Below are 55,575 nucleotides of genomic sequence, written 5' to 3' on the forward strand. Positions count from 1 at the left end.
GGCGTTGATCGCGAAGACCTTGTCGTAGTCCTCCTCCGACACTTCGTGAATCAGGCCCGGACCGGCGATGCCGGCGTTGTTGACCAGGATGTCCACCCCGTCGGCGTGCTCGTCGAAGGCCTTCCACAGCGCGTCCGCGTCACCCGGCAGCCCGAGCTCGGCACGGATCGCGAAGGCCTTCCCGCCCGTCGCCTCGATCGTGTTCACCGTCGCCTTGGCCGCCGCCTCGTTCCCCGCGTAGTGCACGGCGACGCGGGCGCCCTCGGCGGCCAGCGCCAGTGCGATGCTCCGGCCGATACCGCGGCTCGAACCGGTCACCAGTGCCGTCTTGCCGTCAAGCTTTCCCATGGCGGGGCTCCCTCTTGCTCTCGTTCGCTACGTCGCTTCGTCCTCGCCGGTCGCCTCCCTTGTGGCCCCGACGTGATGTCAGAGTGCGGGCGGGCGCCTCGGATCCGGCTCGGGTTCTGTTACGGCCCTGTTCGGACCCCGGATACGGTGACCGCATGCGATTCGGGGTGCTGGGCCAGCTGGGCGTGTGGACGAGCGACGGAACACCCGTCAGGGTTCCCGAACTGAAGGTACGGATCCTGCTGGCCTCCCTCCTCGTCGAGCCCGGACGCCCGGTCGCCACCCACCGGCTGATCGACGACCTGTGGGGCGAGGAGCCCCCCGGCAACCCCACCCGCGCCCTCCAGGCGAAGGTCTCCCAGCTGCGCCGCGCCCTGGACGAGGCCGAGCCCGACGCCCGCGACCTGGTCGAGTCCGTGGCCCCCGGCTACGTCCTGCGCACTCCCGACGGCACCCTCGACAGCGCCGCCTTCGCCTCCCTGGCCGCCCGCGCCCGCGCCGCCACGCAGCCGCAGGTGCGCGCCGCCCTCTTCGCCGACGCCCTCGCCGTCTGGCGGGGCCCCGCCTTCGCCGGCTTCGAGCAGGAGCCCTTCGCCCGCGCCGCCGCCAACCGCCTGGAGGAGGAGCGGCTCGTCGTACGGGAGGAGCACGCCGAGGCCCGCCTGGAGTTGGGCGAGCACGCGCAGCTCGTCGGGGAACTCGCCGAGCTCGTCGAGCGGCACCCGCTGCGCGAGCGGCTGCGCGCCGCGCACCTGCGCGCCCTGTACCGCGCGGGCCGCCAGAGCGAGGCGCTCGCCGGGTACGAGGACCTGCGCGCCCGGCTCGCGGACGACCTCGGCCTCGACCCCAGCCCCGCCCTGGCCGCCCTGCAACGGGCCATCCTCACCCAGGACCCCGCCCTCTCGGCCCCCGCCGCTCCTGCGCCCGCGCCCGCCGGACCTGCCACCGAAGCCCCCGCCCCCCGTACCAATCTGCCCGTCGCCCTCTCCCCGCTGCTGGGCCGCGACCAGGAGGTGGCGGCGGTGCGTGAACTCGTCGCCACCCGCCGCCTGGTGACCCTCACCGGCCCCGGCGGCGTCGGCAAGACCCGCCTCGCCGTCGAGACCGCCACCGCCCTCGACCCGAATGCCTTCCGCGACGGCATCTGGCTGGTCGAACTCGCCGGCGTCGGCGCGTCCGGCGGCGCCGCCGGACGCCCGCCCCACACCCCCGGCGCCCGGTCCGCCGAGGTCGCCGAGGCCGTCGCCACCGCCCTCGGTATCCGCGACGACGCCGCCTGGGGCCTGGTGCCCGCCGAACGGCAGCGCCTCAGCCCCGGGCAGCGCCTGGCCGCGACCCTGCGCGACCGCGAGCTGCTCCTCGTACTCGACAACTGCGAGCACCTCGTGGACGAGGTCGCCGAACTGGCCGAGCTGCTCCTGCGCACCGCACCCTGCCTGCGCATCCTGACGACCAGCCAGGAGGCCCTGGCACTCGCGGGCGAGACCCTGTGGACCGTGCCCACCCTCGAACTCCAGGCGGCCGTCGAGCTGTTCACGGCCCGCGCCATCGCCACCGCCCCCGGCTTCGCGCTCCAGGCCGACAACCGCGAGACCGTCGAGGCGATCTGCGCCCGCCTCGACGGCATCCCCCTCGCCCTCGAACTCGCCGCGACCCGCGTCCGCGCCCTCGGTGTGCGCGGGGTCCTGGACCGCCTCGACGACCGGTTCCGCCTGCTGAGCTCCGGCCGGCGCGGCGCCCCCGCCCGCCAGCAGACACTGCGCGCCGTCATCGACTGGAGCTGGGAGCTGCTCGGCGCACCCGAACGGGCCGTGCTGCGCCGCCTCGCCGTCCACGCCGAGGGCTGCACGCTGGAGGCGGCCGAACAGGTCTGCGCGGGCGAGGACATCGACCCCGCCGAGGTGCTCGACCTGCTGGCCCGCCTCGTCGACCGCTCCCTGCTGGCCCTCACCCACACCCCGGCCGGTCCCCGCTACCGGCTGCTGGAGTCGGTGGCCGCGTACTGCGCCGAGCGCCTGGCGGAGGCCGGCGAGTCGCAGCCCGTCCGCGCCCGCCACCTCGCCCACCACCTGGCCCTCGCCGAGAGCGCCGCGCCCGGCCTGCTCGCCGCCGACCAGCAGGCCTGGCTGGAACGCCTCGACGCCGAGGCCGCCAACCTCCGCGCGGCCCTCGCCCACGCCCTCGCCGCCGCGACCACCCCCGAGACCGTTGACGGCATTGACGGTGCCTCCCCCGCCAACCCCGACCCCGACCCCGCCACCGCCACCGCCGCCCTGCGTCTGGTCTGCGCCCTGTCCTGGTACTGGGTGCTGCGCGGCCGCATCGGCGAGGGACGCCGCTCCCTGGAGGCGGCCCTCGCCGCCCCCGGCGGGGCCGCGCCCGCGCTGCGCGCCCGCGCCCTGGTCCTGCGTACCGGCTTCGCGATCATGGCGGGGGAGGGCTCCGACCGCGCCGCCCGCATCCGCGACTCCCTGCGTCCGTACGAGGACCAGGAGACCGGCACCGCCCACGACCTCGCCCGCGCCCGCTGGTTCCTGGCCCACGCCCTGTGCGGCACCGGCGACCTCACCACCGGCCGCGACCTCACCGAACAGGCCCTCAAGGGCTTCACGGCCGCCCGGGACGACTGGGGCACGGCCGCCGCCCTCGCCGACCGCTCCGCCCAGCTCCTCCTCAAGGGCGACCTCGCCGGAGCCGCCCGCGACGGCGACCGCAGCGCCGCCCTCTTCGCGGAACTGGGCGACGGAGCCGCCCGCCTCTGGTCGGTCTACCCCCTGGCCATGCTCGCCGAGATCCACGGCGACTACCCCGAGGCGACCCGGCTGCGCCGCGAGGCCCTGGACATCGCCGAGAGCCTGGGCCTGACCACCCAGGCCGCCGACCTGCTCTCGGGCCTGGGCCGTGGCGCCCTGCTCACCGGCGACCTCGACGCCGCCCGGGACCTGCACGAACGCTCCCGCAAGTTGGCCGCCGAACAGGGCTTCCAGGCCGGGGAGATCAACGCCGTGCTCGGCCTCGGCCTCGGCGCCCGCCGCTCCGGGGACCTGGACGCAGCCGAGGCCCACATGCGCCGGGTCCTGGACTGGCACCGCTCCGTCGGCCTCGACGGGGCCAACGCCCTGGTCCTGGCCGAGCTCGGCTACGCCGCCGAGCTGCGCGGCGATGCCGAAGCCGCCCTCGCGCTCCAGGAGGAGAGCCTCGCGATGGCCCGTACGACCGGCGACCCGCGCGCCCTGGCCCTGGCCCTCGAAGGGCTCTCCGGCGCCCACGCCCTGGCCGGCCGCCCCGCCACCACGGCCGCCCTCCTCGGCGCCGCCGACGCCGCCCGCCGTTCCGCCGGAGCCCCGCTGCCCCCGGCGGAACGCGCCGACGTCGACCGCATCACCGCCGCGGCCCGCGCCGCCCTGGGCCCCGAAGCCTTCACAACCTCCTTCGCCGAGGGCGCCACTCACACCCCCGCCACGGCATACGCCCTGATCACCGCCGGCTCAGGCGCTGCGGCAGCCCGGCCCGGGGCGGGGGGAGGGACCCCCTTGTGAAGGCGGCCCTCCGGCTTCGGAGCGGTGACCTCGACAGCCTCACGCGTCGAGGTGGATGGGACCGGCGGGCTCGGAGCGGAGGTGGTGGCGGAGGTGGGCGCGGAGGGTGGGGAGGGGGCTGGTGGCGCCGAGGCGGCGGAGGAAGTCGGCTGTGTCCCAGGTGATCAGGCCACCCTGGCGGGAGAGGTAGAGGCGCACCCGGTCGATGCCGAACTGGTTGTCGTAGTCCAGCAGGAGGTAGCCGGCGAGCTGGTAGATCTCCTCGCGACCCAGGCGGCGGGGGTCTTTGGTGGCTTTGCAGTCCAGCAGGCAGCCGCCCACGATGAAGTCGGCGTCGGCTCCGCCGAGGTCGGCGCTGCCGGTGAAGACCGGGCCGCAGATCCGGGAAGCCTGCGGCAGGGCGCGGAAGGGGGCGAAGGGGGCGTGCGCCAGCCGCATCTGCTGGCCGATGTCGTCCAGGACGTACGGGGGGACCGCCGCGGTGAGGTCGTCGAGGCAGGTGCCGGGTGTGGCCGCGCTGAGGAGGCTGAAGCGGCGGATCTCCCCGGTGCGGGCGATGTCCTCGAAGAAGCCGGCGACGAAGCAGAGCCGGGTGAGGGTCTCGTCGTCCAGGCCGCCGCAGGTGCCGATGGTGGCCAGGAGCTGTTCGCCCGCGCTGTGGAGGGCCTTGCGGGATTCGCCCTCCGGTGCTCCGCGCGGCGGCACGGCGGCGTCGAGGAGCATGACGCCCGCGTCGACGGCGGGTCCGAGGGCGGCCCAATGGGGATACCGCACGTCGATCGGCTGGACGGGGTGCGGAAGCCGTGCGACGTAGGCCTGGTAGTCGCCGACCAGGTTCTGGCTGTACGGGAGATGGGCGGCCATGAAACACGAGATCGGTGAGGAGTCGTACTTGAGCTGGCCGGACAGGCTCAGCTCGGCCGGCGGGCTGCCTGCGGCGGTGCCGTTTGGCCCGCTGTCGCCATGGTGGTTGCGTAGCCGTCGATCCAGGCGATGCCTTCGGTGTCGAGCAGGTGGCGGGCGCGGGTGACCGCGACGTAGATCAGACGGGCTTCGCCGGGGTTCAGCGGGCCCGGCCTTGTCCTGTTCGGCGTACTCCTGAACCTCGTCCCAGGAGGAGAACAGGAACAGTTCGGGGTGGCTGGTGCGACGGCCGGCCTTGAGCTCCAGGGCGGCCGTCGCGGTGCGCTGAAGGGCGCTGCCTCCGCCGGTGAGCGCGACCGGTATGCCGAGTTCGAGGTAGGACAGCACTTCGCTCATCGCGTCCGCGTTGCCCCGGCACAGCACTGCCCGCGGATGGGGCGCGTCCCCGACGCGGGAGTGGGAGCCGTGGCCGGTGAGCCGCATCTCCGATCCGGCGTGGGTGAGCCAGCGGTTGACCACACCGGCGATGGCGGGGCCGAATCGGAAGGACTTGGTCAGGCGCAGCTGCTCGGCCGGGAAGCCGGTCATCACATCGCGCGCGTTGCGCCAGCCGTAGATCTGCTGGGCCGGGTCCCCCACGCATACCCGCTGCGCCTCCTGGGCGAGGAAGACCTCCTCCAGAACCGGGTTGGTGTCCTGGGCCTCGTCCAGCCCGGGTCGTCCAGGCCGTTGATCGGCTCCATGTGGCGGGCCATGACCTGCCGGTCCGTGGTGTAGCAGAACGTGCGGACCATGCCCATCACCAGGCGCGCCTGCTGGGGGACTTTGATGTCGCGGGAGTTGACGGGGAGGTCGTGGGTGATGCCGAGGAGACGGGCGGTGTGCCGGGCCGACATCCGCGCGGAGGCGTTCAACCGTTCACGGTAGAGGTGGCCCACGGCCTTGAAGGCCAGGGAGTGGGCGGTGCGGCAATCCACGTTGCGGCCGAAGCGCTCCCAGGCGTCATCGGCGATCGCGCGATTGAACGCGATGTACAAGCCGCGTTTGCGGGTGGCCGCGCCCATGGGGATCAGGGTGGAGGTCTTGCCCGTCCCGGCACCCGCGACGAGTGCCAGGTCCCGGCCGACGGCGAACACCTCGCGGGCTGCCCACTGCTCCTGCGTCGGCTCCATGGCCATGGTTCCTCTCGGCAAGGGCGGCTCTCCATGTACCGCGATCCCGGCTGCTGCGAGGCAGAGGGCAGGTTGCCGCCTCGGGAGCTGTAGCAGCGACCGAGGACGCCTGGACACCCGGTCGAGGCCGAGTGCCGGGGCGGCTGCCCGGGCACTGCGAGGTCTCGGGTCCGCTCCGGCCTGCTGAGCCGGGTCGGTCCCTCCCTCGGTACCCCCTCCCCCGACAGGGGACTGAAGCGCCGTGGAAACGCTTCGGTCCCTGTCCCTTCAGTCACTGCGTAAACCTGCAGTTCAGGGGCCCGGGCCGCAGCTTCCAGGGACTGAAGGGACTGAAATCGCTAGTTATAAGCTAGATATGGATATGCAGTACTACTTACGCGGGCGCATACACACACGCATGTAAAGGCTGGAAACAGCGATTCTGAGTCCCTTCAGTCCCTGAGGCTGGACGGAGAGGGCTGTGACCTGCATGTTTGTCCAGGGACTGAATGAGGAGGGACTGAACGGGATCTGGCGGGTTCAGTACCTGTGGGCTCTTGGTCCGACTCAGGGGCCGGCCTCGAGGCGTTCGCGGGGTGCAGGGACCGAACGGACGCGGGGACGGTGGACAGCCGGGGCCTCCACCGGTCGGCAGAGTTCCTCGGGAGGAGGGGCAGGGCGTCCCGGAAGGAGGCTGAGGCGGTGTCTTCCGCGTACGGCACGCGGCCGAGACACGCCCGGGCGTTCACCCGCCGGGAAGGAGGAACCTTTCCGGATGAACCGGGTTAGAAGTTCAGGCGAGTGAGGGACTGAAGGGACTCAACTCTCGATACAGCGGTCATCCCATCCTGAGGCGCCGCAGTCTCTGGGGTAACCTCCGAGATAGTGAATCTTCAGTCCCTCTGGTCCCTGGGGCGTGGGGTGAAGGTGCACGTCAGAGAGCCGCCCCGGAGCCGGAGGTTCCGTTCCTCACGATGCGTCAAGGAAGAGCCAGTGCCCGTCTATTCCGAGAGCCCGCCACAAGCAGTGAGTGGCGGGACGGCACTGGACGTGGCGATCTGGATGGCCCTGCGCGGTTACCCGGTGCACCCCCTGGCGCCAGGGACCAAGACGCCGGCCCCGAACTGCCCCGACTGCCGGAGCGCTCAGCACTCTCCGCAGGAGTGCCCCTGTCACTCCCGAGGAGGCTGGTGCCACGGCTTCCACGCGGCCACCACGGAGCTCCGTACGGTGCGGCAGTGGTGGCAGGCGGAGCCCGACTTCGGCATCGGAGTCTCCTGCGGCCCTGCCGGGCTCGTGGTCGTCGACGTCGACACCCACGCCGCGTCCCTGCCCGACCGGCAGCGGCTGCTGCCGGGTATCCCCATCGACGAGCGTGTCGACCTGACCGGACTGCAGAGCGGATTCGACACCTTGGCGCTCCTGGCTGCGTACCGTTCCCGGCCCAACCCCTGCGAGGACACGTCGACGCTGCGCGTCCGTACGCCGTCCGGCGGGATGCACATCTGGTACAGGGCGCCCGAGGACGGTCCGGGCTTCCGGTGCTCCAGCGGTTCGAGCTCCAAAGCCGCGCTCGCCTGGCAGGTCGACGTACGTGCCGTCGGCGGCTACATCGTGGCGCCTACGACGCGCACCGCCACCGGCGTGTACGAAGCGCTGCCCGGAGCCCGGCTGCCCGCGGCGCTGCCGATGTGGCTGACCGCCGAGCTCGCCCGCACCGGGCACACCGTGGAGAGGGGCCCCAGGGCCCCTGAGACGCCCTCAGGCGGCCTTGTGGCGCGCCCGGACGCTCTGCGGCCCCGGGAGGCCGGACGGCGCGTCCTGGCCGCGCTCCTGGACGAGGTGCGCGCCTGCGGAGCCAGCCCTGCCGGAACGGCTTTCAGCGAGAAGCTCAACCGGGCGGCCTTCACCGCTGGAGGGCTGGCCGCCGCGGGCCACCTCACCGCCGGGGAGTGCCGCGGACTGCTGCTCGAAGCCGCGGACCAAGCCCGACCCCACCAGCCGCGCCGGAACGTCCTCATCGTCGAAGCAGGGCTGCGTGCCGGAAGCGACCGACCGATCCATCCCAAGGAACGCCCATGAGCAGCGCCGGAAGCACGGGGTTCAACGCCCAGGCAGCGGCGGAACAGCTCGCCGCGTTCACCACGGACACCACGCAGACCTCTGACACCGCCGCCAAGCCCGGCCGCCGCCTGCCCGCCCAGCAGAGCGGAAGTGCGGCGGCTGCCGCCCCCGCCAACGACTTCATCTCGGCCGGCCTGTTGCGCAACCTCACCGACCGCGGCAACGCCAAGCTGTTCGCCCACCTCCACCACGACCGTTTCCGGCACGTGGAGGGACTCGGCTGGTACGTCTGGGACGAGTACAGGTGGAAGCGCACCGGCGGGGAGAAGGCCGCGATCTGGGCCGCCGGCGACATGGCGGAGGAAATGCCCACCAACGACCCGCGCGGCGACTTCACCGACCGGGAACTGGCCCAGCACCGCAAGCGCGCCATGTCCACCTCAGGCGTCAAAGCCATGCTCACCCAGGCCAAGGCATCGCCCGAACTCGCCTTGGATCCGGACACCCTGGACGGCGACAAGTACGCGCTGTGCACCCCGGCCGGGGTCGTGGACCTGCGCACCGGCGATCTGCACAAGCCCGACCCCACCCGCGACCTGCACTCGCGCGCCACCCACCTGGCTCCCGAGGCCATGCCCACCCCCCGGTTCCACGGCTTTCTCCAGCAGACCTTCGGCGACGACGACAAGGGCAAGGAGATGATCAACTTTCTTCATCTCCTGCTCGGCTACTCCATCACCGGTGACGTCGGCGGCCAGGTCCTGCCCTTCCTCTACGGCGTCGGCGCCAACGGAAAATCGGCCCTCCTCGACGTCGTCATCAAGATCCTCGGCGACTATGCGGACGTGGCCCCGCCCGGCTTCCTCATGGAACGCGGGAAGTTCAACGAGCACTCCACCGAGCTGACGGAACTCCACGGGCGGCGCCTGTTCGTCTGCAGCGAGCTCAAGCCGCACGACAAATTCGACGAGGCCCGCGTCAAGCTCCTCACCGGCGGCGACCGCCTCAAGGCCCGCCGCATGCGGCAGGACTTCTTCAGCTTCGAACCGACCCACAAGCTGTGGCTGCTGGGCAACCACCGCCCGGAAGTCGGCACGGGCGGCCACGCCTTCTGGCGCCGGATCCGGCTGATCCCCTTCGAGAAGGTCGTCCCCGACCACCGCAAGATCGACAACCTGGCGGAGGCACTCGTACAGGAGGAGGGCCCGGGCATCCTGCACTGGATGATCCAGGGAGCCAAGGCCTATCTCGCGACCAAGCCGGCCCTGACCGGGCCCAGCGTCGTCCGTACGGCCACCCAGGCCTACGCCACCACCGAGGACCACATCGGGCGGTTTCTCGCCGAATGCTGCACCACCGGGATGGACCTGCCCGATCCCCGGGATCTCAAGGTGGAACAGGGAGCCCTCTACCGGGCTTACAGTGCGTGGTGTCTCGACGGCGAGGGCCTGCGCCCCGCCACCACTCGCGCGTTCGCCACACGTATCCGCGCCGAGGTCGGCGTTGCCTCACCCAGTGAGATGCTCCGTTCGAACGGGCAGAAGTTCTACCCCGGCCTGGCCCTCCTGGCCGACGAAGAGCAGACGCTGCGTGACGTGAACAGGGCCAGCGCGACGTGACTGGGCGACGTGTGCCCCCGCCCCGAGGTGGGCACGCCTACGATGGACAAGGACGATGAACAGACCCACCAGTCGGCGGTGGCCTGCAGGGCCCTGCCGTATACCGGTATCGGCGCCGCTCGCGGCGTGGAGGAACCAGGGGCCCGGAAGGGCCGACGTGAACGAGGAAGGACCCAGGCCATGAGCTCGCTACTGACAGCAAGCGATCTCACCCACGAGGACAAAGTGGTGTGGCTGGAGGACCCCGAAGGACTCGATTACGTGCGACAGGCCCTGGACAAGACGCCCCGCCGCCGGGGGAAGCCGCGCTACCACCGTGACGGGCGCATGATCGGCTTCACCGAGCTCGGTGACACCGCGGAAGCGGACCCCGACAGCGGCCTGCAGAAGCGGCGCGTCTTCTACCTGTTGCCGCACGACCGGGACGCCGAGCCTGGGGGCCTCTACCGGGAGGGCGCGCCGGGTGAGGCCGTGGACCCGCGCACGATCGGGCCCAGGCAGGTCGGCAGGAAGACCGAGCGCTCACAGCGAGGGCTGTCCACCACGCCCACAGTTGCCTGATTCGGTCACTTCAGTCCCTTTGGTCACTCCGGTCCCTGTGGTTGCGTTCAGGGGCCCCGCTGGCTTGCCCCGGCTGTCTCGTGGCTGGAAAGCGTCTGAAGGTGATGGCGGATTTCAGTCCCTTCAGTCCCTTCAGCCCCTGCGGTCCGGGGCGGAGGTCAGCTCGCGCCGGCGCGTGCCTAGAACGCGAAGTCGACGTAGTCGATGTCGGTGAACTCGACGAGGAGGGACGTGGCGCGGGCGCCGTTGTCCTTGAAGTAGATCTCCTGGAGCGCCTCGGCCGCGATGTGCCGGAGTTGGGCCTCGGTGGCGCCGGTGTCCTGGGCCGTGAAGAGACGGCTCGCGTAGAGCGGGGGCAGGTGCTGGGTGATGCGGCGCATGCGGCCGTCGTCGGTGGTGCCGGGGGCCGCGGTGAAGCCGAAGCGGGCGCGGGTCTCGATGACCAGGCCGGTGGTGGTCGCGGCCTGGTCCCGGGCACGCTTGCGGACCAGGGGTTGCCAGCGGCGGCGTACCTCGGTTTCGAGGCGGGCGGCGAGCTCGGGCTTGGGCTGCTTGATCTGGTTCTTGACGTAGCGCTCGACCGTGCGCTGGGAGATGCCGAGGGCTGCTGCTACCGCTCTGGTCGATTTGAGCTGCTTCACCAGGAAGCGCGTCTGGGCGCCCGCCGACTTGGGAATGGGGCGGGTGAAGTGCTGTTCGTCGGCCTTGGTCAGGCTGTCGGAGATGTCGGACATCGGGGATTACTCTCCGTCTGCTGCGGCGTCGTGGCCCTTGATGTGGCGGGCGGGGTTCAGGCGTTCGTCGAGCATCCGCACGGCCCAGAGGAGGGGTTGGGTGCCCTCGTGCTTGACCATGCCAGGGCTGACGCCGAGGCGGAAGCCGCCGGGGAGGGGCTTGCCGTCGGCGGTGCGGGGGAGGAAGTCGAGCGGGCTCGGGCCGTCTGAGAGGTAGACGGCGCAGTCGGAGAGGACGGCTACGGGGTGCAGGCCCGATGCCGTCGCGAGCTTCTGCATTTTGCGGTGCATGTTGACGCGGGCCGTGGAGATGACGGCGGCGCGGATGTCGGGGCGCCAGGTGGGGCGCTCCAGGGCGGGCCAGGCTTCGCCGGGGCGGTAGCCGGCGCCCTGGGGACGTTCGCGGAGCTTGCCGATGCCGCCCTTGACGGTCGACTTGATGGCGGAGAGGACCGCTGTCGCGGTGTCCTGCCGCTCGTGCTCCTTGTATGCCGCCATGGCCTGGAGGTACTCGCCTTCCGTGAGGGCCGGGGTGACGCCGAGGTCCGCCATCGTGGCCATGTAGGCGTCGCGGAGGCGGGTGTACCAGGCGTCGAGGTAGGAACCGTTGTCCGGGCGGATCCAGGCCTCGGTGGGGCGGACGTCGTGGCCGAGCTCCTGGGCGTAGGCCAGCGTCGGGGTCGCGTACCAGGCCGGTCCGGTGGGGGGCTTGCCGTGGGGGGTGAAGGGGCTGGGGAGGCGGGGGTCCAGCTCGATGGCGGAGAGGTCCGCCAGCCAGCAGCCGGGGAGCTTGGGGTCGAAGCGGGGAGCGGTGGTGTGGGTCGCGGGGCCCAGGCCGACGGTCAGACGGTTGGAGGCCGCGGCGAACGCCATGTTCACGTCGATGCCGACGGCGTGGGTACGGGTGCACTCGGCGTCGGTGAGGAGCTCGGGGTCGCGGATCCAGTCGTAGGCCTCTTCGTCGAGGACCTGGTCCGGGGTGCGCTGGTGGGAGCGGGGGTAGAGCGCGGCGACCACCGGGTGTTCGTCTGGGGCCTCCGGGGGGGCCGGATCGACGGGGCGGGTGAGGGAGCCGGCGACCGGGGCGGACTCCCAGGTGTTGGTTTCGGGGTTGCGGGCGGCGCGGGTGGGGGGGCGCAGGGCCGTCATCAGTTCCAGGCCCGTGACGGCGGTGGAGCCGCGGGGGGTCAGGACGCGGGCCGCGTAGGTGGTGAGCAGCTCGGCGAGTTCGGGGGCGGGGAGGTCGGCTGTCTCCTCGCCCCAGGCGCGGGGGTCGAGGGCGCCCCAGGGGAGGATCGCGAGCTGGACGCACTGCCGGCCGGTGGTGGGGGTGGCCGGGCGGTAGATGCGGGCCCAGGGGCCGAAGCCGCGGCGGGTGAGTTGCCACTTGGCGCGGGTGAGCTGCTTCACGGTGGGGTGGTTGTCCGGGAGGCGCAGGGCGCGGCGGTCTTCGAGGGTGAGGGGGAGACCGAGGGCCTGCGTGGCGGCAGGCGTGAGGACGAGGAGGGGGTCGCCGTCCTTGCCGTTGCGGTGGAGGCGGGGGGAGCGGAGGTCGGCGTCGGGGCCGAGGGCCCAGGTGACGAGGGAGGGGAGGTCGGCGGTGGGGTGGGTGAGGACGAGGCCGCCGGCGGCGTGGGCCTGGCCGGTGCCGTCGAGGACGGCGAGGGGGCCGTTGCCTTCCAGGGGAGTGGGCTTGCGGAGCGAGGTCCGCGGCCGGGCCGGGTGGTGGGGGAGCGGCGCGGGGGCGGAAACGGCGTTGAGGGGGGAGGGGGTGGGGGTGGGGGGCTGGGGCGCCGTCTCGGGTCCTGGGTGCGGTGAGGTCTCGGGCGCTGCTTCTTCGGAGGGGGTGGGGGAGGGAGCGTTGACGGGGTCAACGCCGTTGAGGGGGTGGAGGGAGGCGAGGCCTTCGAGGAGGCGGGCGTAGGCGGCGCGCTTCGGGGGGCGGGGGGCCGTGCGGCCCGTTTCCCAGGAGGTGACCGTTTCGCGGCGGACGGACAGGGCCTTGGCGACCTGGTCCTGGCTCAGGCCGGCGGCTTCGCGCAGGCGCTTGCGCTCGTCGGGGGTGGGGAGCCTGTCCTGCGCGGCTGTTTCCTCGAGCAGGGCGTCGACCGCTGCGAAGAGCGTGGTCTGTTCGTTCATCTCGTTCATGGGAGCCTCCTGGTGCAGCCTATGTGAAGCGCACTCTTGAACGCACATGAAACACACGTGGGGGCGTTAACGGCGTTAACGCTGTCAGCGCCCCCGGCGTGGGGGCAGCCTCAGATGCGGTTCATGAGGAGTTCCGTGACGGCCTTCAGGTCGTCCGGGGTGAGGTGGGCGGTGAGGGCGTCCGCGATGGTCTCCGGGGAGTGCGTGGAGATCGTGATGCGGGGTGCGGGGGAGGGAGCGTTAACGGCGTTAACGGCGTTAACGCTCTGGGTGGGCGGCGCGGCCGGGCGGGAGCGCTGGCGTGGGGGGTTGACCGTGTTGATCGTCTCGTCGGCGGCCGCGGCCTGGTCCTCCTGGGGGAGGCGGCCGATGCGGCGGGCGGGCTCGACCTTGAGCTCGCCCGTTTCGACCTTCTCCTGGAGGGTGGGCGTGAGGTTCAGCAGGGTCAGGCGCTGGGAGACCCAGGCCGCCGTCTTGCCGAGCCGCTTGGCTACCTGGGCCTGCGAGCCGTGGACGTCGACGAGTTGCTGGATGGCCCGTGCCTGGTCCATGGGGGCCACGTCGACCCGGTGGACGTTGGCGATCAGCGCCGATTCGAGGATGTCCGCCGCCGACGCGGAGAGGGTGTCGTTGACGTGGATGTGCAGGGTCTTCAGGCCGGCCAGCCGGGCGGCCGCGAGGCGGCGGTTGCCGTCGATGACCACGTACGGGGCGCGGCCCAGGCCGTCGGTCCGACCGGGGTGTGCCTCCATGAACGCCATGCGGGTGGCGACCGCCAGGGGCTGGAGCTGGCCTCGGACGGCGAGGGACTGGGCCAGCTCGTCGAGGTCCGTGAGGTCCTCGCGGAGGTTGAACGGGTTGTGGGCGAGGGCGTCGATGGGCACCTCGGACGGGGGGACCACCCCGGAGGTCGGGGCGCCGGTCGCTTCGGCGATGGCCGTGCGGCGGGAGCTGACGCCGACGGGCTGGGCCCGGGCGAAGGAAGCCGAGACTCCGAGTTTGTCGGCCTTGCTCATGAGATCTCCCTTGCGAGGGCGCGCAGGGCGACGGCCTGGTCGCCCTTGGGCGCGTAGACGAACAGCGGCTGCTTCACGCGGACGGCTTCGCGCTGTTCCTTGAGGTCGGGAACGATGGCCACGACGCGCGGATCCTTTATGTCCATCCAGGCTTGGAGGGAGGAGGTGGCGATGTAGCCGCGGCGGCCGTCGTAGAGGTTCACGACGAGGCCGAGGTAGTCGATGTCGAGGCTGAGGTCGTCGCGCAGATCGTTGATCTGGGACGTGAGCAGGTCGTAGGCGTCCGCGGAGGAGTCCTCGGCCTGTACGACGATCAGCGCGCCGGAGGCGCCGGGCTGTTCGGCGTCGCGGCGGCGGCCGTAGTAGATGGCCGCGTCCATGCTGAGGCCGAGGCTGGGCGGGCAGTCGACGAGGATGACGTCGTAGTCGGACTCGACGGGGGCGAGGGCGCGTTCGAGGGCGGCCTCGCGGGCGCGGACGGTGGAGAGGCGGACGTCGAGGAGGAAGGCGTCCGTGCAGGCGGGCAGGATGTGCAGCCGGTCGCCGAACCGCTCGTCCGGGATGGGCACGATGAGGTCGCTGAGCGGGCCCTTGGCCTCGCCGGCCATGTGGCAGGTGAGGCTGTCGCCGCCGATGGGGAGCGGCTGGCGGCCGAGCTGCTTGGTGAGATGGCCCTGCGGGTCGAAGTCGACGAGCAGGACGCGCATGCCGAGGCCCGGGAGGTCTTCGAGGTCGAGCGGTGTGGTGGCGAGCACCACTGCTGCCGCCCGGTCCGCCCGCTCCGCCCGCTCCCTCCGGTCCGGGTCGTCGGCTGCCGAGAGGCGGGCCAGCTGGCGGGCGATGCGGACCGGGTGGAGGGCCGAGGGGTCCTCGGCGAGGGCCTCGGCGGTGCCGGCGGTGATGGCGGTCTTGCCGACTCCGCCCTTCTGGTTGCACACGACGATGCGGCGTACGACCGCGGGCCGCTTGACGGTGGGCGCCGGGTTCATCTCCAGCCAGAGGCGCACCGCCTGGGCGAGACCCTGGGTGAGGGAGACGCCGCGGTCCTTGGAGGTGGCGCGGAAGGACTCCCACTGGCCGGCGGGCAGCCAGGTCGAGAACGATTCGGCGCCGGAGGTGTCGACGGGGGAGGGGGCGGAGGCGAGCGCGCTCCAGTGGGCGATGCCCTGGTGGACGGCGTCCTGGATGTCGGTCCGCAGCTGGGCGGTGCGGATCTTCAACTCCTGGCGGAGCCACGGGGGGAGCTTGGAGACGACCTTCTCTCGGTCGCTCTGGGACGAAGGTGTAGTCATGGGAGGGACTTTACTAACGTTCTGTGGTGCGTGTGGGCGCAACACCTCGGTTTTGCTAACGAAATGGCTGGATCGGGGGTCGGTGCGGCGCGGGACGGCGCGGAACGGCGCGGAACGCGGCAGGGCGGCCTCGCGCACGTCGTAGCGAGCATCCGCCGTGGTTCGCCACGGGGATGTGCGAGGCCGCCCTTGGATGCGGCGTCAGGCGGTCGTGGCCGCCCGGGGGCTGCGCGGGTGGGGCAGGCCGAGCTGGGTCCGGCACTCGGGCGAGCCCGCCGGATCGAAGCGCGGGATGCGCTCGGCGGGCACGATCCCCGGGAGGAGGTGCGTCCAGAGGTCGACGACCCGGGTGTGCAGGTCCTCGCGGCCGGTACGGACGTGCGAGGTGACCTGGATGCCGGTGAACGAGCCGACGACGAGCGTGGACAGGTCGTACACGTCGAGCGTCGCCATGACGTCCCCGCGTTCCTGGGCCGGCGTCAGGCAGCCGTGGCAGGTGTCGATCCAGGTGTTGTACGGGGACGGGTCCGGGTTCGTGAAGGAGCCGAACTCGATGACGAGGCGGACGGCGGCGCGGACGCGGACGTCGGTGCACAGCCCGAACGCCATCTGGTGGGTCAGGTCGATGACCGTCTGGAGGCCGGGCTCCTCGACGGCGGGGACGCCTGCGGAGACCTGGAACTGCTCGTCCATCAGGGCGCGGGCGAGGGCTTCCTTGGACGGGAAGTGGAAGTACAGGGCGCCCTTGGTGACTCCGGCGTGCCTGACCACGTCGCTGAGGCTGGTGCCGCCGAAGCCGGAACGGTCGAAGGCGACGGCCGCGCCGTCGAGGATCGCCTGTCGGGTGATCTCGGCCCGTTCCTGCCTGGCTCTGGCCACGTGGGTGTCTCCTGACGCCGGTTCCGTCCAGTAAATGCCGGGTCAATGTAGTGGGATGGAGTCAAAAAAAACCAGTCGACCAGTACTTTTTGAGGGGTTGGGCTGATCCGGCCGGAGGGCGCCGGGGCGGTCTTCCGGCGCGGATGGGGGCGAGGGTGTGCTCGCTGATGCCGGTGGCGATGACGGCCTTGCCGACTGCCGCGAGGGCCTTTCAGGCGTATTCCGGGAGGGCGAGGGACGTCGCCTTCTGTCCCTCCTTCAGCATCCAGGCCAGGCAGCGCGGGCGGCTCAGCAGCGTGTTGCGCAGCCACAGGCCGAGGGCGGTGGCGGGGGCCAGGAAGGGGCCGGTACGGTCACCGCCCTTCTGGCAGGCCTGCGCGTAGGGGCGTACGAGGGACTCGTAGCGGGTGAAGGCGGCCTGGGGGTTCTCGGGGGAACGGGCCAGTTCGCCGGCCAGGACGTACGCGGCCACGATGCCGGTACCGGTGCCCATGCCACCGATCGTCGCGCCGCAGGCGGCGTCGCCGACGAGGGCGATCCGGCCGGTGGACCAGGTGTCGACGTCGGCGCGGCTGATCGAGTCGAAGTAGAGGTCCTCGGCGGTGGCCAGGGACCCCAGGAGGTGGTCCACCTTCCACGGGAGACCGGCGAAGGCCTGGGAGACGAGCGCCTTCTGGGCGGCGGGGTCGTGGCGGTCGTAGGTGAGCTGCGGCGAGGCGAAGACGAAGAAGGCGCCCGCCCGGGTGGGGTCGGCGGGCGAGGGGCCGACGCCGGCGAGGCGGCCGAGGGAGTTGTGGCCGGTGGAGCCGGGGCGCAGGTCCATGTCGTTCGGCAGGCTCCAGCCGGCGGCGTAGTAGCCGAGGTGGGTGACGTAGCGCTCCTCCGGGCCGAAGGCGAGGCGGCGGACGTGGGAGTGGAGGCCGTCGGCGCCGATGACGATGTCGAAGGTGCGGAGAGGGGCGTGGCGGAAGGTGACGTCCACGCCGGTCCCGGTCTCGGTGAGGGAGGTGATCGAGTCCCCGAAGACGTACTCGGTGGGCAGGGAGGCGTCGTGGAGGACGCGGGAGAGGTCTCCGCGCAGGACCTCGATGTCGCCGCCCGCGAATTCGGCGGGGAGGTGGAGGAGCTCCTTCTCGTCGCTGTCGACGAACGTCATGGGGGTGCCGCCGGTCTGGATGCGGCGGAGTTCGTCGAGGATCCCCATGCGGTCGAGGACGCCCAGGTGGGTTTCGCCGCGGAAGTCGACGGCCTGGCCGCCCGTGCGCAGGGCGGGGGCGATCTCGACGACGGTGGGGCGGAAGCCGTGGCGGCCGAGCCAGTAGGCGAGGGCCGGGCCGGCGATGCTCGCGCCGGAGATGAGGACGGTGGTGGCGCGGCGGGTGGGCACGGTGGCCCTCCTTTAACTGTGTCCGGTGGATACGGATTCGATTTTGTGTACGGTAGACGCAGTTTTGATGCGAGCGCAAGGGGATCTGATGACGGATGAGCAGTGGGGCGCGGCGGTGCGGTTGCTGTGGGGTCCGCCGGCCACGCCCGCGCGGGGGCCCAAGCGCGGCCTGACGCTGCGGGGCATCGCGGCGGCGGGTGTAGGGATTGCCGACGCGGAGGGACTGGGCGGCGTCTCCATGCAGCGGGTGGCCGGGGAACTGGCGGTCACCAAGATGGCCCTCTACCGGTACGTCCCGGGAAAGGCGGAGCTGGTCGCGCTGATGGTGGAGGAGGCCATGCCCGATCCGGCGGCGGCGCTGGACTCCGCCCTGGCGGCGGCCGGTGGCGGCTGGCGGGAGCGGCTCGGGGCGTGGGCGCGGGAGTTGCTCGCCGGGTTCCGGGCGCATCCGTGGCTGCTGGAGGCGACGGTGGGGCCGCGGGCGGTGGGGCCGCGGGAGGTCGGGTGGCTGGAGCGGTCCCTCGCGGCGCTGGAGGGGTGTGCGCTGAGCGGCGCCGAGGCGATGGACGCGGTGGTGCTGGTGTCGGGGCACGTACGGGGGATCGCGGAGCAGGAGCGGGCGGCGGGTGCGGGCGGTGGCGGCGCCGACAGGGGCGGGCCGGACACGGAACTCGGGGCCGTGCTGGGCGAGGTGATGCGGATGCGTGGGGCGGACTACCCGGCGCTCGGGGCCGCGCTCGCCTCGGTCGCCGAGCACGGGGGGCAGGACCAGGCCCTGGAGTTCGGGCTGGAGCGGATCCTCGACGGGATCGGGCTGCTGGTGGAGCGGCGCGGGGCGGCGGGCGACCTTCTGAAGTAGGCGGCACCCTGTTCCGGGGCGGGGCCGGGGAAGCGTCCCGGGAAGTGCCAGCCGAGGAGCGCCGTCCGCCCGGGGGTGGGGCACCTGTCAGCGGTAGCTGGGGAGGGGACTGGACCTCGGGTTGCTGCGGGTGCGCGGGCGGGTCGTGGTCGTGGTGGGCCGCGGTGCGCGGTTGTTGGGGTTGTGGGTTGCCCGTCTGGTCCGGCGGGGCGTTAACGGCGTTAACGCCGTTAAGGGTCTTGGCTTCGCCGGGCGGTGCTCGGGAGCGAAGTGGGCAGCGTTAACGGCGTTAACGCCCGGCGCCCTGGAGTGGGCCCGAGGGGCGAACAACAGTCGGATTTTTCATCAGTAGTTGTCTGCCTTCATCAGTCTTTATCTTGATGGCGTGAAGCTTTCCGAGTGGGCGGTGCGCAACGGCGTGCACTACCAGACCGCGTGGGCCTGGGCGAAGGAGGGCCGTATGCCGGTCCCTGTCGTGCAGACGCCGTCCGGTATGTGGCTGGTCGAAGAGTCCACTCCCGAGATCGCTGGGCGGACGGTGGCGTACTGCCGTGTTTCGTCCGGCGACCAGAAGGCGGATCTTGACCGGCAGGTCTCCCGTGTCGTCCAGGGGGCCAACGGGCTGGGGCTCGCCGTTGCCGAGGTGGTGACCGAGGTCGGGTCGGCACTGAACGGGAAGCGGCGGAAGCTGCACCGTGTCCTGTCGGACCCGGCCGTTGCTGTCATCGTCGTGGAGCATCGCGACCGGCTGGCCCGTTTCGGTGTCGAGCATCTGGAATCGGCCTTGTCGGCTTCCGGCCGGCGCTTGGTGGTGCTCGATCCGCAGGAGACGACCAGCGACCTGGTCCGGGACATCACCGAAGTTCTCACCTCGATGTGTGCCCGACTGTATGGGCAGCGAGCGGCGAAGAACCGGGCCGCACGCGCTATCGCCGAGGCCACCGCTCCGGCGGCGGAGACGACCGGGTGAGCGGGACGGAGCCTGCCGGGAGCGGGAAGAAGAAGCGCCGGGGGTTCGAGGCACGGCCCGGCTTTCACGTCGTGGGCCACAGACTCGCCCTCGACCCGGGCGCGTCCGCCCTGCGGGCTCTGGCCTCGCATTGCGGGGCGGCGCGGGTCGCTTACAACTGGGCGGTGCGGCATGTGCTGGCGAGTTGGTCGCAGCGCGCAGCGGAGGAGACCTACGGCGTCCCCGAGGCAGAACGCGTTCCGTGGCGGTCGTGGTCGCTGCCGTCGTTGCGGAAGGCGTTCAACAAGGCCAAACACACCGACCCATTACTGCAGGAGTGGTGGGCGGAGAACTCGAAGGAGGCCTACAACACCGGCCTCGCGAACGCTGCCGCCGCGTTCGACAACTACGCCAAGTCCCGGCGCGGCGAGCGCAAGGGCGCCCGGATGGGCAGGCCCCGTTTCAAGTCGAAGCGGAAGGCTCGCCCGGCGTGCAAGTTCACCACCGGCACCATCCGCCTCGATGACCGGCGGCATATCGTCCTGCCCCGCCTCGGCCGGATCCGCCTCCACGAGGACGTCCAGCCCCTCGTGGACGCGATCGCCGAAGGCGAGACGCGGATTCTGTCGGTGACGGTGCGGCTCGAGCGGGGCCGCTGGTTCGCGGTCCTACAGACCGAGGAACGCCACACCATCGGCCCTGCCAACCGGCCTGGCACGGCGGTCGGGATCGACTTCGGCGTGAAGACTCTCCTCGTCATGGCGGACTCGGCCGGCGAGGTCCGCGAGGTCGCGAACCCCAAGCACTACGACCAGGCACTCACGCAGCTCCGGAACGCCTCCCGGACCGTCTCCCGCCGACGCGGCCCCAACCGGCGCACCGGACAAGCCCCGTCCCGTCGATGGGAGAAGGCCAACGCGGTCCGTAACCGGGTGCATCACAGGGTGGCGAACCTGCGGGAGAACCATCTCCACCAGGCCACCGCGCGCATCCCCGCCGAGTACGGCACCGTCGTGGTCGAGGACCTCAACGTGAAAGGCATGGTCCGCAACCGGCGTCTGTCCCGCCGTATCTCCGACGCGGCGTTCGGGGAACTGCGGCGCCAACTCACCTACAAGACCCAGCGCCACGGTGGACGTCTGATCGTCGCCGACCGCTGGATGCCCTCCTCGAAGACCTGCTCCCGCTGCGGTGTGGTGAAAGCCAAGCTGCCCCTCGGCGTGCGTGTCTTCGAGTGCGACGCTTGCGGACTCGTCCTGGACCGGGACGCGAACGCAGGCCACAACCTGGCCGCCCTCGCGGCGGCCAACCGTAAAACGGGTACCGGAGTGGCCGGAGACCCGGGCCCCGCCCTGACAGCGGTGCCGAAGCCTCGTGGAGCCAAGCAGAAGACCCGCACCGCCCGAACCCGCAAGGGGACGGGCACGCGGGCGGCTGGCGCAACACCCCACCAGGGGACGGAAGCGAGAGATCGTCGACAGGACACCAGGCGCGAGCAACTCGCGCTCTGGTGACCCGTCACGAACCTTCCGGGCGGAAACGCCCGGAATACTGAGAGCCGCTGAGACTCGAAGCAACGGTTAACGCCGTTAACGCCTGCGCCGGCCAACGGCCGTCAGCGGATGGTCCAGCCGCCCGTCGACCGAGAGGGCGGTGCCGACGACGAGGAGGCGCGGTCGCTGCACCGCCAGGCCGCGGCCGCGGCGATCTCCTCGGGGGCCGCGATACGGGGAAGGAGGGCGGAATCGAGGCGTCGTTCCGGGGGCGATGGCGATGGCGATGGCGTTGACGCGGATGCCCTGGGCCGCGTACTCGGAGGCGGCGGCCTTGGTCAGGCCCCGGACCGCGTGCTTCGAGGCGATGCAGGGGCTGTGGTGGCCACGGGGCCCGCGGTGCTGCTGTTGTTGACGATGGTGCCGCCGTGCGCGCGTTGTTGAAGGCGGAGTCCAGTCGGCCGAGGGTGGTGATGGCCGTCTCGACGGCAAGGGCCACGTCCGCGGCACGGCGACACGTCACCGACGACGTACTGGGCCTGGTGGCCGGCGGCGCGCAGCTCGTCGGTGATGACCGGCTGGGGGAGTGAGCTGGGCAGAGGGGGCTCCACGGTCTGGGACGCGCGGCTGCGCAAGCGGTGGTCGGGGCGCACGGTGCGGGGCCGGAAGCTCGGTATCCGGTCGGAGTCCGGCCCGGCTCCGCCGAGGTCGGGGACGGTGGCTGCCAGGATCTCGTAGCCCTGTTTCCAGGGAGCCGCACATGCGGCGAATGCGGTGTGTGGAGCCCCCCATGGCCAAGCAGGAACGTGCGGAACGTACACGGGAATCTCTGGTGCGATCGGCGGCGGAGGTGTTCGCCGAGGAGGGCTACGGCGCCGCGTCGGTCGCCGCGATCGCCGCGCGGTCCGCGGTGACCACCGGTGCGCTGCACTTCCACTTCGACGGCAAGAGCGCGCTCGCCCGGATCGTCGAGGACCGCGCGGCGGACGCGGTGCGGCGGATCATCCTCACGGCTGGGGAGAAGGGCGGCGGCCGGGCCGGGGATCCGTTGGGGGTACTGGCCGACTCGACGTACACGCTGTTGGCGCTGCTCGCCGAGGACGTCGTCGTGCGGGCCGGTTTCGCCCTGTCCGCGGACAGGGCCCGCGCGAGCGGGGTCGACTTGCGCGGGCAGTGGCAGCGGTGGATCGGCGAACTGATCGACGGCGCGCAGCGGGCGGGGCTACTCGCGGAGGGGGTGTCCTCGCAGGACGCGGCGCGGGCGGTGGTGGCCTCGACGGTCGGGCTGGAGGTGCTCGGCGCATCGGATCCCGACTGGGCCGCGGCGCATACGCCCAGCTGGATCGGATCGCTGATCCTGACGCGGATGGGGGCCAGCAAAACAGACTGAATGGTTTGGTAAATATAGGGATGACGACTCGCTTGATTGTTCCTTGGAGCGCGTTTCGTTGAGTGTGTGACGTGTCGAGCGAGTGTGATTTCGGTAAAAGCACAGGTCGCGTGGGTGGATGGTTCCCTTCGGGCCTGAAACAGCGTGAATGGTTTGGTATTGACAAACCGTCGGGCCTGTTTTTTACTGACCCTGCGACTCATCCAAGGACAGGGGAGTACTACGTGGACATCGATGTACTGGGCCCACTGACCGTGCGGGAGAACGGGATCTCCATCACGCCGACCGCCCCCAAGCCTCGGCAGGTCCTCGCCCTTCTGGCCCTCCATGCCGATCAGGTCGTGCCGGTGTCGGCCCTGATCGAGGAGCTGTGGGGCGCGCTGCCGCCGCGCAGCGCCCGTACGACGCTGCAGACGTACGTACTCCAGCTGCGCACGCTGATCGCGACCGCCCTGGAGGGCAGCGACGCCGAACGGACGGCGAAGGACGTACTCGTGACCCTGCCCGGCGGCTACCGGCTGAGCAGCGGCGGCGGGACCAGCGATGTGCGGGAGTTCGACCGCCTGTCCGGGATGGGCTACCGGGCGATGGACGCGGGCGACTACCCGGGCGCCGCCCGGCTGCTGCGCCAGGCGCTGGGGCTGTGGTCGGGGTCCGCCTTCGCCGATGTGCAGGGCGGCGTGCAACTGGACATGGAGATCCGGCGGCTGGAGGAGACCCGGCTGTGCGCCCTCGACCAGCGCATCGATGCCGACATGAAGCTGGGCCGGCACCGCGAGCTGCTGGCCGAGCTGACGGTGCTGGCGAGCCGGTACCCGACGCACGAGAACCTGCACGGCCAGTTCATGCTCGCCCTGCACCGGTCGGGGCGGCGCGGGGAGGCGTTGGCCGTGTTCCAGCGGCTGCGCGCCACGCTCGTACGCGACCTGGGGCTGGAGCCGTCGGGCGCGCTGCGCCGGTTGCAGCGGTCGATTCTGATGGCGGGTCCGGAGGGCGTGGGCAAGGCAGCGGCCGGGGCCGGCGTCGGCGCCGGGGTCGGCGCCGGGGCAGTGGGAACGGTTCCGGCCTCGGGAGTGAGGGTTGAGCGGCTCGTCAGGGCCTGAGCCCGCGCCGGTGCAGGGCCGGAGCTTGGACAGAGCGGGGGCGGAAGGAGACGGAGGGGTGCAGGAGAGGTCGGAGCGGACCCGTAGGCGATTGGTCTTCGCCGGGGCCGAGATGTTCCACCGCAACGGATACACCAACGCGACGCTCGGCCAGATCGCGGTTGCGGCCGGGGTCACGAAGGGGGCGCTGTACTTTCACTTCGCCTCGAAGGACGAACTCGCGCACGCCGTACAGCAGCGGGGATGCGGGATGTTGCACGAGGCGGTGCGCGGCCTGCGGGAGAGCGGGGCCTCGCCGTTGCAGGCCCTGATCGACACGACGCACTGGCTGGCGCGGACGCTGCACGAGGATCCGGCGGTCCCGGCGAGCTTCCGGATCACGAAGGAATGCGGGGGCCGGCAGCCGGCGGTCCGGGACTTTCACCAGACGTGGCTGGCGGCGGTGAGCGGGTTGCTGCGGATGGCACGGGATGTGGGTGAGCTGCCGGCGGGCAGTGGCTCCGGCGGTGACGACGGGGACGGGGACCGGGACCGGTGGGAGAGCGCCGAGGCGTTGGTGGCCGCGGCGGTCTGCGGGATCGAGGTGCTGTCCGGGACCGGGCTGTCGTACCCGGAGTTGCGGCGGAAGGTGGCCGCCTTGTGGGGGCTGCTGCTGCCGAGCCTGGTGGGCGAGGCGCGGGTGGCGGAGTACCGGACGGGAGCGGCTGACGTCCGGGGGCTGGACGGGGAGCGGTGTTACGAGTTCCTCGGGAGCGGAAGTGGAAGCGGAAGTGGGAGCGGGAGCGCGGTGTAGGCCGGACCGCGAAGAGGGCCTCTGAAGGGGCTCGACGATTCGGTGACATGGCCTGGGCCTGGGCCGTCGACAGCTGGAGGAGGGGTGACCGTGAAGATTCAGGTTCTGGGTCCGTTGAGTGCCGAGGTCAACGGAAACTCGATCGTGCCGACCGCGGGCAAGCCGCGTCAGATCCTGGCGCTGCTCGCGCTGCACCCGGGGCGGGTGATGCCGGTGCCCACCCTCATGGAGGAGATCTGGGGGTACGAGCTGCCGCAGAGCGCGATGACCACCTTGCAGACGTACATCCTCCAGCTGCGCCGCAGGCTGGGCACGGCGATGGGGCCGAACCGGCCCGGAGGTGCCAAGGAGGTCCTCACGACACGGCACGGCGGGTACCTGCTCCAGGTGCCGCCGGAGTGCATCGACGTCAATGAGTACGAGACGTTGGCCGCGCGGGGGCAGAGCGCCTTCGACGCCGGTGACGACGAGGGCTCGGCGGCGCTGCTGCGGGCGGCGCTCGCGCTGTGGCAGGGGCCCACTCTGGTCGACGTACGGGTGGGGCCGGTGCTCGGGATCGAGGTCATGAGACTGGAGGAGAGCCGGCTGGGCACCGTGGAGCGGCGGATCGACGTCGACCTGCGGCTGGGGCGGCACACGGAACTCCTCGCCGAGCTCACCGAGTTGACGGCGCGGCATCGGCAGCACGAGGGACTGCACTCCCAGATGATGGTGGCGCTGTACCGGTCGGGGCGGCAGGCGGCCGCGCTCGACGTGTACCGGCGGCTGCGCGGGCGGCTGGTCGAGGACCTCGGGGTCGAGCCGTCGCCGCCGTTGCAGCGGCTGCACCAGGCGATGCTGACGGTGGATCCGGCGCTGGATGTGGCGGCGGGGGGGAAGAGGGGGTCGACGTTCGACCTCTACGCCGCCTAGGCCTGCGGCGGTTGAGGGGGCGAGTCCTGCGGCGCCGTTGCGCTGGCGGTGCGGGGCTGCGGCCGGGTTTCTGGGGCTCGGCCCCGGGCCCTGCGCCTCAAACGCCGGCGGGGCTGGATCGGCCGGTGAGTGGGCTGGAATCGGCTCCGTCCCGGGCTCTGCGCCTCAAGCGTCAGCAGGGCTGGGTGGGGGGTGGCAGGGTGGGGGGATGGGTGAGCTGCGGGGGATGACGAGGTTTTGGCTCGATGTGGCGGACGGGGAGTTGGACGATCTACGGGAGCGGCTCGGGCGGGTGCGGTGGCCCGGGGAGTTGGACGGGGTCGGGTGGGACTACGGGATGCCACTCGGGGACATGCGTGAGCTCGTGCGGTACTGGCGCGAGGAGTACGACTGGCGCGCCGCCGAGGCGCGGCTGAATGCCTGGCTGCAGTACACCACCGTCATCGACGGTGCGCGCGTGCACTTCGCGCACATCCGCTCGCCGGAGCCGGATGCCACGCCGCTGCTGATGACCCATGGCTGGCCGGGGTCGTTCGTGGAGTTCCAGCGGGTCGCCGGCCCGCTGACGGATCCCCGGGCGCACGGTGCGGATCCCGCGGACGCCTTCCACCTCGTGCTGCCCAGCATCCCCGGCTTCGGGCTGTCCGGGCCGACGACGGAGCGGGGTTGGGAGTTCAAGCGGGTGGCGCGGGCCTTCGGGGCGCTGATGGAGCGGCTCGGGTACGAGACGTACGGGGTCCAGGGCGGCGACTGGGGGGCCGCCATATCGCGGGAGCTGGGGCGGATCAGGCCCGGCAACGTCGTCGGGGTGCATCTGAATCTGCTGCCCGGGGCGGGGGCCACCGCTGAGCCGGACGAGGCCGAGCTGGCTGGGCTGAGTCCCGCCGAGCGCGCGCGCACCCTCGCCTCCTGGGAGCGGTACCGCGTCTGGGCGCGCGAGCGGCAGGGCTACGCCGACATCCAGGCGACCCGGCCGCAGACCCTCGCCTACGGGCTGAACGATTCACCGGCCGGGCTGCTCGCCTGGATCGGGGAGAAGTTCGCCGAGTGGAGCGATCCCCGGTGCGCGGTCGACCGGGATCAGATGCTGACCAACGTGATGCTGTACTGGCTGACCGGGACCGCCGGCAGCGCCGCCCGGATCTACTACGAGCGGGCGCACGCCGACTACTACGGGGAGCCGCCCGAGGTGTCGGCCACGCCGACGGCCCTCGCCGACTTCCCCCGGGACAATTTCATACCGCTACGTCACATCGCCGCGCGCACCGACGCCGTCGTGCGCTGGACCTCGTACGACCGGGGCGGGCACTTCCCCGCCATGGAGGTGCCGGAGCTGCTGGTGGGGGACATCCGGGCCTTCTTCGGAGTGCTTCTGAGATCATCATCCGATGAATGACGAACCGCGGACCGCACCCGTCCTGGTCGGCGACGAACGCGAGACCCTCACGAGCGTCCTGCAGTGGCAGCGCGACACCCTGATGATGAAGTGCGCGGGCCTGAGCCCCGAACAGCTGCGGCGCAAGGCCGTCGCGCCGTCCGGGCTGACTCTGCTGGGGCTGGTCCGGCACCTGGCGGAGGTCGAGCGGGGCTGGTTCCGCAACGTCGTGGGCGGTGAGGACGTACGCGCCTACTTCCCGAAGAACGAGGCGGGCGAGTGGACCGAGTTCCACGTCGAGGACGCGGACCCGGCGGAGTCCTTCAGGATCTGGGAGGAGGCCTGCGCGCGCTCGCGCGCCGTCGTGGCGGCCGCCGAGTCCCTCGCCATACAAGGGCACTACGGCCAAGGGCACTACGGCGACCAGGGCTACTCGCTGCGCTACGTCCTGGCCCACATGATCGAGGAGTACGCCCGGCACAACGGGCACGCCGACCTGTTGCGCGAGGCGATCGACGGGACCACCGGGGAGTAGCCGGCCCCTGGTCAGGCCTGCGCCGTCCCGGCCCGGTCCACGGCGTCCAGCGCGACCTGCCACGGGAAGTGCGGCGGGTTGTCGGGGCCGGCCGGGCCGGGGACGAAGCCGCCCTCGCCGTGGAGCAGTTCGGCGCCCGCACCGCGCAGGACGGCGAGGGACTGCTCGAACTGGGGGTGCGCGGCGAGCGCGGCGTTCGTGCACGGCATGGCGACGACCGGGGTGCCCTTGCCGAGGGCCTCGGTGGCGACCCCGACGACGAACCGGTCGGTGAGGCCGAGGGCCCAGGCGTTGACCGAGTTGAAGGTGGCGGGGGCGAAGAGCACGGCGTCCGCGGGCGGCCATACGTCGGCCTCGCCGGGCATCTTGTACTGCCAGCGCACCGGGTTGCCGGTCAGGGCGGCGAGTCCGTCGAGGCTCCCGGACACCCACTGCGCCGCTGTCGGGGTCAGGCCCAGACAGACGTCCCAGCCGCGCGCCTGGGCGTCCTCGATCACGTGGGCCACTTCGAAGACGGGGGGAGCGGCGGAGCAGAACAGGTAGAGAGTTCTCGTCATATGACAATGTGATCATAAAATCTTGACCTCAAGTTTCCTTGAGGTGACAGGGTGATGGTCATGGACACCGAAAACAGCACAGGTCAGAGCGCGGACGTCAAGGCCATCGCGGAGGTCGTCGCCACCGTCGAGCGCACCCAGCGGGCCAAGGACGCCGAGGGGTTCCTCGCGCTCTTCCACCCGGACGCCCTCTGGACCACCGGCCACGGCAAGGTGCTCATCGGCTTCGACGCCATCGCCGAGTTCACCCGCGCGGTGCTGCCCGGCGCGAACTGGGACGGCGAGGTCACCTACGAGGTCACGCACACGCAGTTCCTGCGGCCCGACGTGGCGGCGGTCAAGGTGCGGCAGCTCTACCGCGCCGAGTCGGGGGACACCGAGGGTGTCCCGCTGTACGTGATGACCCGACAGGACGACGGGCGCTGGCTGCTGACCGCCTGCCAGAACACCCAGGTGTTCGCCGGTTAGGGCAGGTCGGCCTCGAAGGGTGACGGGCCAGGAGTCGAGCCGGCCGCCGATGAGTTTCGGCTGGGACGCACGGGAACATCATGCGCAAGGTCATCGCCTCCATCTTCATCTCGGTCGACGGCGTCTTCGAGGACCCGAGCTGGTCGATGCCCTTCTGGAACGACGAGGCGGCCACCTTCGCGGGCGAACAGCTCGCGGCCAGTGACGCGCTGCTGCTGGGCCGGGTCACCCACGAGGGCATGTCCGAAGCCTGGACCGCACGCGACGACTCCGACGACCCCGGCACCGACCGGATGAACTCCCTCCCCAAGTACGTCGCCACCAGCACGTTGGACACCCCCGTGTGGAACGCCAGCTTCCTGACCGGCGACCTCGCCGCCGAGGTCACGGCGCTCAAGCAGGAGGACGGCGGCGACCTGCTGATCTACCTCTGATCTAGCCCAGTGCTCCGCCCTTCAGGGCGGGGGTGAGGGCCATCCTTGGCCCGGAGGCGCGGAGCGCCGGATTGCTTTGCGCTTCTGGGGTGGCGGTCAGGCGGGACGCTGCCGGTTTTCGATGTACTGCTTGACGACGGTGGTTCCGCACGGTGATGTCCGTGGACATCCCGCAGGGCCGCGACCTGAACATCACCCGCGTGCACCGCTGCTGGGGCATGGCCAACATTCCCAAAGTGGGCCGGGTCGCTTCCGGTGGACCAAGGACCTGCCCGTGGGCAAGCATGCCAACGCGGAGAACCGGATCACAGGGGCGCGGCTGATCAAGGACCCGCTCGGCTGGCACATCGCCTTCCGCGTCCAGACCCTGGAGGTCAAGCCCGAGCCACACCAGGGGCCGGAGGTGGGCATCGACGTGGGCGTCACCGTGCCCATCGCCCTCTCCGACGGTGGGACGTACGAGCACGACGAGTGGCTGACGGAGAGGGAGCAGGCGAAGCTCCTGCACCTGGAGCGGCGCGCCGCACGGCGTAAGCGGCACCGCAAGCCCGGCGAGCGCACCAGCCGCTGACTGCACCACACCTACGACCAGATCTCAGGACTCCGCGGGAAAGCCAAGCGCAGAGCCCTGGACTGGCAACATCAGACGACCACCACCATCGCCCGCACATACGGCACCGTCGTGGTCGAAGCACTCACCATCAGGAACATGGTCAAGTCGGCCAGGGGAACCATCGAAGAGCCGGGAAGGAACGTCGCCCAGAAATCCGGGCTGAACCGCTCCATCAGCGGGGAGGCGTGGGGCCGGACAGTCACCATGCTGACGTACAAGACCGCCCAGTACGGCGGCACCCCGCACAAGGTCCCCGCCCCCAACACTTCCCGGCGATGCTCCGCGTGCGGCTTCATCACACCCGGAAGCAGGGAGTCCCAGGCTGTGTTCGTGTGCAAGAACCCGGACTGCGGCTGGTCAGGCAACGCCGACCACAACGCGGCCCGCAACGTCTTGCACCTGTACCGGATGGGCCTCGCGCTCATCCCGGCTGCCGGGAGGGCAGTCGTCAGGCGTGCCCAGCGCGTCAAAGCCCGCTGCCGCAAGGTAAGCAGGAATCTCCCGGCTTCAGCCGGGAGAGCACTTCAAGAGAGGTTCAGGACGCCGACCGGCTGGGTGCCGCTGACCTCGCCCGTGAGCTGGAAGCCCAGGCCCAGGTAGAAGGGCGCCGGGCTGTCCTCGCCGTCGTGCCAGGTGACGTACGCCTGGGACGCGCCGCGGCGGCGGATCTCCTCGGTGACGGCCTCCACGGCGAAGCGGCCGTAGCCCTTGCCCTGGTGGCCGGCCGCGATGTTCAGGCGCCAGATGCCGGAGCGCCGGTGCTCCGGGTCCTTTTCCGGGGCCCAGACGATGTCCATGAACGCCATGACGAAGCCCACCACCTCGTCGCCGTCGACCACGGCCCGGGGCCAGGCGGCCGGCCCGTGGACGTACGCCTCCGCCAGCGACTTCACGACGGGGGAGACGAGATGCTCCTGGTGGGGGTGGACCCGCACGGCGCACACCGCGTCGAAGTTCTCCGGGGTGACGGGTGCCAGGCGGGGCGTCGGGATGATCATGTCCGCAGTGTAGTCACCTTGAAAAGAACGGGCCAGCCGGTATATTTTTTGGGGAGACGACGGAAGGGGACATGGTGCGGGCACAGGTGGCAGTGGTCGGAGGCGGACCCGTCGGCATGCTGGTCGCGGCCGAGCTGGCCGGGTACGGGGTCGACACCCTGGTCCTGGAGACACGCACACGCGTCTCGGAGCGGCCCAAGGCCACCACCCTGCACGCCAGAGCGGTGCAGTGCCTGGCCAGGCGTGGTCACCTGCCGCCTCCCTCGGAGCGGCCGCCCCGGGGCGAGGCCTGCGGGGACTTCCACTTCGCAGGCATACCCGGGCTGGTCATCACCGCGCCCGAGACGGAGCCGGAGCCGATCCTCAAGTACCCCCAGGCGGAGCTGGAGAGGCTGTTCGAGGCGCGGGCCCGGGCGGCGGGCGCGCGGGTGCTGCGCGGGCACCGGGTGACCGGGATCGGCGAGGAGCGGGACGGGGTGCGGCTGCGGGTCGAGGGGCCGGACGGCCCGACGACCTACTTCGTGGAGTACGTCGTCGGTGCGGACGGGGCGCGCAGCACGGTGCGTGAACAGGTCGGCATCGGCTCCGACGTCGGCCAGGCCACGGTGTCCGCCCTGACGGGTCACGTCACGCTGGGGGACGCGGCGGCGTGGGAGCCGGGGTGGCGGCGCACGCCGCGCGGCTGGATCATCTCCAAGCACACGCCGGGCGGCGGCACACACATCCGGACGCTCAACTGCGCGAGCGCGCACGAGGACCGGCAGCGGACGCCGTCACTGGAGGAGTTCCGCCGGGAGGTGTCCCGAATCGCCGGACATGACGTCGCGATGGGAGAGCCGCGCTGGATCAGCCGGTTCAGCGACTTCACCCAGCTCGCCCGGACTTTCCGTACGGGGCGGACCTTCCTCGTGGGCGACGCGGCTCACGTGCACTTTCCGATAGGCGGCCAGGGGCTGAGTACCGGAGTGCTGGACGCCCTCAACCTGAGCTGGAAGTTGGCGCTCGCGGTGCGGGGCGAGGCGGGAGAGGGCTTGCTCGACACCTACGACCTGGAGCGCCGTCCGGCTGCCCAGCGGGTCGTCGACAACACACGGGCCCAGCTCGCCCTGATGCGGCCGGGCCGTGAAGTGGACGCGCTGCGTCGGGTCTTCGGCGGGCTGCTGGCCGCCGACCACCTCAAGGACGCGATCAGCGCCCAGGACACGCTGTACCCGACGTACACCAGTCGTCCTTCCCCGTGGGAAGGACGCTTCCTGTCGAACGCGCGGCTCACCACGCGCGACGGCGAGACCGACGTGATCCGGCTGTTGCGGGACGGCCGGCCGCTGTTGCTGCTCTTCGGTGAGAAGGCCGGCGGCTACCTGGAGGAAGCCCGGCCGTGGTCGGGGACCCTGAACGCGGCCCTGGCGACGCAGACGCCCGGCATGCCGTACGAGGCGCTTCTCGTGCGTCCCGACGGCTACATCGCCTGGGGGCCGGGAGGCGCCGGCCTGGCCGATGCCCTGGCGGTGTACTTCGCCGACAGGGATCGGGCAGCCTACTTGACCGCGTCCACGGTCTCCCTCTCCTGCGACGCCTCCACGGCCTCGGCGTAGACGTCGGCGCCCCGCCTCTCGCCGATGTCGAGAGAGGCGAGGACCGAGGACTGCACGATGCTGGGCAGCAGGTGACGCAGCAGTGCGGTCACCCTGATCACGAGGTCCTGGTAATCGGTGAGCGCCTGGGACATGGACTGGATGCCGGAGTAGGAGCCCACGATGACGTCGGCGGTCTCGGCCGGTACGACGTGGGGCAGCAGCTCGCCCTGGGCCCGGGCCTTCTCCAGCCGGTCCCGGACGACAACGGCCCAGTCCCGGAACGGTCCGCTGCGGTCGAGGCCCTGCGCCAGCTGGTCCATGGTCAGCCGTACTCCCGCCCGGACCATGGGGTCGGTCTGCAAGCGGTGGGTGTGCAGCATGACGATGTCCGCGATCTCCTGGACCTTGGACGCACGGTCGGGGGTGACGAGCTTCTGGTTCTGTGCGTTCAGAACCCCGAAGGCCAGGTCTTCCTTGGACTGGAAGTGGAAGTACAAGGCTCCCTTGGTCACCCCGGCCGTGGCGAGGATCTGGGAGATGGTGGCCGCTTGGTAGCCGTGCTCCTCGAAGACCTTGGCTGCCGCGAACAGGATGGTCTGGCGCGTGCGGATGGCTCGTTCCTGCTCGGCCATGGTGGTTCCTTCCCTGGAAGCTCGGACCCCGGAAGGTTCGTACAAAACCGTCCGTCCAGTACGTATCTTACAGCGGGTAATGCCGACGCCAAGCATGGCGCCGGGACGGTGCGAAGCAGAGGGCAGAGGGAAGTCTGTGATTCTTGTGACGGGTGCCACCGGGACGGTCGGGCGTGAAGTGGTGCGCCGGCTTCCCCCGGATCTGGCGGTCCGGGTCATGGCCAGGGACCCGGCACGGGTGACCGGTATGTCCGCCGCGGCCGAAATCGTCCAGGGGGATTACGGCGACCAACAGGCGCTGGCCCGGGTCCTGCGGGGCGTGCACAGCGCGTTTCTGGTGACCACCCGCGTGGGCGGGGGCGACGACGAGCGCTTCGTCCGAGCGGCGCGGTCGGCGGGCGTGCGGCACGTGGTGAAGCTCTCCGCGGCCGCCGTCGAGGACGGCGGGGCCGACGATCTGATCACCCGTTGGCAACGGGAGAACGAAGACCTGCTGCGCGGCTCCGGGATGCACTGGACCCTGCTGCGTCCGCGCTCCTTCATGTCCAACACGCTGTCCTGGGCACCCGCGGTGCGCTCGGACCACGTCGTGCGCGCTCTGTACGGAGCGTCGGCGAACGCCTGCGTCGATCCGCGTGACGTCGCCGAGGTGGCCGTGCGCGCACTCACCGAAGGCGGGCACGCCGGCAGGGCCCACACGTTGACCGGGCCGGAGGCGATCACTGCCGTCGAGCAGACGGCCCAGCTCTCCGAGCTGCTGGGCCGTCCGCTGTGTTTCGAGGAACTGACGTCGGGCCAGGCCCGTGTCCTGTTGAGCGCGCGCCACCCGGCGGCCGTGGTGGAGGCGCTGCTGCACAGCGCGGAGCGGCAGCGCGACGGCGCCAAGGCCCGGGTGGAGAACACGGTCCGGGAGGTGGCCGGCAGGGCGGCGAGGCCGTTCCGGGCGTGGGCCCGGGACCACGTCGCGGCCTTCGGGCCGCTCTGACGCCCCGGCACGGTCAGCCGGTCTGCGGGGCCGCGGTCAAGGTGGTGCTGAAGACCGGCTCGCCGTTCTGGTGGCCGGTCACGTACACGGCTTCCTCCCCTCCGGGTGCGGTCCGGGGCAGGCGGTGGGCCTCGACGACGCAGGGTATGTCCAGCTCGGCGTACCGCTTGAACTCACTGGCGACGCTCACCGGCAGGAAGGAGGAGTGCCCCAGGGCGGCGGCGGCGCCCTGGCGCGCGGCCTCGATGAGCATCATGCCCGGCACGTGGTCGACCGGGTGGTCGAAGAGGATGGGGTGGTTGGTGTCCACCCTCAGCTGCCAGCGGTTGGGCCCGGCAAGGGGGGAGAGGACGACGTCGGTCGGGGACAGCCGGCCCACGCTCTGCGGTGCGGCGGGAGCCGTCAGCGGCAGAGGGCGGTGGCCGGGCTCCAGCACGCGCGCGGGACGCACCCGCCGGTACACGGCCGGGCTGACGCAGGTGTAGGCGAACTCCCCCGTCGCGACCAGCTCCCCGTCCCGTCGGACGACCGCCTCGTAGCGGAGCGCGGCCAGCACGTCACCTCTTCGCCTGATGTCCGTGCACGTGACCTCGATGTCGAGCGAGGCCGGCGTCTGGCGGGTTCTGATGTGCTCGGGGTGGACGGTGAGGTTGAATTCCTGGAACAGGAAGTGATAGCCGAAGGGGACGTCGAACTCCGCGTGTGCCAGGAGACTGCCGATCTGGCGGATCGTTTCGACGCAGACCATCGGATCGTGGAAACCGCCCGCGATCGGGGTGAAGAAGCTGTGGCTGCGCGGCCATTGGGCGGTCAGGGCGAAGCGGGTGTCGTCCACGCGCTGCCAGTCGGTGAGGAGCACTTCGGCGACGGACGCACGATGCACTAATTCCTTCGGGACCGTGGAGGTCAGCGTCGCGTAGCGGTACCCACGAGGCCTCGGTATCGCCCCGGTTGCACCCCAGGCCAGATCCTCGTCGATCGCTGGGCGTTTGACGTGGAATGTGCTCGCACTCATCGTTCCCCCTGGACAGTGGTGGCGAGTTTTGGTGTGGCTGCTGAGAGAAAAATATATACCAACCGGTTTTTTATCCAGTGGAAGTCCAAGGCTCGAAACAGCGAGATCTGGACGGCTCGGTTCCGCTCCAGCTCCGCCCATGCGGATCCTCGCAGGTCTTCGCCGGTCCCGTCCGCCTCAGGAGTTGCGCGCCCACCCCGGGCCTCTCGAGCGCGTCAGGAGTGGCCCTTTAGCTGGCTCCGAGGCGGCGGATCAAGGGTTCACGCACGGAAGGAGCGCGAACAGGACACCCCGGCGTCCGGGCTCGGCGGGCAGCGGCCCGCCGCCGAGGCGAGAACCTGGCCACGGCGGTCGCGTCGCCGAGGTCCGGTCGGTCGATCGTCGAGGTCCCTGGCTTGATTACGGTGTGACGCCGTCATTGAGAGCTTTAGAACCGCATGACCGGTTTGTTGACGGCGAGTCACCGGCCTGTCGTTCTCCAGTGGCACTCCAGCGGTGCTCCGCTCTGCCTCCACCCATCGTCGGCGCCGACCACGAGCTGATCGGTTGTCACCACCCGGGCAACCCGTCAAGTCGGTGTGCGGAGTCGCATGGTCAAGCAGGAGCCCACGACCCCGTCGTCGGCGCGGGCTTCGTCCTGAGCCCCGGGGCGGGCTTCCGCGCCGCTCGCGGCGGTGTGCCCGGCCATGATCTGCGCGAGCAGTGGCAGTGCTGGGTCGAGGGGGCGTTCAGCGTCGCCCGCCAGGAGGGCCGGCTCTCCGAGGTCGGTACTGGGCGCTGATGCCGCCCGGCTCTGCGTGCAACCGAGAAGACCGGTCGGTCTGTTCCCTTGTATCCAAGGCCCCTTGGAAAGTTCCGAGAGGCATTTTCCTTGGCTTTTTCGGCCCCGGAAGCCTGCCTTCCGGGGTCTTCTGCCCGAGAAACATGCAGGCGGGGGACAGTTTGGGTCGGTGGGCGCAGTCGGCTCCCCGAGAAACGGCGCAGCCGGTTTGGTATTGACAAACCGGCTCGACTGTTTTTTCCTCGTTCCAGCGAAAGTCGAGGGCTCATCCATGGACGAAGCAGGGGAGTACGGCGTGGACATCGATGTACTGGGCGCACTGGCCGTGCGGGAGAACGGGATCTCCATCACGCCGACCGCCTCCAAGCCCCGTCAGGTGCTGGCGCTGCTCGCGCTCCACGCGGACCAGGTGGTCCCCGTGGCCGCGCTCATCGAGGAACTGTGGGGCGAACAGCCGCCGCGCAGCGCCCGTACCACGCTCCAGACGTACGTACTCCAGCTGCGCGCGCTCATCGCCACCGCGCTGGAGGGCACCGACGGGACGCGCAGCCCCAAGGACGTCCTCCAGACGCTGCCCGGCGGGTACATGCTGAACATCGCCGACGGGACCAGTGACGTCCGCGAGTTCGACCGGCTGGCCGCGATGGGCTACCGGGCGATGGACGCGGGCGACTACCCGAACGCCGCCCGGCTCCTGCGCGAGGCGCTCGGCCTGTGGTCGGGACCCGCCTTCGCCGACGTCGAGGGCGGTGTCCAGCTGGACATGGAGATCCGGCGGCTGGAGGAGACCCGGCTGTGCGCCCTCGACCAGCGCATCGAGGCCGACCTCAAGCTCGGCCGGCACCGCGAGCTGCTCGCGGAACTGACCGTGCTGGCAAGCCGCTACCGCACCCACGAGAACCTGCACGGCCAGTTCATGCTCGCCCTGCACCGCTCCGGCCGCCGCGGCGAGGCCCTCAGCGTCTACCAGCGGCTGCGCGCCACCCTCGTGCGCGAGCTCGGCATCGAGCCGTCGGCCGCGCTGCGCGCCCTGCAGCGGTCGATCCTGATGACCGGCCCCGAAAACCCGGTGGAAACCCCCGGCACGGCCCGCAAGAGGCTCGCCCGGGTCGGCTGATCCTGCCGAGCCGGCCGATTCGGTGACGGACACCGCGACCATGACGGAGGGGAGACGCGAGAGCGTGGAGATTCAGGTTCTGGGTCCGTTGGGTGCCGAGGTCAACGGGACGTCGATCGTGCCCACCGCGGGCAAGCCGCGTCAGATCCTGGCGCTTCTCGCGCTCTGCCCGGGACGGGTGATGCCCGTGCCCACCCTCATGGAGGAGATCTGGGGGACCGAGCTGCCGGACAGCGCGCAGACCACGCTGCAGTCGTACATCCTCCAGTTGCGCCGCAGGCTGGGGACGGCGATGGGACCGGGCGCCCCGGGCACGGCCAAGGACGTGCTCGCCACCCGGCACGGCGGATACCTCCTCCAGATCCCGCCGCGGTCCGTGGACGTCCACACGTACGAGACCCTCGTGGCCGGCGGCCAGAGCGCCTTCGACGGCGGTGACGACGAGCGCGCGGCCGACCTGCTGCGCCAGGCGCTCGACCTGTGGCAGGGCCCGGCCCTGGTGGACGTCCGCGTCGGGCCGATCCTGGAGATCGAGGTGCTGCGGCTGGCGGAGAGCCGGCTGGTGACCACCGAGCGCCGTATCGACGTGGACCTGAGACTGGGCCGTCACACCGAACTCCTCGCGGAGCTCACCGAGTTGGCGGCCAGGAACCCGCAACACGAAGGGCTGCACTCGCAGGCGATGGTCGCCCTGTACCGCTCGGGCCGCCAGGCGGCCGCGCTGGACGTCTACCGCCGGCTCAGGGCCCGGCTGATCGGTGAACTGGGCGTGGAACCCACGCAGCGGCTCCAGCGCCTGCACCAGGCGATGCTGAGGGCGGACCCGGCGCTGGACGTGGCGGCCGGTCCGCGCCGCGGCTCGACCTTCGACCTCTACGCGGCGTAGGCCCTCCCGGATGCGACGCACGCCGCGGGCTCGACCGGGGCTGCGCGCCGGTTCCACCGTCTCTCCAGTACGGGCGGCCAGGCTGGTGCGGACCCGGTGCGCGTCCCCGCGCCCGTGGCGCGCGAGCGGCGGGGGCCGGTCGCGGACGAGCAGAGAGGCAAGCCATGGACCGGCTGGAGCTCACCGGCCTGACCCGCATCCTGCGGGCCCGGGGCGGCGAGGAGGAGGGCGTCGAGCTGGACGGGGAAGTCCAGGACCTGTACTGGGTGGAGCTCGGCTACGACTGTCTCTCCGTCCTGCTGGCCGCCGGCTCCATCGAGCGCCGGTTCGACATCTTCCTCGACGGGGAACTGCTCGAACGGGCCGACACCCCGCGGCGCTTCCTGGCGCTGGTCAACAGCGTGCTGGGCGCGCGGGCGCCGGCGGTCTGAGCCCCAGCGGCGGTCGAGTCCCGGATACGGGGCGGTTCCGGCCGATTCCGACAGACTCCGCATCAAGCGCTGAGAGAGGTGTCTGATGTCCGTCGAGCGAGTACACCGGATGTCCCACGCGGTCGACGCGGCCGCACCGGCCGGCGTCCTGTACGCGGTGGTGGCCGACACCACCCGATGGCCGCTGTTCCTGCCGGACAGCGTCCACGTGGAGCGGCTGGACTTCGACGGCGTCACGGACCGGTACTCCCAGTGGGCCGCCGTGGACGGCGCTTTGCTGCCGTCGCTGTGGCGGCGGACCCTGGACGCGGCGCGGCGGCGCGTCGACTTCCGCGCGGAGCGTGCCACGGGCCCCGTCACCACGACGGGCGGCAGCTGGAGCGTCGAGGAACTCGCCCCGGGCTGGTCGCGGCTGACGCTGGAGCAGGACCTCACCGCCGCCGGGAGCCGGAGCGCGGACGTGGAGCGCGCCCTCGCGTCCGCGAAGGCCCGCGCCCGGGCGGAGCTCGGCCGCTTCCGCGCGGCCGCGGAGGCCTGGCGGCGGCTCGACGCCCTCCAGCTGACCTTCGTGGAGTCCGTCCGGATCCACGGACCGGCCGAGCCCGTCTACGAGTTCCTGTACCGCGTGGGCTCGTGGCCGGGCAGGGTCGCCCACGTCGTGCGCGCCGATGTCACCGAGGACCGGCCCGGCGTGCAGCGCACCAGCCTGGTAAGCCTGAGCGGCGACGGCTCCGCCTACTCCACGGAGGCGCTGCGGGTGTCCTTCCCGGCGGCGGGGCGCATCGTCTTCAAGCGGTCGCGGCCGCACCCGCTGCTGGCCGCGCACACCGGCGAGTGGTCGGTGGAGCCGGACGCGGCGGGCGTCACCGTGGTCGCGCGGCACGACGTACTGCTGGACGAGAGCGCGGTGGAGCGCGTCCTGGGACCCGGCGCCGACCTCGCGCGGGCGCGCCGGTACGTCCGCGAGCTGCTCGGCCGCGAGAGCGCGGCCACGCTGGAGCCGGCGCGGCAGTACGCGCGGGACTCGGTCGGGAGCCTGCGGGCGGTGTGAGGGGGCGCCGCCCGTGACACGGCGGGCGGCGGCGTACCCGCGCCCCTCAGTTGATCCCGTGCAGGGCGGCGGGGGCGGCCAGACAGGGCAGGACCACCCGCCAGAAGCCGGCCAGGGTGCGGGGCGAGAGCCACTGCGGGTCCTCGCGCCCGAGTACCTCGAAGCCGAGGGTGGCCGCCACCACCGACGCCGCGACGGTGTGGCGGCACAGGCCGGGCAGCAGGGCGCCCTCCTGCCTGGCCTCCGTGACCAGCCGGTGCACGTACGCGTGCCACTCCGCGACCAGGGAGTGTTGCGAGGGGTAGGCAGGTTCCATGCCGAGCTGGAAGCCGGTCCGCGACACCACGTCGTGCACGAGTTCCCGCGCCAGGGCCTGCGAGCTGTCGGCCAGCGCCTGCAGGGGCGACGTCCGCTGCGTGTACACCCTGCGGACGGCCGCGCGCAAGGACCGCGCCGCGGCGGCCTCGACGGCCGCGGCGAGCGCCGCCTTGTTCTCGAAGTGGAAGTGCAGTGCGCCCGCGCTCACTCCGGCTCCGACGCTGATCATGCTCAGCGTCGCCTCCGCGTACCCGCGCCGTCCGAACACCGTGGCCGCTGACTCGATCAGCGCCTGACGGGTACGGACAGCGCGTTCTTGTTTTGTCACGCATAGCTCCTGTATGAGATCTCTCGCCTATTAAACCGCGCGACCCGTTGGTAATAACTATCGGAAAATAGCCGTCTGCGGCTTGAACGGCGGGGTTCGCTGGCCTCTTGTGGCCCGAATCAGCGGTTTTGTCGCGCCGCTTACCTGAATTTGAAGGGGTTTGACAAACCGGCGGAGCGGTTTGTATCGTCCTGGTGACTCAACCGAGCTTGAGGGAGGGGGGCAGATGAACCAGCGTTCCTACGCTGTGCTGGAACCTCACACAGCCGCTACGGGAGTGAACGGGGCGTTCGCGCTGTCGGAAGGCCTGCGAGCGCCGCAGAACGGTCCGGCCCAGTCGGCTCTGTGGCGGATTCTCATAGTGGAGAGCAATGCCAACGAGGCCGAGACCCTGGCACGCGGTCTGCGCCGCCACGGCCACGAGGTCGACATCGTCGCCACCGGGAGCGAGGCACTGCGCAGTTACGCCGACGCCGACCTGGTGCTTCTGGACCTCGAACTTCCCGATTTGGACGGGCTGGAGGTCTGCCGGGGCATCCGCGCGGCGCACGAGATCCCCGTGATCGCCGTCACCTCGCGGGGCAGTGAGCTGGACCGCGTCCTGGGCCTCCAGGCCGGCGCGGACGACTACCTCGCCAAGCCCTACGGGTTCCGCGAGCTGATGGCGCGGATGGAAGCGGTCATGCGCCGGGCCCGGCCGACCCGGCCGAGCGCCGCCAGCATCACCTGCGGTCCGCTGCGGATCGACGCGGGAACGCGGCAGGTGAGCCTCAACGAGGAGTCCGTCGAGACCACCCGCAAGGAGTTCGACATGCTCTACCTCCTCGCGTCCCATCCCGACACCGTCATCCCCCGCAAGACGCTGATGAAGCAGGTCTGGGGCGACTCCTGGTCCAGCCGGACCGTCGACACGCACGTGAGCACGCTGCGCAACAAGATCGGCGCAGGCTGGATCATCACCATCCGCGGAGTCGGCTTCCGTTTCGGCAAGGGCTGAACGCGCACCCGCACCGCTGACGCAGGGCCACGGGCCGAGAGGGAACGACATGACAGTGACGGCGCTGTGCCACGGGGAGGGCTGCCGCGACGGGCACGCCCACGGACGGGCCCGGCGGCGTACGGCCGAGGGCAGCCGGCTGTGCAGCGCGTGCCGTGAACACCTCGCCGCGAGCCTGGCGCAGCTGGCGCACCTCTACGAGGAGTGCGGGCGGATGCTCGGCGGCTCGGCTCCCGGAAGCCTGCGCGAGCGCAGAAGCGGCAGTGAACTCCCCGGCCTTCCCTTCAACGGGGCCGCGGCGGACGTCCGGGCGCGCATCGTCTCCGTCCTGGGGTCCTGGAGCGGTCTGGTGGCCCAGCAGCGCGGCCTCGTCTCGCCGCCGCGCACCGCCGCCGCCCTCACCTCCTTCCTGCTGCGCAACGCGGACTGGCTCGCGGCCCACTCGGCGGCCTCCGAGGCCAGCGAGGAGATCGCCCGGCTGGTCCGCGCCGGGCGCCGCGCGGCCTTCCCCGACGCCGCCCGCACCGTCCGGATCGGCGTCTGCCCGGAGGCGGGCTGCGCCGGTACGCTCGCCGTCGCCGTCGCCTCCGCGGCGCGGGCCGCCGACCAGGCGATCGTCTGCGACGCCGACCCGGGCCACCACTGGACCAGCGACCGGTGGAGCGAGCTGAGCGAGCGCATGCGGTCCGCCGACTTCGCCGACTCCGCGGGGTCGCCCGGCGCGGGCGCCCGGGTCGCCGCCACCGAACGCTGGCTGTCCGCGGCCGACATCGCCCGGCTGTGGCACGCCCCGGTGGGCACCGTGTACCGGCTGGCGAGCGAGGAGCGGTGGCGCAGGCGCAACCGGGCGGGCCGTACGTACTACAACGAGACCGACGTCCGTTCCTGCTTCAGCCGACGCGCGGCGCGGGCCGCTTCCGCCCGTCCGCCGCACGACCGCGAGCGGGGATCCGCACAGGATCCGGTGGGGCCCGGATCGAGCCGTCTGACCCGCCCTTGACATTCGCCTGTCCACCTCACGACCCAGCGGATCGGCCCTTGTGGAAACTGACCGAGTCCTGAACCCGGCGCCCTTGAATGCCCCTTCGCGTCCGAAGAACCTTGTAGTCAAGATCCGGTGCACTGCCCCCGGAGACGACTTCAGGGGTACTGCCTGTTCCCGAGCGGCTGTGAGGTCCGGCCGCTGTGTGACGCGGGGGGCGGACACCCGCTGCCCGGCCGGCGGTCGGACGAGCACGTCACAAGGAGGAACCACGCATGGCAACGCCGCAGACGACGATCGGGCGTGCCCCGTCCGGACCGGCCGGGGAACGCCGCGACATCGCCCGCGCCGCCCGTACGGTGCTGGCCCGCGAAGGCTGGACGCGCTGCACCGCCGAGGCGACGGCGCAGGAGGCGGGAGTGTCCACCGACACCGTGGAACGGCACTTCCCGGACCAGCAAGAGCTCCTGATGAGTGTGCTGCTGGACAGCTCCGCCTCGGTCACCGCCGCTCTCGCGGCCGTCGCCGAGAGCCATCTGGCGGAGATCACCGACCTGGAGCAGGACCTCATCGCACTCGGCCGGGCCTGGCTCGCGCCGCTGGAGGCCTTCCGCGAGCACTTCGCCATCGTCCGGCACCTCAGCGCGGAAATGACCCGGCTGCCGGTCGAGGCCGTGGAGAAGTGGCAGGCCGCCGGTCCCCGCCAGGCCCGCCGAGAGCTGGCCCGCCGGCTCCGGAGCGTCGCGGCCCGCGGCCTGCTCGACATCGCCGACGCGGACCAGGCGGCGGAACGTTTCATCCTGCTCGTCCCCTCCGGCGTCGTGCAGCGTTCCTTCCTCGGCGCACTGCCGATGGGCGAGACCGAGGCCGACGCGCTCATCGCCGACGGCGTGGCGGACTTCATCCGCCTCTACCACCCCTGAACCACGCGCCCACTCACGGAAGAGACACGACGGATGCAGCACAGCAGGCTGAACGTGGCCCGGATGGACAGCATGTCGAGCGACCAGGTCACCAGGATCTTCACGGAGTTCGACCAGAGCGACATGCCGGCGCGGATGGGGACCCTGCGCCGGCAGCTGTTCATGTACAAGGGCCTCTACCTCCACCTCCAGGATCTGGCCGAGGACGACGGCGGCCCGCGCATGCGGGAGTCGCGCACGGACCCGCGGTTCCTGAGGATCAGCCACGACCTGCTGCCGTTCATCCAGCCGTACGACCCGGTCACCTGGCGCACGCCCGCCGACGCCGTGGCCACCCGGTTCTACGACTGGACGGCGTCCAAGTGACGTACCGCCGGGCCGACACGAGGGGAGGGCCGGACCGGTGGCTCGCCGGGTAGTGGTCACAGGGCTCGGTGTGCTGGCGCCAGGAGGCATCGGAGCCGGGAACCTGTGGGACCTGCTGAGTTCAGGACGGACGGCGACACGGAGGATCACCCTCTTCGACCCTTCCCCGTTCCGCTCGAGGGTGGCCGCCGAGGCCGACTTCGATCCCCGACAGCACGGGCTGAGCGCGCACGAGACCCGCCGCATGGGCCGGGCCGCCCAGTTCGCCGTGGTGTCGGCGCGCGAGGCGGTCGCCGACAGCGGCCTCGACCTCGCCGGATGCGACCCGTACCGCACCGGGGTCAGCATCGGCACCGCCGTGGGCGCCGTCGGCAGCCTCGACAGCGCGTACCGCCTGGCCAGTGACGACGGCCGCCTCACGCTGGTCGACCACCGGCAGGCGCCGCCCCATCTGTACGAGCACTTCGTGCCCAGCTCCTTCGCGGCCGAAGTGGCCTGGGCCATCGGCGCCCAGGGCCCGGCGACGGTGGTCTCCACCGGCTGTACGGCGGGGGTCGACTCGGTCGCGCACGCCGTCGACCTGATCCGCGAGGGCGCCGCCGACGTCATGATCACCGGCGCCACGGACGCCCCGATCACGCCGCTCACCATGGCGTGCTTCGACGCCATCAAGGCGACGACCCTGCTCAACGACGAGCCGCGGACGGCCTCACGGCCCTTCGACGCCTCCCGCAAGGGCTTCGTCCTCGGCGAGGGGGCGGCCGTGTTCGTCCTGGAGGAACTGGACAGCGCCCGCCGCCGCGGCGCGCACGTCTACGCGGAGATCGCCGGCCACGCCGCCCGCTCCAGCGCCTTCCACATGACGGGGCTGCGCCCCGACGGCCGCGAGATGGCCGAGGCCATCACCGTGGCCCTGGACGAGGCGCGGCTGAACCCCGGCGACATCGACTACGTCAGCGCGCACGGCTCGGGCACCAAGCAGAACGACCGCCACGAAACGGCCGCGTACAAGCTGGCCCTCGGCCGGCACGCCTACGAGACGCCCGTGAGCTCCGTCAAATCGATGATCGGGCACTCGCTCGGCTCCATCGGCTCGATGGAGATCGCCGCCTCCCTCCTCGCGATGGAGCACCACGTGGTGCCGCCCACCGCGAACCTGCACACGCCCGACCCGGAATGCGACCTCGACTACGTCCCGCTCGTCGCGCGCGAGCACCGCACCGACGCCGTCCTGACGGTCAGCAGCGGATTCGGCGGCTTCCAGAGCGCGATGGTGCTGGCCCGCCCCGACAGGAAGAACAGGAAAGCAGCATGAACACACTTCACATGTCCCAGACCTACGAGACGGACACCGGCCTGGTCCACATGACCTGCCCCGACACGTCCGTGCTGGCCACGGCCGGACTGCCGCAGCGCACCCGGATGGTGGAGCAGTACGTGCGCCAGGAGCTCGGCCGGATCCTCGGTATCGAACCGCACCTCGTCGACACCACGGGCCGACCCATGGGCTGCCTCGGCATCGGCTCGATCTCCGGAATGGAACTCCAGTACCGGATGGAGTCGACGCTCGGCATCGAGGTGGACCTCCAGCGGCTGCTGCTGGCCAACAGCGCGCAGGAGCTCATCGACTGCCTCGCCCGGCAGCTCGGTCCCGAAGCCCACCTGCACGGGGCACCGGTGCCGGCATGACGACGACGGCCCTGCTGCCGGCCGCGCGCCCGGTGGTGAACCACCAGGACCTCGCGCGCCCCGACTTCACCCTGTCCGCCGACCGGGTCGACCTGTGGCTCATACGCCGCCCCACCGGCGCGGACGCCGACGCCCTGGCGGTCGGCGAACTCGACGAGGAGGAGCGGACGCGCGCCGCCGCCTTCATCCGCCAGTCCGACGGGCTGCTCTACGCGGCCGCGCACGTGGCGGTGCGCCGACTGCTCGGACGGTACACGGACATGCTCCCCCAGGACGTGCGCTTCATGCGCGAGCCCTGCCCGGGCTGCGGTGAGCCGCACGGCCGTCCCGCCCTGGCGCCCCCGCCGCCGCCGCTGCACTACTCCCTCTCGCACAGCGGGGGACTCGCCATGGTGGGCGTGGGCACCGTGCCCCTCGGCGTCGACGTGGAGAAACTCCCCGGCGCGGAGACCGTGGACATCTGCTCGCGGGCGCTGCACCCGCAGGAGCAGCTGGAGATCGCCGAGGCCCCGGCCGGCGAGGAGCGCCGAGCGCTCTTCGGGCAGATCTGGACGCGCAAGGAAGCGTTTCTCAAGGGGCTCGGTACAGGGTTGAGCCGCTCACCCGCCAAGGACTACCTCGGCACCGACCACGACCGTCATCCGGACGGCTGGACCATGGTCGGCGTCCCCGCCGACTCCGGCCACGCCGCGGCCGTCGCGGTGGCCGGCAAGGCCCCCACGACGGTCGACGTCAGGTGGGTGCCCGAGACCTGGCTGGCCGCCGGGGACACCGTCAGCGGCGCCGCGGCCCCCGGGCACCGCACGGTTCTCGCCAGTTGACCGCAGAGAGGGACGTGACCGGATGATCCGCACCGCCTTCGTCTTTCCGGGACAGGGCTCCGAATGCGCCGCCCTGGGCAGGGAACTGCTCGCCCTGCGGCCCGACCTCGCCGAGACCTACTACCGCACCGCCGACGACCTCCTCGGGATCCCGCTCGCCCGGCTCTGCCGGGACGGGTCCCCCCGGGACCTGGAGGACCCCGCGGTGGCGCAGCCGGCCGTCTTCCTGACGAGCATGGCCGTACTGGAGGTGCTGCGCGGCGAAGGCCTGGTGCCGGACGCGGTGGCCGGGCACAGCCTGGGCGAGTACGCGGCGCTGGCGGCCGCGGGCGTCCTGGAGTGGACCGAGGCGCTGTGGCTGGTCCGGCTGCGCAGTGAACTCGTCGCCACGGTCGGGGACCGGATCGGCAGCGCCACGGCCGCGGTGATCGGCCCGCGCCGCGCGGACCTGGCGCGGATGTGCGCCGAGGTGCGGGCCGCCACCGGCCAGGTCGTCGAGGTGGCCGGGGACAACGAGCCCCGCCAGACTGTGGTGTCCGGGCAGGCCGAGGCGGTGGCCCGGGTCGCCGAGGCGGCCGGTGCGGCCGGGGCGCGGGTGACCTGGCTGCGTACCGGTGGCCCGTTCCACTCCAGCCTGCTGGCCGAGGCCGAGGCGGAGTTCACCGAGACGCTGATCGCCACGCAGTTCCGCGACCCGGTCGTCCCCCTCGTCTCCGGCGTCACCGGTGGGCGGCTGACGACCGCCGCCGAGGCCGTCGTGGCGCTGCGCGGCCAGCTCACCAGCCCGGTGCGGTGGACCGAGGCCGTCGGGACGCTCGCCGCCTCGGGTGCGGACCTGTTCGTGGAGGTGGGCCCCGGCCGGGTGCTGGGCGGCCTGGTGCGGCGCATCCTGCCCGGCGCCCGGGTCCACTCGACGCACACCGCGGACCGCCTCGCCCGGGCCGTGGGCGCCCTCACCGCCGGCGCGGCCTGACCATCCCCCTCCGCCCGGTCCCCGAGCTGGAGGCCCGGGAGACGCCGCGGTGGCCGGAGATGTACCCCGCCGTCGCGGCCGGGGTGCGGGTTCCGGTCCGTTTCGCCTTCGCCGAACAGGAGCTCCGGTGGAGACACGACACAGAGGAGCTGGAGGAACCACTGGCTCCGCCGACCGTGTCCGCGGAGTTCGTCCGGCAGCGCGACGCCGGCCACGACATCAGCCTCGGCTGGGCCGCCCGCACCTACCACCTGCGCGTTCTGTCATTCCTGGAGGAGTGTCCGCTCATTCGCGACGCGGGGGCCGGCCGGATTGCGAGGGGGCTGGACAGAGACCGGAAGAAGGTTGACGCGGATCTGACATAGAGCCCGTTGACCACTGGATCGGCACCCACGAGGCTCTTCGTGAGCATCCCATGGCCTGATTTCATCCGAAAAGGAACACACATGACTGACGTGAAGGACCTGGTGCAGGTCGCCGGAATCATCGACGCCGAAGAGGCCGCGCTGCTGGCCGAGGAGGGCGTCGACTGGTTCGGCTTCCCGCTCCGCCTCCCGTCGGGCAAGGACGACATATCCGAGGCGGCGGCCATCGAGATCATCGGCAGCCTGACCATGCCTCAGGAGGGCGTCCTCATCAGCTACCTGACGGACGCCGACGAGATCAGCGCCTTCACCACCCAGCTCGGTGTCAAGGCCGTCCAGCTCCACGGCGACGTGGAGCCGGAGCAGCTGCGCAAGCTCAAGGCCAACCGCCCCGACCTGTACGTGCTCAAGAGCCTGGTCGTGAAGGAGGACAACGCCGAGGAACTGCTCCAGCTCGTCGACGATGTCGCGGACGCGGTGGACATGTTCATCACCGACACCTTCAACCCGGCCACCGGCGCCAAGGGCGCCACCGGCCTCACCCACGACTGGGCCGTCAGCGCGGAGCTCGTGCGCCGTTCGCCCAAGCCCCTGATGATGGCCGGCGGCCTGAACGCGGAGAACGTCGCCGAGGCGATCCGCGTCGTCAAGCCCGCCGCCGTCGACGCCCACACGGGCCTCGAGGGCCCCGACGGCCGCAAGGACCGCGCCAAAGTCGCGAAGTTCGTGGCCGAGTCCCGCCGCGCCTTCGCCGAGATCGCCTGACCCCGCGGCTCCGACCGACCCCGCGGTTGCACGTCTCCACCGACCGACGAGAAGCAGGTTCTCATGGCGACCGGCCACCACAACGTCCACCCGCTGCCGCAGACCGACCAGCTGCGGGCCATGCACACGATCATCCGGGACCGCGGAGCGTCGCGGGCCGACTTCGTGTTCTACTCCCGGCGGATCATCCGCCTCCTCCTCGAATCGGCGCTCGACCAGCTGCCGTTCGACAAGCATGAGGTCGTGACGCCGGTCGGCGAGACCTACGACGGACTGAAGTTCGCGTCGAAGCTGTGCGCCGTGCCCGTGATCCGGGCCGGGGACTCGATGGTGGACGAGCTGCGCGCCGTCGTACCGGCCATCCCCGTGGGCAAGGTCCTCATCCAGCGGGACAACACCACCAAGCTCCCGCACCTCCTCTACCAGAACCTGCCGGACGACATCGCCGACCGGCACGTCCTGCTCCTGGAGCCGATGCTCGCCACCGGCGGGAGCGCCAACGCCGCGATCGGCGTGCTGCGGGGCGCCGGCGTGCGCGAGGAGAACATCGTCTTCGTCAACTTCCTCGCCGCGCCCGAGGGCATCGCCGCGGTCCACGCCAAGCACCCGGCGGTCAAGATCGTCACCTCGTCGGTCGAGGAGCGCCTCAACGAGAACGCGTTCATGATCCCCGGCATCGGCGACTTCGGGGACCGCTTCTTCGGCACGACCGACTGTGCCGTGGTCCGATGAGGAGCAGCCGCGCGCTGACGGACTCCGCGCTCACGGCGCTCGCACCGGCGGTCTGGGGTTCGACCTACCTCGTCACCACCGAGTTCCTGCCGGAGGACCGGCCGTTGCTGGCCGCCATGCTGCGGGCCCTGCCCGCCGGCCTGGTGCTCCTGCTCATCGGCCGAACGCTGCCGCGCGGCATCTGGTGGGGCCGCGCGCTGGTGCTCGGCGTGCTGAACATCGGCGCCTTCTTCTACCTGCTCTTCGTGGCGGCGTACCACCTCCCGGGCGGTGTCGCCGCGCTGGTGATGTCCATCCAGCCGATGCTGGTGCTGCTGCTGTCGTCCCTGCTACTGAAGGACAAGATCAAGCAGATCCACGTGGTCGCCTGTGTGCTCGGCGCCGCCGGTGTGGCCCTGCTGGTCCTCCAGCCGACCGCCGCTCTGAACACGACCGGTGTCGTGGCCGGCCTGCTGGGCGCGGTCAGCATGGCCTCCGGCATCGTGCTGACCAAGCGCTGGGGGCGTCCCGAGGGCGTGGGCCTGCTGACCTTCACGGGCTGGCAGCTCACCGTCGGCGGCCTGGTCCTGCTCCCGGTCGTGCTGATCGGCGAAGGCCTGCCCAGCGAGCTCACCGGCGAGAACCTCTGGGGCTTCGCCTATCTCGGCGTCATCGGGGCCCTGTTCGCCTACATGATCTGGTTCCGCGGCGTGGAGCGGCTGCCCGCCCTGGCCGTCTCCTTCCTGAGCTTCGCCTCGCCGCTGGCGGCCACCCTGCTCGGCTACTTCGTCCTGGACCAGGCGCTCTCGCCGCTCCAGATCCTCGGCGCCCTGACCGTCGTCGCGGCGGTGGTCCTGGCCCAGCCCCGGCCCGGCCGACGCAAGCGCGAGCCGGCCGCCGCGAACCCCCGGGAACCCGCCGAGGTCTGACGGACTCCCGCCCCAAGACTCCCCGCCCGGCCCCCCGTCCCCCCGGGCGAGGGCGGGGAGCGGTGGTGGCACACCGCGGCCTCCCCCGTCCGCGGTGTGCCACCCACCCACCCCCCCCACAGACACGACGCGACGACGACCGTGAGAGGACCGAGTCCGTGCCCCACATCCACGTCAGGCACTACCCGAGGAACTTCACGGCGGAGCAGCTCAAGGCGATCGACGAGGCGGTCACCGCCGCCGTGACGAAGACCTTCGCGACCGGCGAGGACACCGTCTCGATCTCCCTGGAGCCCGTCACATCGCAGGACTGGGACATCCAGGTCCTCGCCGAGATTGCGGCCCGCCGGGATCTGCTGCTGAAGCCGCCCGGCTATTGGAACGAGAGTTGAGAGAGCCCCGATGAGCGCAAGCAGCGGCATCCCCGTCGTCTACACCGAGGAGGTCCGCGAGGCCCTCCACGACGGCGCGGCCGTCGTCGCCCTCGAGAGCAACGTCATCACCCACGGACTGCCGTACCCGGACAACGCGGCCACCGCCCGCAAGGTGGAGGACGCCGTACGGGCCGGCGGCGCGGTGCCCGCGACGATCTGCATCGAGGCCGGAGAGATCCGCGTCGGCATGTCGGACGCCGACATCGAGCGGTTCGCCTCCCTGCCGGACATCCCCAAGGTGTCCAGCCGGGACATGCCCGTCGTCCTGGCCCGGGGCGGCCTCGGCGCCACCACCGTGGCGTCCTCCGTCGTCGCGGCCGAGCTCGCGGGGATCGCGTTCTTCTCGTCCGCCGGTATCGGCGGCGTGCACCGGGGCGCCCAGGACACCTGGGACGTGTCCTCGGACCTGATCCAGTTCACCCGCTCCAAGGTCGCCGTCGTCTGCGCGGGCGCGAAAATGATCCTCGACCTCGGTCTGACGCTGGAGTACCTGGAGACCCAGTGCGTCCCCGTCGTCGCCTACCGCTCGGACGACTTCCCCGCCTTCTACTGCCGTACGAGCGGCCACCGGGCGCCCCACCGCCTGGACGACGAGCAGGTCATCGCCCGCGCGATCGAGGCCCACTGGGCGCTGGGCAACAACAGCTCCTTCCTGATCACCACCCCGGTCCGGGAGGAGGACGCCATCGACTCCGCCGAGGTCGACACGGCCATCCGGGCCGCCGTCGCCGAGGCCACCCGTGACGGGGTCTCCGGCCAGGGCATCACGAAGTACCTGATGCGGGCCGTCGACGCGGCCACCGACGGCCGCTCCGCGCGGGCCAACATGGCCGTCCTCGCCTCCTGCGCCGAGGCGGCCGGCCGTCTGGCCGTCGCGCACGCGAGCCACCTCGCCGAGCGCGCGGGCCGCTGACCCCCGCGCCCGCGCGGCGCGCGTTCCCGTCCACGTTCGCACCACGCATTGACCCCGTCTGGAGAAAACGCATGTCCGAGAAGCTGTTCGAGCCGCTCACCATGGGGAAGCTGGCCCTGAGCAACCGCCTGGTCATGGCCCCGATGTCCCGCAACCGCGCCACCACCGACGGCCTGGCCACCGACCTGATGGCCACCTACTACGGCCAGCGGGCGGGCGCCGGCCTCATCATCACCGAGGGCGTCCAGCCCAACGTGGTGGGCCAGGGCTTCATGAACAGCCCCGGTCTGCACACGCCGGAGCAGGTCGAGTCGTGGAAGCCGGTCACCGACGCCGTGCACCGCGCCGGCGGCACGATCGTGGCCCAGCTCATGCACACCGGACGCATCGGCCACCCCTCGCTGTACCCGAGCGGTCACCGGTCCGTCGCGCCGTCCCCCGTCACCGCGGGCGGCCAGTGCTTCGGCCCCGAGGGCCCGATGGCCTACCCGGAGCCGCACGAGCTGACGGTCGAAGAGATCGCGCAGACCGTCAAGGACTTCGCCGACGCCGCGCAGAACGCGATCGAGGCCGGCTTCGACGGCGTCGAGGTCCACGCGGGCAACGGCTTCCTGCTCCACCAGTTCATGGCGGACAACACCAACCGCCGCACCGACGGCTACGGCGGCTCCCTCGCCGGCCGCATCCGGTTCGCGGTCGAGGTGATCGAGGCGGTGTCCGAGCGCGTCGGCGCCGACCGCGTCGGCGTGCGCATCTCGCCCGCCAACCCGTACAACGACATCGTCGAGGGCGACACCGCCGCGCTCTACGAGGCGCTCGTCGCGGCCCTTCCGCCAGTGGCGTTCCTGCACATCCTGGAGGGCGGCAACCGCGACCGGACGGCGGCCCTGCGCGCCCAGTGGACCGGCAAGATCATCCTGTGCCCGCACCCGAACGGCATGGTCCCGGTCACCGCCGAGGTCGCCACCGAGGCACTGGAGACGGGCGTCGCCTGCGCGGTCGCCTTCGGCGCGGCGTTCCTCGCGAACCCGGACCTGCCCGAGCGCGTGCGCACCGGCGGCCCGTTCAACACCCTCGACGAGACCACCCTGTACGGCGGCGACCACCGCGGCTACACCGACTACCCGACGCTGGCCGAGGTCACAGCCGGTGCCGGGGCCGTGGCCGGCGCCGCGTGAGCGACTCGGGGAAGATGCTGCTCTTCTCGGGGCGCGCGCACCCCGAGCTGGCCGAGGCCGTCGCGGCCGAACTGGGCACGACGCTGGTCCCGACGAAGGCGATCGACTTCGCCAACGGCGAGATCTACATCCGCTACCACGCCTCCGTGCGCGGCGCGGACTGCTTCGTCATGCAGAGCCACACCGCGCCGATCAACAAGTCGATCATGGAACAGCTGATCATGATCGACGCGCTGAAGCGGGCCTCGGCCCGCAGCATCACGGTCATCCTGCCGTTCTACGGATACGCCCGCCAGGACCGCAAGCACAGTGGCCGCGAACCCATCTCGGCCCGGCTGGTGGCGGATCTCCTCAAGACCGCCGGCGCGGACCGGATCCTGACGGTCGACCTGCACGCCGACCAGATCCAGGGCTTCTTCGACGGCCCGGTGGACCACCTGTTCGCGATGCCGGTCCTCGCGGACCACATCGGCTCCAAGGCGGACCGCGCGCACATCACGGTCGTCTCGCCCGACGCCGGCCGCGTACGGGTGGCGGACGGCTGGTGCGACCGGCTGGGCGCGCCGCTCGCCATCGTCCACAAGCGGCGCGACAAGGACGTGGCCCACCAGGTCACCGCCCACGAGGTGGTCGGCGAGGTCAGGGACCGGGTCTGCGTCCTGGTCGACGACATGATCGACACCGGCGGCACGATCTGCGCCGCGGCCGACGCCCTGTTCGCCCACGGGGCGCGGGACGTCATCGTGGCGGCCACGCACGGGGTGCTGTCGGGCCCCGCCGCGGACCGGCTGAAGAACTCGCGGGTCAGCGAGTTCGTCTTCACGGACACCCTGCCGGTGCCCGGGGCCCTCGGACTGGACAAGGTCACCGTCCTGTCCATCGCCCCGCTCATCGCGGGCGCCGCCCGTGAGGTCTTCGAGAACGGATCGGTCACCCGGCTGCTCCAGGACCGGTGACCACCAGGACGGAGGGGCCGACGGGGGCCCGTCCGTCCGCACGGGGAAAGCCTCCTCGCCGAGCCGCCGACTCGGCACCTTGACGGCTCGCCGCCGCCCCTGGGCGGCGGCGAGCCGTCGCACGCAGGGCCCGCCGCAACGCCGGAGCCCGGTAGCGCGGGCGTCCGAGCACGCCCGCTGTTCCACAACGGAAAGTAAGGAAGCGGGACATGACTCTTCAGGAGACCAGCGTGCTCGAGCCCACCCTGCGCGGCACCAAGACGTTGCCCGGCCTGCTCGCCGAGCGGGTCGCGGAGCACCCCGAGGCGACCGCCGTCGTCTACCGGGACCAGAGACTCACCTACCGGGAGCTGGAGTCCAGAAGCTCGGCCCTCGCCGACTACCTCAAGCATCTGGGGGTCGCGGCGGACGACTGCGTCGGCCTCTTCGTCGAGCCGTCGATCGACCTGATGGTCGGCGCCTGGGGCATCCTCTCGGCGGGCGGCGCCTACCTGCCGCTGTCCCCGGAGTACCCCGAGGACCGGCTGCGCTACATGATCGAGAACAGCCGGGCGAGGATCATCCTGGCGCAGCAGCGCCTGGTGTCCCGGCTGCGGGAGCTGGCCCCCAAGGACGTCGCCATCGTCACGCTGCGCGACTCGGACGCGTTCGTCCGGCCCGCAGGACAGGCGCAGCAGGCGCCGGAGAGCGGCGCGGCCCGCCCGGACAGCCTCGCGTACGTCATCTACACCTCCGGCAGCACGGGCAGGCCCAAGGGCGTGATGATCGAGCACGGCAGCGTCGTCAACCAGCTCGGCTGGCTGCGCGACACGCACGGCATCGACCGCGGCAAGGTCATCCTGCAGAAGACGCCGATGAGCTTCGACGCCGCGCAGTGGGAGATCCTCTCCCCGGCAAACGGCGCGACCGTCGTCATGGGCGCCCCCGGCGTCTACTCCGACCCCGAGGGCCTCGTCGAGACCATCGCCAAGCACGGTGTGACCACGCTCCAGTGCGTCCCGACGCTGCTCCAGGCGCTGATCGACACCGAGAAGCTCGACGCGTGCGGCTCGCTCCAGCAGATCTTCAGCGGCGGCGAGGCCCTCTCCCGCAACCTCGCCCTCCAGACCACGCAGGAGATCCCCGGCCGCACCCTGGTCAACCTGTACGGGCCCACCGAGTGCACCATCAACTCCTCCGCGTACACCGTCGACCCGGCCGCCCTGGAGGAGGGACCGCAGTCCGTCTCCATCGGCAGCCCGGTGCGCGGGACCGAGTACCACATCCTCGGCAAGGACCTGAAGGCCGTCGGCATCGGCGAGATCGGCGAGCTCTACATCGGCGGCGTCCAGCTGGCGCGCGGCTACCTGCACCGCCCCGACCTCACCGCCGAGCGCTTCCTGGAGATCGAGCTCACCGAGGGTGCCGCGCCCACCCGCCTGTACCGCACCGGCGACCTGGCGCAGTGGAACGCGGACGGCACGGTGCAGTTCGCCGGCCGCGCCGACAACCAGGTCAAGCTGCGCGGCTACCGCGTCGAGCTGGACGAGATATCCCTGGCGATCGAGAACCACGACTGGGTCCGCAACGCCGCGGTCATCGTCAAGAACGACAGCCGCACCGGCTTCCAGAACCTCATCGCCTGCGTCGAGCTGAGCGAGAAGGAAGCCGCCCTGATGGACCAGGGCAACCACGGCTCCCACCACGCCTCGAAGAAGAGCAAGCTCCAGGTCAAGGCGCAGCTGTCCAACCCGGGCCTGCGCGACGACTCCGAGCTGGCCGGCCGCACCGCCTACGACCTGCCGGGCGCCCAGCCGACCCCCGAGCAGCGCAGCCGGGTCTTCGCCCGCAAGACGTACCGCTTCTTCGAGGGCGGCGAGGTCACCGAGGCGGCGCTGCTGAAGCTCCTCGGCGCCAAGGTGAGCACGCCCTACTCGCGCAAGGCCGCCGACCTGGCGCCCACCGAACTGGGGCAGATCCTGCGCTGGTTCGGCCAGTACCTCAGCGAGGAGCGGCTGCTCCCCAAGTACGGTTACGCCTCGCCCGGCGCGCTGTACGCGACGCAGATGTACTTCGAGCTGGAGGGCGTCGCCGGTCTCAAGCCCGGTTACTACTACTACCAGCCGGTGCGCCACCAGCTGGTCCTCATCGGCGAGAAGGCCGCCACCGGCAAGCCGGTCGCGCAGGTCCACTTCATCGGCAAGAAGAGCGGAATCGAGCCGGTCTACAAGAACAACATCCAGGAAGTCCTGGAGATCGAGACCGGGCACATCGTCGGCCTGTTCGAGCAGGTGCTCCCCGCCTACGGCCTCGACATCCGCGACCTGGCCCACGAGCCCGCCGTCCGCGAGCACCTGGAGGTGCCCGAGGAGGACTACTACCTGGGCACCTTCGAGCTGGTCCCGCACGCCGGGCAGCGCGAGGACCACGCCGAGGTCTACCTCCAGACGCACGGCGCGAAGGTCACCGGCCTCCCCGAGGGCCAGTACCGCTACGAGGACGGCCGGCTCAGCCGCTTCTCCGACGACGGCGTCCTGAAGAAGCACGTCATCGCGATCAACCAGTCGGTCTACGAGGCCGCCAGCTTCGGCATCACCGTGGTCAGCCGGGCCCCCGAGGAGTGGATGCACTACGTCACGCTCGGCAAGAAGCTCCAGCACCTGATGATGAACGGCCTCGGCCTGGGCTTCATGTCTTCGGGCTACAGCTCCAAGACCGGCAACCCGCTGCCCGCTGCCCGCCGGATGGACGCCGTCCTGAACGCGGCCGGGGTCGAGAGCGGTCCGTCGTACTTCTTCGTCGGCGGCCGCGTCAGCGACGAGCAGCTCGGACACGAGGGCATGCGCGAGGACACCGTCCACATGCGCGGTCCGGCGGAGATGATCCGCGACGACCTGGTCAGCTTCCTGCCGGACTACATGATCCCGAACCGGGTCGTGGTCTTCGACCGGCTGCCGCTGTCCGCCAACGGCAAGATCGACGGGAAGGCGCTGGCCGCCTCCGACCAGGTCAACGCCGAGCTCGTGGAGCGCCCCTTCGTCGCCCCGCGCACCGAGACCGAGAAGGAGATCGCACAGATCTGGGCCAAGTCCCTGCGCCGCGAAACCGTCTCGGTCCAGGACGACTTCTTCGAGTCCGGCGGCAACTCGCTCATCGCCGTCAGCCTCATCCGCGAGCTCAACGCGCGCCTGGGCGTCTCCCTGCCGCTGCAGAGCGTCCTGGAGTCCCCGACGGTCGAGAAGCTCGCCCGGCGCCTGGAGCGCGAGGTCGCGCAGGAGTCCTCGCGCCTGGTGCGCCTGCACGCCGAGGGCACGGGGACCCGGCCGGTGCTGTGCTGGCCGGGCCTGGGCGGCTACCCGATGAACCTGCGCACCCTGGCCACGGAGATCGGC

Annotated in this window: 55 protein-coding genes and 1 pseudogene (1 of these 56 only partly in view); 41 read left to right on the forward strand and 15 right to left on the reverse strand. The window is 71.5% G+C overall.

The window, feature by feature from the left end:
- The coding region (locus ACWDYJ_RS23355) for an SDR family NAD(P)-dependent oxidoreductase (RefSeq protein WP_451567534.1) at positions 1 to 348 on the reverse strand (348 nt) is incomplete at its 3' end.
- A gap of 155 nt (positions 349 to 503) precedes the next feature.
- On the opposite strand from ACWDYJ_RS23355, the gene ACWDYJ_RS23360 reads away from it, so the two are divergent.
- A complete protein-coding gene (locus ACWDYJ_RS23360; protein ID WP_451567535.1) occupies positions 504 to 3,887 on the forward strand; it encodes a BTAD domain-containing putative transcriptional regulator in 3,384 nt (1,127 codons plus the stop codon).
- A gap of 39 nt (positions 3,888 to 3,926) precedes the next feature.
- Here ACWDYJ_RS23360 and ACWDYJ_RS23365 read toward each other — a convergent pair whose 3' ends face one another.
- Both ACWDYJ_RS23365 and ACWDYJ_RS23370 read right to left on the reverse strand, forming a co-directional pair.
- Positions 3,927 to 5,432: a hypothetical protein gene (locus tag ACWDYJ_RS23365; RefSeq protein WP_451567584.1), complete on the reverse strand. Its 1,506-nt coding sequence runs from the start codon at positions 5,430 to 5,432 to the stop codon at positions 3,927 to 3,929.
- Complete coding sequence (locus ACWDYJ_RS23370) at positions 5,339 to 5,923, reverse strand: hypothetical protein (protein ID WP_451567536.1); 585 nt, start codon at positions 5,921 to 5,923, stop codon at positions 5,339 to 5,341. Before ACWDYJ_RS23370 ends, ACWDYJ_RS23365 begins: the two co-directional genes overlap by 94 nt.
- A gap of 972 nt (positions 5,924 to 6,895) precedes the next feature.
- Between ACWDYJ_RS23370 and ACWDYJ_RS23375 the strand changes: the two genes are divergently transcribed.
- From ACWDYJ_RS23375 to ACWDYJ_RS23385, 3 genes are all read left to right on the forward strand, one after another.
- Positions 6,896 to 7,984 (forward strand): bifunctional DNA primase/polymerase, encoded by a 1,089-nt coding sequence (locus ACWDYJ_RS23375; protein WP_451567537.1) that lies wholly within the window; start codon positions 6,896 to 6,898, stop codon positions 7,982 to 7,984.
- Positions 7,981 to 9,585, forward strand: a complete 1,605-nt coding sequence (locus tag ACWDYJ_RS23380; protein ID WP_451567538.1) for a DNA primase family protein — start codon at positions 7,981 to 7,983, stop codon at positions 9,583 to 9,585. Before ACWDYJ_RS23375 ends, ACWDYJ_RS23380 begins: the two co-directional genes overlap by 4 nt.
- A gap of 180 nt (positions 9,586 to 9,765) precedes the next feature.
- Complete coding sequence (locus ACWDYJ_RS23385; RefSeq protein WP_451567539.1) at positions 9,766 to 10,146, forward strand: DUF6009 family protein; 381 nt, start codon at positions 9,766 to 9,768, stop codon at positions 10,144 to 10,146.
- Positions 10,147 to 10,325: 179 nt separating this feature from the next.
- Here ACWDYJ_RS23385 and tpg read toward each other — a convergent pair whose 3' ends face one another.
- From tpg to ACWDYJ_RS23415, 6 genes are all read right to left on the reverse strand, one after another.
- Positions 10,326 to 10,880: a telomere-protecting terminal protein Tpg gene (tpg, locus tag ACWDYJ_RS23390; protein WP_451567540.1), complete on the reverse strand. Its 555-nt coding sequence runs from the start codon at positions 10,878 to 10,880 to the stop codon at positions 10,326 to 10,328.
- Positions 10,881 to 10,886: 6 nt separating this feature from the next.
- On the reverse strand, positions 10,887 to 13,019 hold the full coding sequence (tap, locus tag ACWDYJ_RS23395; RefSeq protein ID WP_451567585.1) for a telomere-associated protein Tap: 2,133 nt from the start codon (positions 13,017 to 13,019) through the stop codon (positions 10,887 to 10,889).
- Between the two features lie 119 nt (positions 13,020 to 13,138).
- Entirely contained in the window at positions 13,139 to 14,044 is a 906-nt protein-coding gene (locus ACWDYJ_RS23400) for a ParB/RepB/Spo0J family partition protein (RefSeq protein WP_451567541.1), read from the reverse strand.
- Positions 14,041 to 15,336 (reverse strand): ParA family protein, encoded by a 1,296-nt coding sequence (locus tag ACWDYJ_RS23405; protein WP_451567542.1) that lies wholly within the window; start codon positions 15,334 to 15,336, stop codon positions 14,041 to 14,043. The genes ACWDYJ_RS23400 and ACWDYJ_RS23405 overlap by 4 nt, the downstream gene beginning before the upstream one ends.
- Before the next feature lie 201 nt (positions 15,337 to 15,537).
- The gene (locus ACWDYJ_RS23410) at positions 15,538 to 16,215 is read right to left on the reverse strand and encodes a ScbR family autoregulator-binding transcription factor (RefSeq protein ID WP_451567543.1); all 678 of its coding nucleotides are present in this window, start codon (positions 16,213 to 16,215) and stop codon (positions 15,538 to 15,540) included.
- A 211-nt stretch (positions 16,216 to 16,426) separates the two neighbouring features.
- Positions 16,427 to 17,602, reverse strand: coding sequence for an FAD-dependent monooxygenase (locus ACWDYJ_RS23415; protein ID WP_451567544.1), 1,176 nt, complete (start codon positions 17,600 to 17,602; stop codon positions 16,427 to 16,429).
- Between the two features lie 88 nt (positions 17,603 to 17,690).
- Between ACWDYJ_RS23415 and ACWDYJ_RS23420 the strand changes: the two genes are divergently transcribed.
- From ACWDYJ_RS23420 to tnpB, 3 genes are all read left to right on the forward strand, one after another.
- The gene (locus ACWDYJ_RS23420) at positions 17,691 to 18,461 is read left to right on the forward strand and encodes a TetR/AcrR family transcriptional regulator (RefSeq protein ID WP_451567545.1); all 771 of its coding nucleotides are present in this window, start codon (positions 17,691 to 17,693) and stop codon (positions 18,459 to 18,461) included.
- Positions 18,462 to 18,846: 385 nt separating this feature from the next.
- Positions 18,847 to 19,431, forward strand: coding sequence for an IS607 family transposase (locus ACWDYJ_RS23425; protein WP_451567586.1), 585 nt, complete (start codon positions 18,847 to 18,849; stop codon positions 19,429 to 19,431).
- Positions 19,432 to 19,502: 71 nt separating this feature from the next.
- Positions 19,503 to 20,924 carry an IS607 family element RNA-guided endonuclease TnpB gene (tnpB, locus tag ACWDYJ_RS23430; protein WP_451567546.1) on the forward strand — a complete coding sequence of 474 codons (1,422 nt, stop codon included), beginning with the start codon at positions 19,503 to 19,505 and terminating at the stop codon, positions 20,922 to 20,924.
- A gap of 75 nt (positions 20,925 to 20,999) precedes the next feature.
- Here tnpB and ACWDYJ_RS23435 read toward each other — a convergent pair whose 3' ends face one another.
- Positions 21,000 to 21,395 (reverse strand): SDR family oxidoreductase, encoded by a 396-nt coding sequence (locus ACWDYJ_RS23435; protein ID WP_451567547.1) that lies wholly within the window; start codon positions 21,393 to 21,395, stop codon positions 21,000 to 21,002.
- On the opposite strand from ACWDYJ_RS23435, the gene ACWDYJ_RS23440 reads away from it, so the two are divergent.
- From ACWDYJ_RS23440 to ACWDYJ_RS23470, 7 genes are all read left to right on the forward strand, one after another.
- Positions 21,332 to 21,493, forward strand: coding sequence for a hypothetical protein (locus ACWDYJ_RS23440; RefSeq protein WP_451567590.1), 162 nt, complete (start codon positions 21,332 to 21,334; stop codon positions 21,491 to 21,493). The two genes, ACWDYJ_RS23435 and ACWDYJ_RS23440, sit on opposite strands and share 64 nt — an antisense overlap.
- A 200-nt stretch (positions 21,494 to 21,693) precedes the next feature.
- Positions 21,694 to 22,293 (forward strand): ScbR family autoregulator-binding transcription factor, encoded by a 600-nt coding sequence (locus tag ACWDYJ_RS23445; RefSeq protein ID WP_451567548.1) that lies wholly within the window; start codon positions 21,694 to 21,696, stop codon positions 22,291 to 22,293.
- Positions 22,294 to 22,517: 224 nt separating this feature from the next.
- The gene (locus tag ACWDYJ_RS23450; RefSeq protein ID WP_451567549.1) at positions 22,518 to 23,396 is read left to right on the forward strand and encodes an AfsR/SARP family transcriptional regulator; all 879 of its coding nucleotides are present in this window, start codon (positions 22,518 to 22,520) and stop codon (positions 23,394 to 23,396) included.
- Positions 23,397 to 23,454: 58 nt separating this feature from the next.
- Positions 23,455 to 24,189 carry a ScbR family autoregulator-binding transcription factor gene (locus tag ACWDYJ_RS23455; protein WP_451567550.1) on the forward strand — a complete coding sequence of 245 codons (735 nt, stop codon included), beginning with the start codon at positions 23,455 to 23,457 and terminating at the stop codon, positions 24,187 to 24,189.
- Positions 24,190 to 24,279: 90 nt separating this feature from the next.
- Complete coding sequence (locus tag ACWDYJ_RS23460) at positions 24,280 to 25,101, forward strand: AfsR/SARP family transcriptional regulator (protein ID WP_451567551.1); 822 nt, start codon at positions 24,280 to 24,282, stop codon at positions 25,099 to 25,101.
- A gap of 208 nt (positions 25,102 to 25,309) precedes the next feature.
- Complete coding sequence (locus ACWDYJ_RS23465) at positions 25,310 to 26,497, forward strand: epoxide hydrolase family protein (protein WP_451567552.1); 1,188 nt, start codon at positions 25,310 to 25,312, stop codon at positions 26,495 to 26,497.
- A complete protein-coding gene (locus ACWDYJ_RS23470; RefSeq protein ID WP_451567553.1) occupies positions 26,490 to 27,011 on the forward strand; it encodes a DinB family protein in 522 nt (173 codons plus the stop codon). Before ACWDYJ_RS23465 ends, ACWDYJ_RS23470 begins: the two co-directional genes overlap by 8 nt.
- Positions 27,012 to 27,022: 11 nt before the next feature.
- Here ACWDYJ_RS23470 and ACWDYJ_RS23475 read toward each other — a convergent pair whose 3' ends face one another.
- The gene (locus tag ACWDYJ_RS23475; protein ID WP_451567554.1) at positions 27,023 to 27,568 is read right to left on the reverse strand and encodes a flavoprotein; all 546 of its coding nucleotides are present in this window, start codon (positions 27,566 to 27,568) and stop codon (positions 27,023 to 27,025) included.
- A gap of 60 nt (positions 27,569 to 27,628) precedes the next feature.
- Here ACWDYJ_RS23475 and ACWDYJ_RS23480 point away from each other — a divergent pair, with 60 nt between their 5' ends.
- The 3 genes and pseudogenes from ACWDYJ_RS23480 (at position 27,629) to ACWDYJ_RS23490 (ending at position 29,683) form a co-directional block, all read left to right on the forward strand.
- Positions 27,629 to 28,036: an SgcJ/EcaC family oxidoreductase gene (locus ACWDYJ_RS23480; protein WP_451567555.1), complete on the forward strand. Its 408-nt coding sequence runs from the start codon at positions 27,629 to 27,631 to the stop codon at positions 28,034 to 28,036.
- 80 nt (positions 28,037 to 28,116) lie between these two features.
- The gene (locus ACWDYJ_RS23485; protein ID WP_451567556.1) at positions 28,117 to 28,470 is read left to right on the forward strand and encodes a dihydrofolate reductase family protein; all 354 of its coding nucleotides are present in this window, start codon (positions 28,117 to 28,119) and stop codon (positions 28,468 to 28,470) included.
- A gap of 155 nt (positions 28,471 to 28,625) precedes the next feature.
- Positions 28,626 to 29,683: pseudogene (locus ACWDYJ_RS23490) on the forward strand (RNA-guided endonuclease InsQ/TnpB family protein).
- Here the strand turns inward: ACWDYJ_RS23490 and ACWDYJ_RS23495 are convergent.
- Positions 29,608 to 30,081, reverse strand: a complete 474-nt coding sequence (locus ACWDYJ_RS23495; protein WP_451567557.1) for a GNAT family N-acetyltransferase — start codon at positions 30,079 to 30,081, stop codon at positions 29,608 to 29,610. The pseudogene ACWDYJ_RS23490 and the gene ACWDYJ_RS23495 overlap by 76 nt on opposite strands.
- A gap of 71 nt (positions 30,082 to 30,152) precedes the next feature.
- Between ACWDYJ_RS23495 and ACWDYJ_RS23500 the strand changes: the two genes are divergently transcribed.
- Positions 30,153 to 31,676 (forward strand): FAD-dependent monooxygenase, encoded by a 1,524-nt coding sequence (locus ACWDYJ_RS23500; RefSeq protein ID WP_451567558.1) that lies wholly within the window; start codon positions 30,153 to 30,155, stop codon positions 31,674 to 31,676.
- Here ACWDYJ_RS23500 and ACWDYJ_RS23505 read toward each other — a convergent pair.
- Positions 31,619 to 32,290 (reverse strand): ScbR family autoregulator-binding transcription factor, encoded by a 672-nt coding sequence (locus ACWDYJ_RS23505; protein WP_451567559.1) that lies wholly within the window; start codon positions 32,288 to 32,290, stop codon positions 31,619 to 31,621. The genes ACWDYJ_RS23500 and ACWDYJ_RS23505 overlap by 58 nt on opposite strands.
- 136 nt (positions 32,291 to 32,426) lie before the next feature.
- Here ACWDYJ_RS23505 and ACWDYJ_RS23510 point away from each other — a divergent pair, with 136 nt between their 5' ends.
- Entirely contained in the window at positions 32,427 to 33,275 is an 849-nt protein-coding gene (locus ACWDYJ_RS23510) for an NAD(P)H-binding protein (RefSeq protein WP_451567560.1), read from the forward strand.
- 13 nt (positions 33,276 to 33,288) lie between these two features.
- On the opposite strand, the gene ACWDYJ_RS23515 is transcribed toward ACWDYJ_RS23510, so the two are convergent.
- Entirely contained in the window at positions 33,289 to 34,290 is a 1,002-nt protein-coding gene (locus ACWDYJ_RS23515) for a ScbA/BarX family gamma-butyrolactone biosynthesis protein (RefSeq protein ID WP_451567561.1), read from the reverse strand.
- 481 nt (positions 34,291 to 34,771) lie between these two features.
- Between ACWDYJ_RS23515 and ACWDYJ_RS23520 the strand changes: the two genes are divergently transcribed.
- From ACWDYJ_RS23520 to ACWDYJ_RS23540, 5 genes are all read left to right on the forward strand, one after another.
- Positions 34,772 to 35,071, forward strand: a complete 300-nt coding sequence (locus ACWDYJ_RS23520) for a hypothetical protein (RefSeq protein ID WP_451567562.1) — start codon at positions 34,772 to 34,774, stop codon at positions 35,069 to 35,071.
- 295 nt (positions 35,072 to 35,366) lie between these two features.
- On the forward strand, positions 35,367 to 36,188 hold the full coding sequence (locus ACWDYJ_RS23525) for an AfsR/SARP family transcriptional regulator (RefSeq protein ID WP_451567587.1): 822 nt from the start codon (positions 35,367 to 35,369) through the stop codon (positions 36,186 to 36,188).
- 64 nt (positions 36,189 to 36,252) lie between these two features.
- The gene (locus tag ACWDYJ_RS23530) at positions 36,253 to 37,074 is read left to right on the forward strand and encodes an AfsR/SARP family transcriptional regulator (protein ID WP_451567563.1); all 822 of its coding nucleotides are present in this window, start codon (positions 36,253 to 36,255) and stop codon (positions 37,072 to 37,074) included.
- 164 nt (positions 37,075 to 37,238) lie between these two features.
- On the forward strand, positions 37,239 to 37,505 hold the full coding sequence (locus tag ACWDYJ_RS23535) for an acyl carrier protein (protein WP_451567564.1): 267 nt from the start codon (positions 37,239 to 37,241) through the stop codon (positions 37,503 to 37,505).
- Positions 37,506 to 37,590: 85 nt separating this feature from the next.
- Positions 37,591 to 38,556 carry an aromatase/cyclase gene (locus ACWDYJ_RS23540; protein WP_451567565.1) on the forward strand — a complete coding sequence of 322 codons (966 nt, stop codon included), beginning with the start codon at positions 37,591 to 37,593 and terminating at the stop codon, positions 38,554 to 38,556.
- Between the two features lie 46 nt (positions 38,557 to 38,602).
- On the opposite strand, the gene ACWDYJ_RS23545 is transcribed toward ACWDYJ_RS23540, so the two are convergent.
- Positions 38,603 to 39,202, reverse strand: coding sequence for a ScbR family autoregulator-binding transcription factor (locus tag ACWDYJ_RS23545; protein WP_451567566.1), 600 nt, complete (start codon positions 39,200 to 39,202; stop codon positions 38,603 to 38,605).
- Between the two features lie 226 nt (positions 39,203 to 39,428).
- Between ACWDYJ_RS23545 and ACWDYJ_RS23550 the strand changes: the two genes are divergently transcribed.
- From ACWDYJ_RS23550 to ACWDYJ_RS23630, 17 genes are all read left to right on the forward strand, one after another.
- Positions 39,429 to 40,199 (forward strand): response regulator transcription factor, encoded by a 771-nt coding sequence (locus ACWDYJ_RS23550; RefSeq protein ID WP_451567567.1) that lies wholly within the window; start codon positions 39,429 to 39,431, stop codon positions 40,197 to 40,199.
- Positions 40,200 to 40,248: 49 nt separating this feature from the next.
- Positions 40,249 to 41,199, forward strand: a complete 951-nt coding sequence (locus ACWDYJ_RS23555; protein WP_451567568.1) for a hypothetical protein — start codon at positions 40,249 to 40,251, stop codon at positions 41,197 to 41,199.
- A 257-nt stretch (positions 41,200 to 41,456) separates the two neighbouring features.
- The gene (locus tag ACWDYJ_RS23560) at positions 41,457 to 42,104 is read left to right on the forward strand and encodes a TetR/AcrR family transcriptional regulator (protein ID WP_451567569.1); all 648 of its coding nucleotides are present in this window, start codon (positions 41,457 to 41,459) and stop codon (positions 42,102 to 42,104) included.
- Positions 42,105 to 42,137: 33 nt separating this feature from the next.
- The gene (locus ACWDYJ_RS23565; RefSeq protein ID WP_451567570.1) at positions 42,138 to 42,470 is read left to right on the forward strand and encodes a TcmI family type II polyketide cyclase; all 333 of its coding nucleotides are present in this window, start codon (positions 42,138 to 42,140) and stop codon (positions 42,468 to 42,470) included.
- 37 nt (positions 42,471 to 42,507) lie between these two features.
- Positions 42,508 to 43,785 carry a beta-ketoacyl-[acyl-carrier-protein] synthase family protein gene (locus tag ACWDYJ_RS23570; protein ID WP_451567571.1) on the forward strand — a complete coding sequence of 426 codons (1,278 nt, stop codon included), beginning with the start codon at positions 42,508 to 42,510 and terminating at the stop codon, positions 43,783 to 43,785.
- Positions 43,782 to 44,159, forward strand: a complete 378-nt coding sequence (locus ACWDYJ_RS23575) for an acyl carrier protein (protein WP_451567572.1) — start codon at positions 43,782 to 43,784, stop codon at positions 44,157 to 44,159. The genes ACWDYJ_RS23570 and ACWDYJ_RS23575 overlap by 4 nt, the downstream gene beginning before the upstream one ends.
- The gene (locus tag ACWDYJ_RS23580; protein ID WP_451567573.1) at positions 44,156 to 44,980 is read left to right on the forward strand and encodes a 4'-phosphopantetheinyl transferase family protein; all 825 of its coding nucleotides are present in this window, start codon (positions 44,156 to 44,158) and stop codon (positions 44,978 to 44,980) included. The genes ACWDYJ_RS23575 and ACWDYJ_RS23580 overlap by 4 nt, the downstream gene beginning before the upstream one ends.
- 22 nt (positions 44,981 to 45,002) lie before the next feature.
- The gene (locus ACWDYJ_RS23585; RefSeq protein WP_451567574.1) at positions 45,003 to 45,953 is read left to right on the forward strand and encodes an ACP S-malonyltransferase; all 951 of its coding nucleotides are present in this window, start codon (positions 45,003 to 45,005) and stop codon (positions 45,951 to 45,953) included.
- Positions 45,954 to 46,012: 59 nt separating this feature from the next.
- Entirely contained in the window at positions 46,013 to 46,318 is a 306-nt protein-coding gene (locus ACWDYJ_RS23590; protein ID WP_451567575.1) for a hypothetical protein, read from the forward strand.
- Positions 46,319 to 46,399: 81 nt separating this feature from the next.
- Entirely contained in the window at positions 46,400 to 47,083 is a 684-nt protein-coding gene (locus tag ACWDYJ_RS23595) for a phosphoribosylanthranilate isomerase (protein ID WP_451567576.1), read from the forward strand.
- A 63-nt stretch (positions 47,084 to 47,146) separates the two neighbouring features.
- Positions 47,147 to 47,815, forward strand: coding sequence for a uracil phosphoribosyltransferase (upp, locus tag ACWDYJ_RS23600; protein ID WP_451567577.1), 669 nt, complete (start codon positions 47,147 to 47,149; stop codon positions 47,813 to 47,815).
- Complete coding sequence (locus ACWDYJ_RS23605; protein WP_451567578.1) at positions 47,812 to 48,723, forward strand: EamA family transporter; 912 nt, start codon at positions 47,812 to 47,814, stop codon at positions 48,721 to 48,723. Before upp ends, ACWDYJ_RS23605 begins: the two co-directional genes overlap by 4 nt.
- Before the next feature lie 158 nt (positions 48,724 to 48,881).
- Complete coding sequence (locus tag ACWDYJ_RS23610; protein WP_451567579.1) at positions 48,882 to 49,115, forward strand: tautomerase family protein; 234 nt, start codon at positions 48,882 to 48,884, stop codon at positions 49,113 to 49,115.
- Positions 49,116 to 49,125: 10 nt separating this feature from the next.
- Positions 49,126 to 50,070, forward strand: a complete 945-nt coding sequence (locus tag ACWDYJ_RS23615) for a pseudouridine-5'-phosphate glycosidase (RefSeq protein WP_451567580.1) — start codon at positions 49,126 to 49,128, stop codon at positions 50,068 to 50,070.
- A 71-nt stretch (positions 50,071 to 50,141) separates the two neighbouring features.
- Positions 50,142 to 51,248, forward strand: coding sequence for an alkene reductase (locus tag ACWDYJ_RS23620; protein ID WP_451567581.1), 1,107 nt, complete (start codon positions 50,142 to 50,144; stop codon positions 51,246 to 51,248).
- 14 nt (positions 51,249 to 51,262) lie between these two features.
- Positions 51,263 to 52,204: a ribose-phosphate diphosphokinase gene (locus ACWDYJ_RS23625; protein WP_451567588.1), complete on the forward strand. Its 942-nt coding sequence runs from the start codon at positions 51,263 to 51,265 to the stop codon at positions 52,202 to 52,204.
- Between the two features lie 209 nt (positions 52,205 to 52,413).
- Positions 52,414 to 55,575: the 5' portion of an amino acid adenylation domain-containing protein gene (locus tag ACWDYJ_RS23630; RefSeq protein ID WP_451567582.1), read on the forward strand. Its footprint extends 693 nt past the window's final position; only the first 3,162 of its 3,855 coding nucleotides appear in the window; its start codon is at positions 52,414 to 52,416; the stop codon falls past the right edge of the window.

Source organism: Streptomyces sp. NPDC003042 (genome assembly GCF_053591315.1).

Excerpts from the sequence above, each read along its gene's own strand:
- ACWDYJ_RS23500 (WP_451567558.1), top strand. The coding sequence starts at position 30,153 with ATGGTGCGGGCACAGGTGGCAGTGGTCGGAGGCGGACCCGTCGGCATG.
- tpg (WP_451567540.1), bottom strand. The coding sequence starts at position 10,880 with ATGTCCGACATCTCCGACAGCCTGACCAAGGCCGACGAACAGCACTTC.
- ACWDYJ_RS23480 (WP_451567555.1), top strand. The coding sequence starts at position 27,629 with ATGGACACCGAAAACAGCACAGGTCAGAGCGCGGACGTCAAGGCCATC.
- ACWDYJ_RS23620 (WP_451567581.1), top strand. The coding sequence starts at position 50,142 with ATGTCCGAGAAGCTGTTCGAGCCGCTCACCATGGGGAAGCTGGCCCTG.
- ACWDYJ_RS23535 (WP_451567564.1), top strand. The coding sequence starts at position 37,239 with ATGGACCGGCTGGAGCTCACCGGCCTGACCCGCATCCTGCGGGCCCGG.
- ACWDYJ_RS23495 (WP_451567557.1), bottom strand. The coding sequence starts at position 30,081 with ATGATCATCCCGACGCCCCGCCTGGCACCCGTCACCCCGGAGAACTTC.
- ACWDYJ_RS23625 (WP_451567588.1), top strand. The coding sequence starts at position 51,263 with ATGCTGCTCTTCTCGGGGCGCGCGCACCCCGAGCTGGCCGAGGCCGTC.
- ACWDYJ_RS23505 (WP_451567559.1), bottom strand. The coding sequence starts at position 32,290 with ATGGCCGAGCAGGAACGAGCCATCCGCACGCGCCAGACCATCCTGTTC.
- ACWDYJ_RS23465 (WP_451567552.1), top strand. The coding sequence starts at position 25,310 with ATGGGTGAGCTGCGGGGGATGACGAGGTTTTGGCTCGATGTGGCGGAC.
- upp (WP_451567577.1), top strand. The coding sequence starts at position 47,147 with ATGGCGACCGGCCACCACAACGTCCACCCGCTGCCGCAGACCGACCAG.
- ACWDYJ_RS23420 (WP_451567545.1), top strand. The coding sequence starts at position 17,691 with ATGACGGATGAGCAGTGGGGCGCGGCGGTGCGGTTGCTGTGGGGTCCG.
- ACWDYJ_RS23370 (WP_451567536.1), bottom strand. The coding sequence starts at position 5,923 with ATGGAGCCGACGCAGGAGCAGTGGGCAGCCCGCGAGGTGTTCGCCGTC.
- ACWDYJ_RS23550 (WP_451567567.1), top strand. The coding sequence starts at position 39,429 with ATGAACCAGCGTTCCTACGCTGTGCTGGAACCTCACACAGCCGCTACG.
- ACWDYJ_RS23380 (WP_451567538.1), top strand. The coding sequence starts at position 7,981 with ATGAGCAGCGCCGGAAGCACGGGGTTCAACGCCCAGGCAGCGGCGGAA.
- ACWDYJ_RS23405 (WP_451567542.1), bottom strand. The coding sequence starts at position 15,336 with ATGACTACACCTTCGTCCCAGAGCGACCGAGAGAAGGTCGTCTCCAAG.
- ACWDYJ_RS23605 (WP_451567578.1), top strand. The coding sequence starts at position 47,812 with ATGAGGAGCAGCCGCGCGCTGACGGACTCCGCGCTCACGGCGCTCGCA.
- ACWDYJ_RS23565 (WP_451567570.1), top strand. The coding sequence starts at position 42,138 with ATGCAGCACAGCAGGCTGAACGTGGCCCGGATGGACAGCATGTCGAGC.
- ACWDYJ_RS23400 (WP_451567541.1), bottom strand. The coding sequence starts at position 14,044 with ATGAGCAAGGCCGACAAACTCGGAGTCTCGGCTTCCTTCGCCCGGGCC.
- ACWDYJ_RS23575 (WP_451567572.1), top strand. The coding sequence starts at position 43,782 with ATGAACACACTTCACATGTCCCAGACCTACGAGACGGACACCGGCCTG.
- ACWDYJ_RS23590 (WP_451567575.1), top strand. The coding sequence starts at position 46,013 with ATGTACCCCGCCGTCGCGGCCGGGGTGCGGGTTCCGGTCCGTTTCGCC.
- ACWDYJ_RS23360 (WP_451567535.1), top strand. The coding sequence starts at position 504 with ATGCGATTCGGGGTGCTGGGCCAGCTGGGCGTGTGGACGAGCGACGGA.
- ACWDYJ_RS23475 (WP_451567554.1), bottom strand. The coding sequence starts at position 27,568 with ATGACGAGAACTCTCTACCTGTTCTGCTCCGCCGCTCCCCCCGTCTTC.
- ACWDYJ_RS23540 (WP_451567565.1), top strand. The coding sequence starts at position 37,591 with ATGTCCGTCGAGCGAGTACACCGGATGTCCCACGCGGTCGACGCGGCC.
- ACWDYJ_RS23555 (WP_451567568.1), top strand. The coding sequence starts at position 40,249 with ATGACAGTGACGGCGCTGTGCCACGGGGAGGGCTGCCGCGACGGGCAC.
- ACWDYJ_RS23385 (WP_451567539.1), top strand. The coding sequence starts at position 9,766 with ATGAGCTCGCTACTGACAGCAAGCGATCTCACCCACGAGGACAAAGTG.
- ACWDYJ_RS23615 (WP_451567580.1), top strand. The coding sequence starts at position 49,126 with ATGAGCGCAAGCAGCGGCATCCCCGTCGTCTACACCGAGGAGGTCCGC.
- ACWDYJ_RS23485 (WP_451567556.1), top strand. The coding sequence starts at position 28,117 with ATGCGCAAGGTCATCGCCTCCATCTTCATCTCGGTCGACGGCGTCTTC.
- ACWDYJ_RS23445 (WP_451567548.1), top strand. The coding sequence starts at position 21,694 with ATGGCCAAGCAGGAACGTGCGGAACGTACACGGGAATCTCTGGTGCGA.
- tap (WP_451567585.1), bottom strand. The coding sequence starts at position 13,019 with ATGAACGAACAGACCACGCTCTTCGCAGCGGTCGACGCCCTGCTCGAG.
- ACWDYJ_RS23585 (WP_451567574.1), top strand. The coding sequence starts at position 45,003 with ATGATCCGCACCGCCTTCGTCTTTCCGGGACAGGGCTCCGAATGCGCC.
- ACWDYJ_RS23580 (WP_451567573.1), top strand. The coding sequence starts at position 44,156 with ATGACGACGACGGCCCTGCTGCCGGCCGCGCGCCCGGTGGTGAACCAC.
- ACWDYJ_RS23515 (WP_451567561.1), bottom strand. The coding sequence starts at position 34,290 with ATGAGTGCGAGCACATTCCACGTCAAACGCCCAGCGATCGACGAGGAT.
- ACWDYJ_RS23595 (WP_451567576.1), top strand. The coding sequence starts at position 46,400 with ATGACTGACGTGAAGGACCTGGTGCAGGTCGCCGGAATCATCGACGCC.
- ACWDYJ_RS23560 (WP_451567569.1), top strand. The coding sequence starts at position 41,457 with ATGGCAACGCCGCAGACGACGATCGGGCGTGCCCCGTCCGGACCGGCC.
- ACWDYJ_RS23470 (WP_451567553.1), top strand. The coding sequence starts at position 26,490 with ATGAATGACGAACCGCGGACCGCACCCGTCCTGGTCGGCGACGAACGC.